We start from the raw sequence: 54,806 nt of genomic DNA on the forward strand, positions 1-54,806 counted from the left end.
ACAGGTGCAGCGTGCCTTCGCTCATGTCCAGCGCCAGCACGCCGCGGCAGACGCCGTCGGCGTCCATGATCAGGTCGAGTGCGAAATACTCGATGAAGAACTCGGCATGGTGCGCCAGCGACTGCTGGTACAGCGTGTGCAGGATCGCGTGGCCGGTGCGGTCGGCGGCGGCGCAGGTGCGCTGCGCGGTGCCCTTGCCGTACTCGGTGGTCATGCCGCCGAACGGGCGCTGGTAGATCTTGCCTTCCTCGGTGCGCGAGAACGGCACGCCCTGGTGCTCGAGTTCGATGATCGCCGGGATCGCCTCGCGGCACATGTACTCGATCGCGTCCTGGTCGCCCAGCCAGTCCGAGCCCTTGATGGTGTCGTAGTAGTGGTAGCGCCAGTCGTCCGGGCCCATGTTGCCCAGCGCGGCCGAGATCCCGCCCTGCGCCGCCACGGTGTGCGAGCGGGTCGGGAACACCTTGGTGATGCAGGCGGTGCGCAGGCCCTTCTGGGCGAGGCCGAAGGTGGCACGCAGGCCGGCGCCGCCGGCGCCGACCACGATCATGTCGTATTTGTGTTCGGTGATCTTGTATGCGGAAGTCGTCATGGGGGACTCAGGCGAGCAGCGCGATGCGGGCGATCGCGTACAGCGACGCCAGCGCGCCGAATACGCACGCGAACGTCACCACCAGTTGCAAGGTGACTTCGAGCGCACGGGCGTGCACGTAGTCCTCGATCACCACCTGCATGCCAAGCTTGGCGTGCCAGAACAACGCCAGCACGAACGCCGCCAGCAGGATCGCGTTGAGCGGCACGGCCAGCGTGGCCTGCACGGTGCCCAGGTCGGCGCCGACGAACGACACCAGCGTGCCCACCAGCCACGGCACCAGCAATGCCAGCACGATGGCGGTGACGCGCTGCCACCAGAAATGCCCGGTGCCGGACTTGGCCGAACCCAGGCCGCGGGCGCGGCCGATCGGCGTGCGGTAATCGGGCTTTGCGGACTTCGCCGCCTGCGACTCGTTCATGCCCCACCCCGCAGCGCGAAGAACCAGATCAGCGCCGTCAACACCACCGTCAGGCCGAACACCGTGTAGCCCGAACGGTAGACCTCGGGGAGCTCGAAGCCCCAGCCGATGTCCCAGAGCATGTGGCGGATGCCGTTGAGCAGGTGGTAGACCAGCGACAGCGAGAAGCCGAACAGCACGAACTTCCCGAACGGCGAGGCCAGGCAGGCCGCGGCGTTGGCGTAGACGTCGCCGCCAGCGGCCGCGGCGAGCAGCCACCAGGCCAGCGCAAAGGCGCCGACGACCAAGGCAATGCCGGTTGCGCGGTGCAGGATCGACATCGTCATCGTGATCTGCCAGCGATAGACCTGCAGATGCGGTGACAGGGGGCGTTCGCGATTGGCCATCGTGCCTCGTTCTCTCGCTGGGCGGCCGTGGCCGCGTGGCTGACGCCCCGCCATCGGCGTTTGACGTCGCCCGGAACCGGGCACGCAATCGACACGTCGTGGCAGAAGCCCCGGGTTTCGCTGCGCTCGACCCGGACTTACGAATGCAGGGCCTCAGAAATCGATGCAGCGTCCGTTTTTCTCCCAGTCACCATAGCGCGTCGGATCGGGGCCTTCGCGGCCGCCGAATTCCGGGGCGGGAGTCGATTCCGGGACAGACTGTTCGGCCTGTTCGGGAACGGGTGGCTGGGTGGTTTCGCCTATCATTCCGGGGTCTCGCAACCCGGCCAGTCTAAGTCCCGGACCCCATTTGGACAAGTTTGCCCGGCGAGCGCGCCGCACCGGCCACCCCCTGGAATCGCCCATGTTCGCCCTGCCCGACCACCACGTTGTCACCCTGCGCGGCCGCGATGCGCTGGCATTCGCGCAGGCACAGTTCATGAGCGACGTCGCCGCGCTCGACGACGGGCACTGGCAGTGGAGCGGCTGGCTGACGCCGAAAGGGCGCGTGATCGCACTGTTCGCATTGCTGAAGACGGACAGCGAAACCGTCCGGCTGGTGCTGCAGGACACCGATCCCGCGGAGTTCGCCGCACAGCTGCAGCGCTTCGTGTTCCGCAGCAAGCTGGTCATCGAGTCCGGCGAGGGACTGCAGGTCGGCGGCAGGTTCGACACCCATCCGGCCGCCACCGCTGCGCAGGCATCGCGATCCGGCGATGACGGATTCGCACTCGACTTCGGCGGGGACGGCGGCCCGCGCACGCTGTTCGTCGACGCGACCCTTGACGCCAGCGATGATGCCGCCGCGTGCGCCCGCTGGGCCGCATTCGACCTCGCCCATGGACTGCCGCGCCTGCCCGGGTCGCAAACCGGGCAATGGACGCCGCAGCAGCTTTCGCTGGAACGCCTGCGCGCCTACAGCGTGAAGAAGGGCTGCTACCCCGGTCAGGAAATCGTGGCGCGCACGCACTTCCTCGGCCAGGCCAAGCGCGGGCTGGTGCTGTTCGAGTGCGATGGGCCGCTCGAGGCCGGCCAGCAGGTCGTGGAGGCAGACCGGGTGCTCGGCACGATTGCCAGCACGGCAGGCGACGACGGACGCCACCTGGCCCTGGCCGTCCTGCCGCTGGACGCGGCGGCCAACGCGGCTTCCGTCGACGGCCGGGCGCTGCGTCCGAAACCCCTGCTCGACGGCCTCGCGCGCTGACCGGAAACAGCCTGCTCCGGCAGGCTGCGCAAGCCGCGACCGGCGTCGCATTCCCGTCCCAGCGCGCTGCTATGCTCGGCTGCGGGAAGGCGTGCAGCCACCGCCGCGCGCCAACGCGATGGGCAGCCATCGAAATCAAGGACCAAGGGGAAATTCTGATGAACAGGAAGGACTTCGCAGTGCCCGCGATGCTGGCCACTGCCATGCTGCTGGCCGCATGCAAGACCCAGGCGCCCGCGCCGGAGACGGCGCCGCCGCCACCGGTTGCCCAGAGCCAGAAACTGTCCGCCGACGGCCTGTTCGCCTTCGGCAAGTCCAGTCTCGACGACCTCAGCGATGCGGGCCGCGCCCAGCTCGACGCCTTCGCGGCGAGCCTGCTCGGCGGCGCGCCCTACGAGATCGTCCACGTCATCGGCCACAGCGACCGCATCGGCAACGCCAGCGCAAACCTCCAGCTGTCGAACCGCCGCGCGCAAAGCGTGCGCGACTATCTCGTCCAGAAGGGCGTTCCCGCGGAACGCATCACCGCGGTCGGCCGCGGCAGCGTGGAACCGGTGGTCGAATGCGAGAACCGGGACCGGGACGCGCTGATCGCCTGCCTGGCGCCGAACCGGCGCGTGGAAATGCGGGTGGTCCCTGCGCGCTAGGGCATGGGATGCCGGCCGGGAGCCAGCCGCTCCCGACTTGCAGGAGCGGCTTCAGCCACGAGCTTCTGTTTTCGCGGGAAGAGACGAAAAGCCTGCGGCTGAAGCCGCTCCCGCAAGCGCGAAGGCGGCGCATCCTCTCTGCGTTCGCGGTACTCTCGCTTCCGCAATGAGGAAGCCGGACCACCAACGCGAAACCCTGCCCAGCGCAGTCGAAAAACGCGTCCTGCGCCGCCAGCGCGGGCGCCTGGCCGAGGCCCGCGACATGGTCGCGGCCGAAGTTCCGGTCGCCTTCGCCTGCAACGGCACGCCGTTCGCGGTGATGATGGCCACGCCCGGCGACCTCGACGATTTCGCACTCGGTTTCGCGCTCGGCGAAGGCATCGTCGCGGACGCGGGCGAGGTCATTGTCGAGTCGATCGAAACCTCGCTGGAAGGCGTGTCGATCGTGCTGTCCATCCCGCCCGCCCGCGCCAGCGCGCTCGCCGGGCGTCAACGCAGCCTCGAAGGACGCAGCGGTTGCGGCATCTGCGGCACGGCCCAGATCGAGGCGGTGCTGCGACCGCCGCCCGCAGTCGGTGTGGGCCAGCCCATCACCGCCGAAGCGCTCGACCGCGCCCTGCGCGAACTGCAGGGACAACAGCCGCTCAATGCGCTGACCGGCGCCACCCACGCTGCCGGCTGGGCGGACGCCGAAGGCCGGGTTGCGCTGGTGCGCGAGGATGTCGGCCGCCACAACGCGCTCGACAAATTGATCGGCGCGATGGCGCGTGCGGATGTCGACCCGCAGGCCGGCTTCGCGGTGGTCACCAGCCGCGCCAGTTTCGAGATGGTGATGAAGGCCGCCCAGGCGGGAATCCCGATGCTGGTCGCAATCTCCGCCCCGACGGCGCTGGCGATCGCGCTGGCGGAAACCGCCGGCCTGACCCTGGTCGGTTTCGCCCGCGAGCACGGGCACGTGGTGTATGCGCATGCCGGACGGCTGCGCGAAAAGATCCCGGGAGCCGCGGCATGAGCACGAAGAAGACCATCCGCCCTTACAACGGCCCGGCCGGCGGCTGGGATGCGCTGCACAACGTCGCCAAACACCTGATCGAACAGGATGTGCCGGTGCACGGCGCGAAGACGCTGCTGTCGGCCAACCAGCCCGACGGCTTCGACTGTCCCGGCTGCGCGTGGCCCGACCGCGACCACACGTCCACCTTCGAGTTCTGCGAGAACGGCGCCAAGGCGGTGGCCGCGGAAGCGACGAAGCATCGCGCCACGCCGGCACTGTTCGCGAAGCATTCCGTCGCCGAGCTGGCGCGCTACAGCGACCACTGGCTCGAGGACCAGGGCAGGCTCACCCAGCCGATGCGATATGACGCCGCCAGCGATCATTACCTGCCGGTGTCTTGGGACGAAGCATTCACGTTGATCGCGGGCCACCTCAACGCCCTGCCCTCGCCCGACCAGGCGATCTTCTACACCTCCGGGCGCACCAGCAACGAGGCCGCATTCCTGTACCAGCTGTTCGTGCGCGAGTTCGGCACCAACAACTTCCCCGACTGCTCGAACATGTGCCATGAGCCGTCCGGCACCGGGATGACGCCGCAGATCGGCGTCGGCAAGGGCACGGTCACGCTGCACGACTTCGAACTGGCCGACGCGATCTTCATCTTCGGCCAGAACCCGGGCACCAACCATCCGCGCATGCTCGGCGAACTGCGCCGGGCGTCGAAACGCGGCGCGGCGATCGTGTCGTTCAATCCCCTGCGCGAACGCGGGTTGGAGCGCTTCGCCGATCCGCAGGACAAGCTGGAGATGCTGCACGGTGGTTCGACCCGGATCTCGTCGGATTATTTCCAGCTGCGCATCGGCGGCGACCTGGCCGCGGTCAAGGGCATCGCCAAGCACGTGCTGGAGGCCGACGAGCAGGCGCGGCGCGACGGTGGCGCGCGCGTGGTGGACGTGGACTTCATCACCCGCCACACCACCGGCTTCGCGGCCTTCGCCGCGGACGTGGCGGACGAGAGCTGGGACACCATCGAAACCGAGTCGGGTCTGACACAGGAACAGCTGCGGCGCGCCGGCGACATCTACCTGTCCGCCGGCAGCGTGATCTGCTGCTGGGGCATGGGCATCACCCAGCACAAGCATTCGGTGGCGACGATCCAGATGCTCGTCAACCTGCTGCTGCTGCGCGGCAACCTCGGCCGGCCCGGCGCGGGCGCCTGCCCGGTGCGCGGCCACAGCAACGTGCAGGGCGACCGCACGATGGGCATCTACGAAAAGCCCGCGCCCGCCTTCCTGGATCGATTGGCGGAGGTGTTCGGCTTCGAACCGCCGCGCGAACACGGCTTTGACACCGTCGGCGCGATCGAGGCGATGCTCGACGGCCGCGGCAAGGTGTTCTTCGCCATGGGCGGCAACTTCGCCACCGCCACGCCGGACACCGAAGCCACCCATCGCGCGCTGCGCAACTGCGACCTGACCGTGCACGTCGCCACCAAGCTCAACCGCAGCCACCTCGTGCACGGGCGCGAGGCGCTGATCCTGCCTTGCCTCGGGCGCACCGAGATCGATATCCAGGAAGCCGGGCCGCAATCGGTGTCAGTCGAGGACTCGATGAGCATGGTGCACCTGTCGGCGGGCATCAACGCGCCGGCATCGAACGACCTGCTGTCGGAACCCGCGATCGTCGCGCGCCTGGCGCAGGCCACGCTGGGCGATCGCAGCAAGGTGCCGTGGCGCTGGCTGGTGACCGACTACGACCGCATCCGCGACCGCATTGCCGACGTGTTCGACGACTTCCACGATTTCAACACCCGCGTGCGCGTACCCGGCGGCTTCCGCCTCACGAACACCGCCGGCGAACGACGCTGGAACACCGCCAGCGGCAAGGCGGCCTTCATCGCCCATGCCGTCCCCACCGACTTGCCGGTGCATCGCGCCCGCGCCGCGCACGCGCAGCCGGTCTTCACCCTGACCACGGTGCGCTCGCACGACCAGTACAACACCACGATCTACGGCCTCGACGACCGATACCGCGGCGTGTTCGGCGAGCGCCGCGTGCTGTTCGCAAATGCGGGCGACATCGCCGCCCTCGGCCTGCGCGCCGGCGACCGGGTCGACCTGGAAAGCCTGTGCGACGACGGCGTGCAGCGCCGGGCACGGCGCTTCCTGCTGGTCGAATACGACATCCCGCGCGGCTGCCTGGCCGCGTATTACCCCGAGACCAACGGGCTGGTGCCGCTGTCGAGCTTCGCCGACCACGCGCGCACGCCGACGTCGAAGTCGATCCCGGTGCTGGTATCCGCGCACGACGAAGCCGCCTCCGTACCCGGCGAGACGCCGCGTGACATCCCGCTTGCCGTCCACGACTGAGGCCCTGCTGGCCGAACTCGCGCGCGAACCGGACGGCATCTCGCTGCCGCGGCTGTGCAAACGACTCGGCATGCGCATGAGCGTGCTGATGCGCGAGCTGGCGTGGCTGGGCGAGGACTCGATCGGCGGCACGCCGGGAGCGGGGCTGGTGCGCGTGGAGCGCCGCGGCGAACGTGACGTCGCGGTGCTCATCGCAGGGTCCCGATCCCGCGATCCTTTGTAGGAGCGGCTTCAGCCGCGAGCTTTTCGGATCGGCGACCCGAGACCGGAAGATCAAAAGCTCGCGGCTGAAGCCGCTCCTACAGGAAGCGCAACAGCGCGGCTTCAGGCCGCGTGCTTCTTCACCCAGGCCACATAGCGGTCGACGAAATCCTGCAGGAACTTGCGGGTGTCGTCGTTGCCGATGTTGCCGTCGTCGTCGATCAGCCCGTCCTTCATCTGCATGAAGACTTCCGGCTGCCCCAGCGTCGGCGCGTCCAGGTAGGCCAGCACGTTGCGCAGGTGCTGCTGCGCCAGCGCGGTGCCGATCGCGCCGACCGAGATGCCGAGCACGCCGGCCGGCTTGCCGGCGAAGGAGTTGGTGCCCCAGGGGCGCGAGGCGATGTCGATCGCGTTCTTGAGCACGCCCGGGATCGCGCGGTTGTACTCGGGGGTGACGAACAACACGGCGTCGGCCGACTCGACATCCTTCTTCAGCCGCGTCGCTTCCGCCGGGTAATCGGCATCGAAGTCCTGGTTGTACAGCGGCAGGTTGTCGATGCGGACATGCGCGAACTCGAAGTCGGCCGGTGCCAGCTTCTCGATCGCCTTGGCCAGCTTGCGGTTGAACGAGTCCTTGCGCAGGCTGCCGACGAACAGGGCCACCTTGGTCTTGCTCATGCGGATTGCTCCATCTGGATAGACGATCTCCAGACTATCCACTGGCCTCCGTAAGCGAAGCGTCAAGGGCGGAAGGCATTGTTCCGCCCGTGGCTCGCCGGGTCAGGCCAGCGTATCGGCCGCGGCGACGATTTCCTCTTCCGACGGGATCACCAGGAACGCGGCGCCGGCCAGCGGGGTGAAGGTATCGGCGCCCACCACCCGCCGGAACGGGCGCGCACCGAAGCCGCCTTCCACCACGGCCGTGATGATGCCCTCGCCCACGCCGGCGCTGCGCCGGCCCTCGTCGACGATCAGGATGCGGCTGGCGGTCGCCGCCTGTTCGCGGATGAAGGTTTCATTGAGCGGCACCAGCCAGCGCAGGTCGACCACGCGGGTCTTCCAGCCGTGCTTCTCCTCGATCTTCTTCGCCGCACGCAGGCTCATCGGCACGCCGTTGCCGAAAGTGAAGATGACCAGGTCGTCATGGCCCTCGCCATAGACGCGCCCCTCGCCCAGCGGCATCGCCTGGTCCGGTGCCGGATATTCGGTCAGCCAGCCGCCGTCGCCCGGCTCGTGCAGGTCCTTGGCCATGTACAGCGCGATCGGTTCGAGCAGCGCGCAGACGCGGCCGTCGACCTTCGCCAGCGCGGCCAGCGTGCGCAGCATCGTCGCAGCATCGTCGCCGCGGCTCGGGCAGCCGACCACCAGGCCGGGAATGTCGCGCAGCGCGGTGATCGAGTTGTCGTTGTGGAAATGCCCGCCGAACCCGCGCTGGTACCCCAGCGACGCGATCCGCACCACCATCGGGTTGCGGTACTGGTCGTTGCTGAAGAACTGCAGGCTCGCCGCTTCGCCGCGGATCTGGTCGGCGGCGTTGTGGAAGTACGCCAGGTACTGGATCTCCGGCAGCGGCAGCATGCCCATGTTGGCGTAGCCCTGCGCCAGGCCGAGGATCACGGTTTCGTCGAGCAACGTGTTGAACACGCGGCGCGCGCCGAAGGCCTTCTGCAGGCCCTTGGTGACGGTGTAGACGCCGCCCTTCTGCGCCACGTCCTCGCCGAACAGCAGGGTCTCGGGGTATTTGGCGAACAGGTCGTGCAGCGCGTTGTTGATCTGGATCGCCATGTGCCGCGGCGCCTGCGCCTCGGGCAGCTTGTCCTTGCCGCCAAACACCTCCTCGCGGCGCTTGCCGTAATCGGCACGCGCTGCCTCCTTGCCGACTGCCTCAGGCGAGTACGGCGCCAGCGGCGCCATCACTTCCTCCAGCGACGACAGGCGCGGCCGGCGGTCGGCTTCCTCGGCGGCGGCGAAGCACTTCTTCCGCGTTTCCTCGTACAGCGCCAGGACTTCTTCCTTCGTCATCAACCCCGACTCGAGCGCGATCGCTGCCGAACGCAGCAGCGGATCGGTCGCCTCCACCGCGCACAATTCCTCCAGCGAGCGCCATTCGATCTCGAAGTCGGTGCCGGCGTGGCCCATGATCCGGGTGGTGCGCAGGTGCAGGAAGGTCGGGCGACGGGTGCGGCGGCAATGTTCGACCGCCTTCTGCACGTCGCCGTAGCCGGCTGCGAGGTCGAGGCCGTCAGCGGCGAAGTAATCCAGGTCCGGACGGCTGGCGAAATTGCGCGCCACCCAGCCGTCCGGGGTCTTGACCGAGATCCCGATGCCGTTGTCCTCGCACACGAACAGTACCGGCGCCGGCAGCTTCTGGTAGGCCGTCCACGCCGCGGCATTGAACGCGGTCTGCGCGGTGGCGTGGTTGCTGGACGCATCGCCGAACGAGCAGATCGCGATGCTGTCGTCGGGGATCGGCAGTTGGTGGCCGATGCGGCGCGCCTGCTCGATCGCCACCGCGGTGCCGAACGCCTTGGGCAGGTGCGAGGCGATCGTGGATGTCTGCGGCAGCACCCACAGCGGCTTGCTGCCCCAGACCTTGTGGCGGCCACCGGATGCGGGATCGTCCTTCGACGCGGCGAACGACAGCGCCGAATCCATCACCGGGTCCATGCCGGGCAACTTGCGGAACCGCTCGGCCATGAAACCACCGGAACGGTAATGCAGGAACGCCGGATCGGTATGGCGCGTCAGCCGCGCCACCATCGTGTTGCCCTCATGGCCGCTGGAACCGATGGTGTAGAAAACCTTGTTCTGCACCCGCAGCACGCGCGCCATCAGGTCGAGGTGGCGGCTGACCAGCTGCGATTCGAACAGCTCGCGGAAGCCGCGCGCGTCGAGCGCGCTGCCGTCGAGGATGGCATCGCCGGACAATGGCTTCGCGTCGGCGTGTCCGTTCCACTCGCGCACGAACTCGCTGAAGTTGACGTCGCAGATCTCGGCGCGGTTAAGGCCGCGCATGCGGGCGGGAATGGTGTTTGCGGTCACGATGTCTTCCGTAAGCCGGGCCTACGCGCCTGGCGGTTGTTCTGTGCGTGCCCGCGGTTGCGGGCGTCGGGGGCGTAGTCCCGAGCTACGCGTTCAATCGATGCGTGCGAGCAGTGCAGCGGCGCCTGCCGCCGGCTCAGGCATGGCGACAAACCCGGGCGTGGCGCGCACGCGCGCCAGCCAGTCGCGGATCGCCGGATATGGCGTCAGGTCGAAACCGCCCTCGCCGGCGACGTCGGTATAGGCGAACAATGCAATATCGGCGATGCCGTAATCGGGCCCGGTAAACCAGGCGTTGTCCGACAGGTGGCGCTCCATCACCGCGAACGCCGCATGTCCGCGCTCGAGGCAGCGCGACAGTTCGGCGCCACGCCGCGGCGAATCCACGGGTGTCCAGCCGCGGATGAAGCGGGCGACCGCGACGTATGGCTCGTGGCTGTACTGCTCGAAGAACATCCAGCCCAGCGCCTGCGCGCGCTGCCAGGCATCGGCAGGCAGATAGGGGCTGCCTTCAGCCAGCCAGCACAGGATCGCGTTGGATTCGGCAAGGACGCGGCCGTCGTCGAGTTCGATGATCGGCACGCGGCCATTGGGGTTCTTCGCGAGGAATTCCGGCGTACGCGTCTGCCCGCGGCTGCTGTCGGTCTCGACCCAGCGGTAATCCTGGTCGAGCCGACGGCCGAGCTGTTCCAGCAGCAGCCGCACCTTGTGGCAGTTGCCGGAGGAAGAGAAGCCGTAAACCGTGATCACGTCGATGCCCCGGCGCGGCGCGCGCGCCACTGTTCCCGGGTTTGCCCCCAGACTTCGACCGGATGGTCTTCGAACGGCGCCGGCAGTGTTCCCGGCCCCTGGTTGGTCGAGCCCAGCCGCCGCGCCAGCGCCTGCGAAGGCGCGTTGTCGGGATCGATGCAATGGATCACGTCGTCCCAGCGGAGGTTGTCGAATGCCCAGTCGATCGCGGCAACGGCAGACTCCGTCGCATAGCCCCTGCCCCAGGCCGTGCGCCGGAACGCCCAGCCGATCTCGTTGCCCGGCCAGCCTTCCGGCCGCCACGGGCCCAGCTGGCCGAGCCATTCGCCGCTGGCCTTGTCCAGCACGGAAAACATTCCAAACCCCTGCACCAGCCATGCGCCCGGCTGTTGAAGGAACTTGCGCCAGGCGGCCGCGCGCACCATGTGGCCGCCGATGTAGCGCGCGGCTTCCTTATCGCCGAGGAGCTCGGCGTAGCCGTCGAAATCCTCCAGCGCCGGCGGGCGCAGGAGCAGGCGTTCGGTTTCGATGCGGATGTCGGTCACGCGCATTTGCGACTCCGGAAACGGTGTAAAAGCGGCTTCAGCTGCGAGCTCTTCCGCCGGCTTTCCGTCTCCATGAAAAGCTTGCGGCTGAAGCCGCTCCTACAAGGGCACGGGCAGGATCAGAACGCGTTGATGCCGGTCAGCTCGCGGCCCACCACCAACTGGTGCACGGTCTCGGTGCCCTCGTAGGTGATCACCGACTCCATGTTCAGGCCATGGCGGATCGGGCAGTGCTCGGTGGTGATGCCGGCGGCGCCGAGCAGGTCGCGCGCCTCGCGGGCGATGTCGATCGCCATGCGGCAGTTGTTCCACTTCGCCAGCGACACCTGCGTGGGCTGCATCTTGCCGGCATCCTTCAGGCGACCGAGCTGCAGCGACAGCAACTGCGCGGCAGTGATGCGGCGCGCCCAGTCGGCCATCTTCAGCTGCGCGCTCTGGGTCGCGGCCACCGGGCGGTCGAACAGGATGCGTTCCTTCGAATAGTTCAGCGCCTCGTCGAGGCAGGCGATGGCGGCGCCGATCGGCCCCCAGGTGATGCCGTAGCGGGCCTGGGTGAGGCAGCCGAGCGGACCCTTGAGGCCCTTCACGTTCGGCAGGCGGTTGGACTCGGGCACGCGCACGTTGTCGAAGAACAGCGCGGACGTCACCGACGCGCGCAGGCTCATCTTGTGCTTGATCTCCTGCGCGCTGAAGCCGGCGAAATCCTTTTCGACGATGAAGCCCTGGATGCCGTCCTCGGTCTGCGCCCAGACGATGGCGATGTCGGCGAGGTTGCCGTTGGTGATCCACATCTTGCCGCCGTTGATGACCCAGTCGCCGCCGTCCTTCTTCGCATTGGTCTTCATGTTGGCCGGGTCGGAACCACCGTGCGGCTCGGTCAGGCCGAAGCAGCCGATGACCTTGCCGGCGGCCATGTCGGGCAGCCAGCGCTTTTTCTGTTCTTCGGTGCCGTAGGCGTAGATCGGATACATGCACAGCGAGGACTGCACGCTGGCAAAACTGCGCAGGCCGCTGTCGCCGCGCTCCAGCTCCTGGCAGATCAGGCCGTAGCTGACCGCGTTCAGCCCGGCGCCGCCGTACTCCTCGGGCAAGGTGGCGCCGAGCAGTCCGAGCCCGGCGATCTCCGGGATCAGTTCGGTCGGGAAACGCCCCTGGTCGAAGCACTCGCCGATGATCGGCAGCACGCGCTCGTCGGTGAACCGGGCCACGGTGTCCTGGACCGCGCGCTCCTCCTCGCTGAGCAGGGAGCGAACGTCGTAAAGGTCGTAGGGGTGCAGGGCCATGGCGGGTTCTTCGTCCGGTAAAACCGCCATTTTAGCCCGTTGTCCGGGCCGGGATGGGGCGGTGTCGATACGCCGGGGCAAAAAAGAAGGGGCCGGATCGCTCCGGCCCCTCGGCTTGCTGTCGCGGGTCGCCCCGGAAGACTCACCCGCGGTCGGGGTTGTCCGCCGCGGCGGCGGTCTGCGTCACCACCTGGCCGTCGATCACCGGCAGGCGCTCGCCCGGCTTCTGGTCCATGCGGATGGTGCGCTCCGCGCCGTTGTAGCGGTAGGTCACGTCATAACCAACGGTCTTGTCCTGGGTGCCCAGCGAGATCCGGCTGCCCGGCTTGCTGCCCATGCGCATCGTGTCGGTGGTGCCGTCCGGGTTGCGGTAGGTCACGTTGTAGCCGACGACGTGGCTGGATTCGGACGTATCGGTGACGGTATGGCACTGGCGCTCGGTGCGATTGACCACCTTGCCGCCAACGTGGTTGCGGTCGACGCGGTTGCCCACGAAGCCACCGGCCACGGCGCCCGCCGCGGTTGCGGCCTTCTTGCCGTTGCCGCCGCCGACCTGGTTGCCGATCAGGCCACCGATGACCGCGCCGGCGACCGTGCCGCCGACGTTGCCGTCGCGCTCCGGCAGGCGTTCCTGGACCACGACGTCGTTGCAGACTTCGCGCGGGGTCGAGCTGGTCGAGGATTCACGCACCGGGTCGGTGCCGATGACGGTGGCGTAGAGCTTCTCCTTTTCGGTGATCGGCTTCACGCCCACCACGTCGGCGTAGGCGACGCGACCGCTGTCGGGGATGCTGTTGTCGAGCAGTGCCGCATCGTCGAGCGCGGTGTCCTGGCCGGCGAGGCCGCCCGACGCGGTGATGCCGTCGGCGTTGTCCGGGGCGCGTGCGTGCTGGAACGCTGCGACCGAGACGCCACCGACCAGCAGTGCGGCAATGGCAATGGCGATGGTGTTCTTGTTCATGAGCCTCTCCTGATGGCGGATGTCCCGCTCTTGTGTGCGGGATGATTTCAGCACCCACAACCTGAACAGGACTTCTTCGGCGCCCCCTGAAACTGACGGCGCGATGAACCCCGCAGGTTCCGCCGCCCGATGATAGCGTGGCAGTCCCCATCTGTTGCCATCCACGCCAGCCTCCGGGAATCCGCCATGCCCAACCCTCTCCTCGCCCCGCTCCTGCGCTGGTTTGGCCGACTGAGTTATCCCAAGCTGTTCCTGCTGACGGCGGTCCTGTTCGTCGGCGACGTACTGGTGCCGGACGTGATCCCGTTCGTCGACGAACTGCTGCTCGGACTGGGCACCCTGCTGCTGGCGAACTGGAAGCGCGTGAAGCCCGGGCGCGGCGACGCCATCGATGGCAAGCCGGGTCGCCGGGACTGACATCGTGCTGGTCGACAGCCACTGCCACCTCGACGCGTTGGAGTTCGATCGCGATCGTGATGCGGTCGTCGTACGTGCACGCGTGGCCGGCGTCGCCCGCCAGGTGGTGCCGGCGATCCACGCCGCCGGCTGGCCGAAGCTGCGCGACATCTGCGCCGGTGCAAGCGGCCTGTTTCCCGCCTATGGCCTGCATCCGATGTTCCTCGCCGACCACCGCCCGGAGCATCTGCAGCAGCTGCGCGACTGGGTCGAGCGCGAGCGCCCGGTGGCCATCGGCGAATGTGGCCTGGACTACTTCATCGACGGCCTCGACCGCGATGCGCAGCAGTTCTACTTCGACGGGCAGCTGGCGCTGGCGCGCGAGTACGGATTGCCCGTGATCGTGCATGCGCGGCGCGCGGTCGATGCCGTGATCGCATCGATCCGCCGCAGCGGCAGCCCCGGACCAGGCCAGGAACACGCCCTGCGCGGCGTGGTGCACAGCTGGTCCGGAAGCTCGCAACAGGCCGAACAACTCTGGGAGTTGGATTTCATGCTCGGCATCGGCGGCCCGGTCACCTACGACCGCGCCCACCGCCTGCGCAAGCTGGCCACCGAGATGCCGCTCGACCGCCTGCTGCTGGAAACCGACGCACCCGACCAGCCCGACAGCGCGATCCGCGGCCAGCGCAACGAACCGGCGCGACTGCGCACCGTGTGCGAAACCATTGCCGCCCTGCGCGGCATGGCGCCCGAAGAACTCGCCGAAGCCACCACCGCGAACGCCGAACGTCTGTTCGGCCTCCCGCCCGCTGCCGCGTAGTGGCAGGCCTCGCGGAGCGGCTCTTGTAGGAGCGGCTTCAGCCGCGAGCTTCTCGCACGATGGGTATTGCGCAGAAAGCTCGCGGCTGAAGCCGCTTCTACATGGCACCTGTGGGCTCGACGGCTTCCCTGCGCCGCAGCAGCAATTCCAGCACCTTGCCCACGGCGGCAAACGCAAACGCGCCGGTGATGTGGGTCGCCGCGCCCAGCCCCGCGCCGCAGTCGAGCTTGAGCGCGGCATCGGCGCCCAGCTGCGGGCGCAGGCCACACACGCTGCCGTCGGCCTGCGGATAGCGCACGTTCTCCAGCGAATACACCGCCGGCACGCTGAAGTAGCGCTTCGGCCCGCTCGGGAACCGGAACTCGGTGCGCAGCTTGCGCCGGATCAGCGCCAGCATCGCGTCGTGCTCGGTCTTCGACAGGTCGCGCACGCGCACCAGGGTCGGATCGATGCGGCCGCCGGCCGAACCCACCGTCACGATCGGCTGCTTGCGGCGCCGGCACCAGGCGATCATCTCGACCTTGCTGCGGAAACTGTCGCAGGCGTCGAGCACCACATCGAAGCCCTCGCCCAGCAGCGACTCCATGTTCGAAGGGGTCAGGAAGCTGGCCACCGCATGCACCTCGGCCTGCGGATTGATCGCCCGGCAGCGCTCGGCCATCGCATCGGCCTTGCCGCGGCCGTACTGGCCTTCCAGCGCCGGTAGCTGGCGGTTGGTGTTCGACACGCACAGGTCATCGGCGTCGACCAGCGTCAGCGCGCCGACGCCGCTGCGCGCCAAGGCCTCCACCGCCCACGATCCCACGCCGCCCAGGCCGATGACGGCCACCCGCGACATCGACAGGCGCTCGAGCGCGCCGCGGCCATAAAGGCGGTCGATACCGGAAAAACGTTCCTGCCACGATGCATCCATCCGCGCAGTTTACCGGCGCCGGGCGCGTGCTATCGTCGCCGCAGCCAACGAGGAGTCCGCCATGTCGACCACGCCCGAAGCCAATCCCGTCACGCCGGCCAAGCCGTCCGCCGCCAGCCGCTACCTGTTCGTGTTCCTGGTCGGCCTGGTGATCGGCGCCATCGCCGTGGTGATGATCCTGCGCACGGTCGAGGCGAAGAAGACCTGGCAGGACCGCTATCCGGTCGCGGCGATGGACCTGTTCCAGGCCCACATGGCGCAGCTCAAGTCCAGCACCGAAGCCAACCGCTGCAGCGCCACCGACACGCTGCCGCACCTGCAGGCGCTGCGCACGGTGGCCAACGACATCGAACCCGCATTCGGCGACCTGCGCGAAGACGCCCGCTTCAGCAAGCACGCCAGCGACCTGCGCGCGGTGCTCGACTCGACCCTGGCGGCCCCGCCGCTCAACTGCGCGGGCGTCACCACCGCCACCGGCAAGATCGGCGAAGCCTGCAAGGCCTGCCACCAGGATTTCCGCAGCTGATTCCCTGCAGCTGATTCCCTGCAGCTGATTCCACGCGCCTGATCCACGGCACGATCTTCCACGGCTGACGCACGGCCGGGCCGGTACGCACATGTTCGGTGCGGCCCGTTTCGCGTCGCCGCGATGGACATGAACCCGCTCTGACGGCAACCACCGTGCGCGCCCGTGGCGCACGGCGGTTGATCATGCGTTCACGGCATGCTGCCTACTGTTCGAGGCTACGAAGCCATGCGCTTCGTCCCCCACGACAGGAGATCGGCATGAACATCCGTTTGCTCGGCGCCACCACCCTCATTGCCGCGCTCGCCACCGCTGGCTGCGCCACCTCGCCCGGATACGGCGGCGGCTATGGCACCTCGCCGTCGTACGGCAGCGGCGCATACGGCAACACCGTGTGTACCGACTGCGGCACGGTCACGCGCATCGAGGCCGTTGCCCGCGGCCAGAACGTCCCGAACTCCACCGGCGCGGTCCTCGGCGGCATCGTCGGCGCGGTCGCCGGCCACGAGATCTCGGACAAGACCGGCGGCAGCAAGGGCAACCAGAACATCGCAACCGTGGCCGGCGCCGTGGGCGGCGCCGTTGCCGGCAACGCAATCCAGAACAAGGTCCAGCAAGGCACGACCTATCGCGTCACCGTGCGGATGGAGGACGGCAATCTGCGCACCGTCCAGCAGACCGACCTGGCCGGAATCCGCGAGGGTTCCTACGTCCGCATCAACGGTGGCCGTGCAGTGCTGCGCTGAGCGTCCGCAAGCACATGAAAAAGGCCCGCCATCCGGCGGGCCTTTTTTCTTGCCGGCGCGAGGGAGCCAAACCCCGCACGCGTCCTACAGCGGCTGCACCGCATCCGCCTGCAGGCCCTTCTGGCCCTGCACGACGGTGAAGCTCACTTTCTGACCTTCCTTCAGGCTCTTGAAGCCCTGGGCCTGGATCGCGCGGAAATGGACGAAGACATCCTCGCCGTTCTCGCGGCTGATGAATCCAAAGCCCTTGGCGTCGTTGAACCATTTCACGGTTCCGGTTTCGCGGTCTGACATCTGCATCGCTCCCTGTAACGGTTTGTTCTGGACGTCTCTTGGCGGCTGGTCGCAAGGAGGAAACGGGGAACAGGCGGTGTCGCAGACCGGTGTGCGGAACGTTCGTCGACGCTGCACGGATCAGGCACATCGCAGGCCACGATTCACAGTGACCTTGACAAACACAGCGACTGCAAACTACCCCGGCATTTGTGAGAATGCAATCGCGCGCACGGGGTCGTCCCGGACGCCGGAAAACCGCCACCCACCCGCACCACGAAAGGAAATCCGATGGACCTGCATGCCCTGTGGTACGTGCTCGCCGCACTGATGGTGGTCGTCGGCCTGGCCGGCATCCTCCTGCCGGCCATACCCGGCCTGCCGCTGGTCTTCGCCGGCATGCTGCTGGCCGCCTGGACCGATGGCTTCGAGCGCGTGGAGTGGTGGTGGCTGCTGATCCTCGGAGTGCTGACCGCGCTGTCGATGGTGATCGACTTCTGGGCCACCGCGGCCGGCGCCAAGCGCGTGGGCGCAAGCCGCAAGGCGGTGGCCGGCGCGGTAATCGGCACCGTGGTCGGCCTGTTCTTCGGCCCGGTCGGCCTGTTCGCCGGCCCCTTCGTCGGCGCGTTGCTCGGCGAGTTGTGGCACGGCCGCGGCATCGACGGCGCCCGCGTCGGCCAGGCGACGAAGGTCGGCTTCGGGACGTGGATGGGCATCGTGTTCGGCATCGTGCTCAAGCTGGGCCTGGCGTGCACGATGTTCGTCCTGTTTGCGTGGGCGTGGTACGCCTGAGCATTCACGCGATGGAACGGGCGCATGCACGACATTGACCGGCGACACGTGCTGCACCGGGACGGCAAAGTACACTGCGGCAAGTCCACGCATGCATGCGTCGCGAAAGCGTGCCCCGCGAACGCACACCGCACTCTCCGCCCCTGCCGCGAACATTCCCGCCCGTGACCCGTTTCCTGCTGCAACTCGTCGCCCTGCCCGCCTGCCTGCTGCTGGCCGCTTCACTGCCCGCGTTCGCCGCGCCGCAGTCCGCCCCTGAAACCGGAGTGACACCATCCGCGTCCACGTCTGCCGACCAGGCGGATGCAACGGATGCACCTGCCGCCGGTGAAGACACCGTCGCCAGCCGCCAACTGCAGGCGAAGCTGACCACCGACGACGACCTCAAGGGCGTGACGGCCAACGTGGACGACGGCGTCGCCAGACTCGACGGCAGCGTCCTGCAGCCGGTCCACAAGCAGGAAGCCGCCCAGATCGCCACGCAGACGCCCGGCGTGGCCACGGTGGTCAACAACGTCGAGGTCGACGACAGCCTGGGCGCGCACTTCCATGCCGCCTACCGGCAGATGACCGCCAAGCTGGTTGCGATCGCAGCCCGCGGGCCGCTGCTGCTGGTCGCGATCCTGATCGTGATCGTGGCGGCGTGGGCCGGCGGCGTGCTGTCGCGCAACCTGCGGATGCTGCGGCTGCGCACCGACAACCCGTACATGGACGGCCTGCTCCGGCGCACGGTCCGGGTGATCATGATCCTGGTCGGCGTGCTGCTGGCACTGAACCTGCTGGGGCTGTCGTCGCTGGTCGGTGCGGTGCTCGGTTCGGCGGGCGTGGTCGGGCTCGCGCTGGGCTTCGCGTTCAAGGACATCGCCGAGAACTACATCGCCGGTGTGCTGCTGAGCGTGCGCAAGCCGTTCTCGCCGGGCGAACAGATCCGCATCGACAGCTACGAAGGCAAGGTGGTGGCGCTGACCTCGCGCGCCACCATCCTGATGACGATGGACGGCAACCAGCTGCAGCTGCCCAACGCGCTGGTGTTCAAGTCGGTGCTGCTGAACTACTCGCAGAACCCGAAGCGGCGCTTCGACTTCAGGACCACCATGGACGCGGCGCACTCGATCCGCCAGGCGCAGACGCTGGCGCTGGAAGCGTATTCGCGCATCGAAGGCGTGCTCGACGACCCGGCGCCGTCGTGGACGGTGGTCCAGAACGCACCCGGCGGCATCGAGCTGCAGTTCTTCGGCTGGGTCGACCAGCGCAGCAGCGACCTGGGCAAAGTGCGCGGCGAGGCGATCCGCCTGGTCAAGGCCGCGTTCGCGCGCGCCGGCATCCAGGCGCCGCGCACGGTCCAGCATGTCGTGCTGTCGCGCGAGACCGAACCGCAGGCGACGCCGGCGCCTCCACTCGAGCCCGCGCACGGCGCGAGCGTCGACACCTCGGTCAACCGCGACATCGACGACCAGCTCGCCGAGGCCCAGCGCGCCGATGCGGCCGCCGCGGGCAACATGCTCGACCACGAAAAGCCCGGGCAAGAAAAGGACACGCCATGACGCCAATGCAGGCCACCCTCACGCTGGTTTCCATCGGCCTGGCCGGCGCGGCCAGTCCCGTCCTGGCGCAATCGACCGGCGCGCCGGCGCCGGGCAGCATCGACGCCTGCGCGCTGGTCGAAGTCGACGCCGAACGCCTCGCCTGCTACGACCGCGTCGCCGGACGCCGGGCCCGCAGCGCGTCGCAGGCCGACGAAGCCGCCGCCCTCGCGCGCCAGAACCGCGAAGCCGCCAGCGAAGCCGAGGCCGCCGCAGCAACCGCCACCGACCGCGCCCGCGGCGCGGCCAGTGACCTGTTCGCGTCCGAGCCCGATGACGCCATCGCCAACGCCGGCAAGGGCTCGCTGCTCGACAGCCGCTGGGAACTGGCGAAGGACTCCAAGCTCGGCACCTTCAATTTCCGCGCCTACAAGCCGGTCTACCTGCTGCCGGCGTTCTGGAGCAGCGACCAGAACGAGATGCCGCACTCGCCCAACCCGCGCAACACGGTGACCGAGCCGATGGCGCTGGACGCGATCGAGGCCAAGTTCCAGATCAGCTTCAAGACCAAGGCCTGGGAAAACCTGTTCGGCGACAACGGCGACATCTGGATGGGCTACACCCAGAGCTCGCGCTGGCAGGTCTACAATGGCGAGGCCTCGCGCCCGTTCCGCGAGACCAACTACGAGCCGGAGATCCTGCTGGTGTTCCGCAACAACTACAGCCTCGGCGGCTGGAAGGGGCGGATGGCGGCGGTCGGCATCAACCACCAGTCCAACGGCCGCCCCGACCCGCTGTCGCGCAGCTGGAACCGGGTGATGTTCAACGTCGGCCTGGACCGCGACAACTGGGCGGTGACGTTCCGCCCGTGGATCCGGATCTCGGACGGCAACGACGATGACAACCCGGACATCGAGGACTACATGGGTCGCGGCGACGTGACCATCGTGCACACCATCGGCGGGCACGAGCTGTCGCTGATGGCGCGGCACTCGCTGCGCGGTGGCGACCGCTCGCACGGCGCGGTCGGATTCGACTGGGGCTTCCCGATCCACAACACCCTGCGCGGCCACGTGCAGCTATTCGACGGCTACGGCGAGAGCATGATCGACTACAACCACCGCTCGACCTACATCGGCCTGGGGATCTCGCTGCTCGAGTGGTTCTGAGGCCCCTGGCCCGTCTTCGGAAGCGTTTCGCGCCGTGACGGCGCGAGCCATCTCCCCTACCGCGAACTGCGCCAGCGGCGGTGCTCCACCATCAGGCATTCGTCCTGCACCACGTCGATGCCGGCGGCCATCAGGCGCGCGGCGAAGGCGTCGTCGCGGATGCCGGTCTGCATCCACACCAGCCGCGGGCGGGCGGCGATGAGGTCGTCCAGGTGCGGCATCAGGTCGGCTGGCTTGCGGAACACGTCGACCACATCCACCCGTCCAGGAATCTCCGCCACCTTGCGATACACCCGCTGGCCGAGGATCTCGGACACGTCGGGGTAGTAAACCGGCACCGGCACCACCTCGTAGCCGGCGCGGTGCAGGTAAGCCGGCACGATGTGCGCCGGCCGGTCCGCGCGCGTTTCCGGCTTGATCCCGAGCACGGCAATGCGACGCAACTGCGGCAGCAGGCGGTCGAAGGCGATGTGGTCCCTGATCAGGCTGCCGGCCATGCGTTGTGTCCCGTCGGTGGTTTCATCGACATGGTGGCGGCCGCCGGTCGATCAAGCACCGCCAACGACATCGCAGGCACCGATTGCGCGAACCGTGCAGCGGTTCGCGCTGCTGCGCGAGTCAGCCCTCGACCACCACCGGGATGCGCCCGATCCGCGACTGCCACTCGCGCGGCCCGGTCTTGTGCACCGACTCGCCGGTCGAATCCACCGCCACCGTCACCGGCATGTCCTGCACGGTGAATTCGTAGATCGCCTCCATGCCGAGGTCCTCGAACGCGAGCACGCGCGCGGCCTTGATCGCCTTCGACACCAGGTACGCGGCGCCGCCGACCGCCATCAGGTAAACCGACTTGTGCTTGCGGATCGCGTCGATCGCCGCGTCGCCGCGCTCGGCCTTGCCGACCATGCCCAGCAGGCCGGTCTGCGACAGCACCTGTTCGGTGAACTTGTCCATGCGCGTGGCCGTGGTCGGGCCGGCCGGGCCCACCGCCTCGTCGCGCACCGGATCGACCGGGCCGACGTAATAGATGAAGCGGCCGTTGAAATCGACCGGCAGCTCCTCGCCCTTGTTCAACATGTCGACCATGCGCTTGTGCGCCGCGTCGCGGCCGGTGAGCAGCTTGCCGTTGAGCAGCAGCACCTCGCCGGGCTTGAAGCTGGCCACCTCCTCGCGGGTGATGGTGTCCAGGTCCACCCGGCGCGCGTTGGCCGGGTTGTAGGTCAGCTTCGGCCAGTCCTCCAGCGACGGCGGGTCGAGCATCACCGGGCCGCTGCCGTCGAGCGTGAAGTGCGCGTGGCGGGTGGCCGCGCAGTTGGGGATCATCGCCACCGGCAGGTTGGCCGCGTGCGTGGGGTAATCCTTGATCTTGATGTCGAGTACGGTGGTCAGCCCGCCCAGGCCCTGCGCGCCGATGCCCAGCGCGTTGACCTTGTCGAACAGTTCCAGGCGCATCTCCTCCAGCCGGTTCGCCGGCCCGCGCGCCTTGAGGTCGACGATGTCGATCGGCTCCATCAGCGATTCCTTGGCCAGCAGCATCGCCTTCTCGGCGGTGCCGCCGATGCCGATCCCGAGCATGCCCGGCGGGCACCAGCCGGCGCCCATGGTCGGCACGGTCTTCAGCACCCAGTCGACGACCGAATCGGACGGGTTGAGCATCGCGAACTTGGATTTCGCCTCCGACCCGCCGCCCTTGGCCGCGACGATCACGTCGACAGTGTTGCCCGGCACCACCTTCACGTTGACCACCGCCGGCGTGTTGTCGCCGGTGTTGCGGCGGCGACCAGCCGGGTCGGCCAGCACCGACGCGCGCAGCTTGTTGTCCGGGTGCAGGTAGGCGCGGCGCACGCCCTCGTTGGCCATGTCCTCGACGCCCATCGTGGCGTCGTCCCAGCGCACGTCCATGCCGATCTTCAGGAACACGGTGACGATGCCGGTGTCCTGGCAGATCGGCCGGTGGCCCTCGGCGCACATCCGAGAGTTGATCAGGATCTGCGCGATCGCGTCCTTCGCCGCTGGCGAATGCTCGCGCTCGTACGCGGCCGACAGGTTCCGGATGTAGTCGACCGGGTGGTAGTAGCTGATGTACTGCAGGGCGTCGGCGACGCTCTGGATCAGGTCTTCCTGCTTGATCGAAACCGAACGGCTGGTGGTCACTGCGGGCTCGCGGAGGCTGGCGAAAACAGCCGCTGATTTTAGCCCACGACCCCCGGTACCGCTCCCCGCGACTGGCCGTGGAACGCTGCCTTCCACGTCCGACACGAGGCGCTCGGCGCTGCCACCCGTCCGGGGGCCCCGCTTAAACCCCCAACCGCCACGGCGCATCTCAAGGACTATGCTGACCACCATCGTGACCGCACTGATGCCCGCTTCCGCGCCGGCCGTGGACGACGACCACGCCCTGGTCCGCGCCTCGCTGCGCGGCGACACCACCGCGTTCGAGGAGCTGTACCGGCGCCACGTCGGCCGCGTGCACGGGGTGATCTCGCGCCTGCTGGGGCGCCACCCCCAGCGCGCCGAGGACCTGACCCAGGATGCCTTCGTCCGTGCATGGCAGGCGCTGGGGTCGTACCGATTCGAAAGCGCGTTCAGCACCTGGCTGTACCGGCTGGCCGCCAACACGGCGCTGATGGAGCTGCGCTCGCGCCGCGGCGACCCGGCCATGGACGACGAGGACTCGCTCGAACGCGTCGGCCATCCCGACTCCGCCGGCCACACCACGGCGCTGGCGATGGACCTGGACCGCGCCGTCGCCACCCTGCCGCCGCGCGCCCGCGCGGTGCTGGTGCTGTACGACGTGGAAGGCTGGACCCACGAGGAAATCGCCGGCGAACTGGAGATGGCCATCGGCACCTCCAAGGCGCAACTGCATCGCGCACGCGGCCTGCTGCGGGCGCGGCTGGGAGAACACGCATGAACATCGATCACGATCACGACCACGACGCACCGCTGCCGGACGAACTGCGCCGCTCGCTGCGCGCCCTGCGCCGCGACAGCACGCCCGCTCACGACCTGTGGCCGGGGATCAGCGCCCGCATTTCCGCCGACAGGCAGGAGGCGCCCGCGCCGCCGGCGCACGTGGCGGCATCGCCCATGCCCTCATCGCGCACGCCGGCATCGCGCGCGCACCGCGGTCGCCGTTCGCAGCGGTTCGCCGGCCTGGCCACGGCCGCCTCGCTGGCCGCGGTGCTGGCCATCGGCTGGGCGGTGTTCATGCCGTCCACGGACGCGCCGCCGCCCGCCGCGACCGCATCCACCCCGATGCTGCGGGAAGCCGCGCACATGACCCGCGAATACCGCACCGCCTGGCGCGCGTTCGATGCCCGCCGCCCGGCCGGCGTCGACACCAGCGCACTGCACGAGATCGACCGCAACGCGGCACAGGTGCGCGCCGCGCTGCACCAGGATCCGGACGCACGCTACCTGTTCGAACGCCTGCAGAGCCTTTACGCGCTCCGGCTCGACCTGTCTCGGCGCCTGGCCACCCTCTCGACCTGAATCTCCACCTGACCGGAGCAATCCCAATGTCCATCCGATTCCTGCTGCCCCTGCTGCTCGCGGCCCTGCCGCTGGCCGCACTGGCCTCCACTCCGATCAACGAGACCCGCCCGCTCGACGCCGACGGCAAGGTCGAGATCTCCAACCTCAAGGGCCGCATCCAGGTGCGGGTCTGGGACAAGCCGCAGGTGCGCATTGGCGGCAGCCTCGGGCGCGGGGTCGAAAAGCTCGAGATCGGCCCCGGCGGCCGCGAGCTCGAGATCAAGGTGCGCTACCCGCGCCGCACCAGCGACAACAACAGCGAACCCACCATCCTGATCGTCGACGTGCCTACGCTCGCCAGCCTCGACATCGATGGCGTCGCGGTCGAGATCAGCGTCGTCGGCACCGCCGGCCGCAGCCTGGAGATCGACAGCGTCAGCGGCAACGTCAGCGTCGCCGGCGCGCCGCGCGAGGCCGACATCGAAAGCGTCAGCGGCGACCTGCACCTGACCCTGAATTCCGCCAACGTCGAAGCGCAGAGCGTCAGCGGCAACATCACCCTGCGCGGCCGCCTGGACGGCGAGGTCAAGGCGGAGACCGTTTCGGGCAGCATCACCGTCGACAGCCGCGGCGAGCGGCTGCGCCGGCTGTCCAGCAACAGCGTCTCGGGCAATGCCACCCTGCAGGTCGGGCTCGCCGACGGCGGCAGCCTCAAGTCCGAATCAGTGAGCGGCAACATCAAGGTCGTTGCGCCCAGGTCGCTGTCGGCGGAGGTGAGCGGCGAGACCTTCAGCGGCCACCTGCGCGCGCCGGGCGCGACGATCAACAAGCCGCAGTTCGGGCCGGGCTCGAGTTTCGAACACCGTTACGGATCCGGTGGCGGCGAGATCCACCTCGAAACCTTCTCCGGATCGGTCGAGCTGCTGCTGCAATAACGCAAGACGCTCCGCCACGGCGCACGCCCGCCATCTCAACGCCCACCATCTCCACGCCCGCACCGATGCGGGCGTGGCATTCTTGGGCCTTGTCCGCTCGAAGACACGCACCCGATGTCGACCCCACCCTGGCTCGGTCGCAGGCATGAGGCGCCGGTGATGAACCTGCGCGAGCGCTTCGCCGCGCTGCGCAACCTGCCCCCGTTCCTGCGCGACATCTGGCGCACCAGCCCCCTGCTTGCCCTGTCCAGCCTGCTGCTGCGGCTGGCGCGCGCACTGCTGCCGATCGCCACGCTGTACGTCGGCAAGCTGATCGTCGACGAGGCGGTGCGGCTGGTCGGCCTCGGCGCCGGCACCCAGGGCTTCACGCAGATGTGGGATGCCGGCGTGCTCCACCACCTGCTGGCACTGCTGGCGATCGAATTCGCGCTGGCGGTGGCGTCGGACATCCTCGGCCGCATCGTCGGCTTGGTCGACTCGCTGCTCTCCGAGCTGTACTCCAACGCCACCAGCGTGCGATTGATGGAACACGCGGCCTCGCTGGACCTGGAGGACTTCGAAGACGCCGACCTGCAGGACAGGCTCGACCGCGCCCGCCGCCAGGTGTCCGGCCGCAGCTCGCTGATGTCGCAGCTGCTCGGGCAGGCGCAGGACATCGTCACCATCATCAGCTTCGCCATCGGCCTGCTGGTCTACGCACCGTGGCTGATCGTGCTGCTGCTGGTCGCGCTGGTGCCGGCGTTCGTCGGCGAGATGCACTTCAACGCCAAGAGCTACGCGGTCAACTATCGCGCCACCCCGGAACGGCGCGAACTCGACTACGTGCGCCAGACCGGCGCCAGCGCCAGCTCGGCCAAGGAGATCAAGAGCTTCGGGCTCAACGGCTTCCTGATCGAGCGCTACCGCACGCTCGCCTGGTCGATCTACCTCGCCAACCGCCGCATCGCGATGGGTCGCGCCGGCTGGGGCGGGCTGTTCACCACCATCGGCACGCTCGGCTACTACGCGGCCTACGCCTACATCGCGTGGCGCACGGTGCACGGCGAATTCAGCATCGGCGACCTGACCTTCCTCTCGGCCTCGTTCCGCCGCCTGCGCAACCTGCTCGAAGGCCTGCTGTCGAGCTTCTCGCAGGTCGCGGGACAGGCGCTGTACCTCGACGACCTGTTCTCGTTCTTCGAGATCAAGCCGGAAATCCTGTCGCCGGCAAACCCGCGCCCGTTCCCGGCCCCGATCCGCGAAGGCCTCGTGTTCGAGAATGTCGGCTTCCGCTACCCCGGCGCCGAACGCTGGGCGGTGCGCCACCTCGACTTCACCCTGCACGCCGGCGAAGTGCTGGCGCTGGTCGGCGAGAACGGCGCCGGCAAGACCACCCTGGTCAAGCTGCTTTCGCGCCTGTACGACCCGGACGAGGGCCGCATCCTGCTCGACGGCCACCCGCTGGCGGAGTACGACCTCGACGCACTGCGCGCCAACACCGGCGTGATCTTCCAGGACTTCGTGCGCTACTTCATGAGCGCCTCGGACAACATCGCCGTCGGCCGCATCGAGGCCCGCGACGACCACGCTCGCATCGCCGACGCCGCCCACCGCTCCATGGCCGACGAAGTGATCGAACGCCTGCCCGCCGGCTACGACCAGATGCTCGGCAAGCTGTTCAAGGAGGGCGTGGACCTGTCGGGCGGCGAGTGGCAGAAGATCGCCATCGCCCGCGCCTACATGCGCGATGCGCAGTTGCTGATTCTCGACGAACCCACCGCGGCGCTCGACGCGCGCAGCGAGTTCGAGGTGTTCCAGCGCTTCAAGGAACTGTCCGAAGGCAAAAGTGCGGTGCTGATCTCGCACCGTTTCTCCAGCGTGCGCATGGCCGACCGCATCCTGGTGCTGGAACAGGGCCGGATCGAGGCCAGCGGCACCCACGAGGAACTCATGGCCCAGGGCGAACGCTATGCGGAACTGTTCGAACTGCAGGCGGCCGGCTATCGCTGAGCCGCGGGTCCGCGCGCCGATGAAGCGCACCGGGATTGATCGGGATCAACCCGGCCTGCCGCCGATGGGCCACACTGGGCCGACGCGGCAAGCCATCGCCGCCCCACCGGGATTTTTCCAAAGGAGAACGCCATGAACATCCTGCTCGCCGTAGACGGCAGCGACGCCAGCGACCGTGCAGCCAAGCATGTCGTGCATCTTTCGAAACAGCTCGCCGAGGCGCCGAAGCTGACCCTGGTCAATGTCTCGCTGCCCTTGCTCAAGGCTGCCAGCAGCAAGCTCGGCCGCAAGGCCACGGCCGAGTACTACGCCAGCAACAGCGAGTACGCAGTCCACAAGGCCCGGCGCGTGCTGGGGCGCGCCAAGCTCGATTTCACGGAGACCTTCCTCGTCGGCGATCCTGCCGAGGAGATCGCGCGCCACGCCGACAAGCACGATGCCGACCTGATCGTGATGGGCTCGCGCGGCCAGACCGCGCTCAAGAGCCTGCTGCTGGGCTCGGTCGCGACCAAGGTCCTTGCGCAGTCGAAGGTGCCGCTGACCGTCATCCGCTGAAGTCGTTTCCTGCGCCAGCGACTTTCTGCAGGAGCGGCTTCAGCCGCGCGCTTTTCATCAGCAACCGGCAATGACCCGGCGAAGAAGAGCTCGCGGCTGAAGCCGCTCCTGCAAGGGCGAGCCCCTAGATGTCATCGGAGGCGTGTGCCTGCCCGAACAGGCTGCCCTGTCCGCCTCCCGGCGCGGGATACCGCAACACGCCGTCCACCATCCGCGCATCCGGGTTCAACGGATGCACCGTCGCCTTGCCCGGTGCCATCAGGTGGCAGACCTGCCAGCCACGCGCGGTGAAATCGTCGGCGATCAGGCGCCGGTGGCAGCGCCACCACACCGCCTCGGCGCACATCACCGCCACCCGCCGCTCGTGCGCCAGGCGCATCAGCCGTTCGCGCGCAAGGACGAACTCCGGCCCGGCCATGTAGTCGGCATAGGCGCGGAACGCGGCGACCCGCCACGCGTCATTGGGCGAATCGGGCTGTGGCGTGCGTCGCCCGCCGAACTCCGGCATCGGCACGTAGTCGATCCCGGCCGCTTCCAGCGCGGGCGCCATCGCCAGCGGCGAGAACTGCGGATTGCGCCGCGAACCAGCGAAGCGGCGCACATCCACCAGTACTTCGATGCCGGCTTCGCGCAGCATGCCGGCGAACTCCTCCCACTCGCGCGTGGAATGGCCGATGGTCCAGAGGGTCGCCGCTGGCTGCGTCATCCCGGCACGACGTCACCTACTGCGGCAACGCGTACGCAATCACGTAATCGCCCTTCGGCGTCTCCATGAAATGGTGTCCGCCGGCCATGATCACCAGGTACTCGCGCCCGCCGGCCTCGTAGATCATCGGATTCGCCTGCCCGCCCGCGGGCAAGACGTCTTTCCACACCGTCTCGCCGGTCTCGATGTCGATCGCGCGGATCAGGTTGTCGGTGGCCGCGGCGATGAACACCAGACCGCCGGCGGTGATCACCGCGCCGCCGTTGTTGGGCGTGCCGATCTCGATCGGCAGGTGCGACGGAATCCCGAACGGCCCGTTCGCACGCGCCGAACCGAAGGGGCGATCCCACAGCATCTTCCCGGTTGCCAGCTCGACCGCGCGGATGCCGCCATAGGGCGGCTGCTTGCACAACAGCCCGGTCGGCATCCGCCAGCCGGCATTGACGTTGATCGCATACGGCGTGCCCTGCTGCGGGTCGCCCGCACCCTCGGCGCCGCCCATGTCGCCACGCACCTCGTCGCGCGGCGCCCAGCCGAGCCGGTCGGCCTCGGCGCGCGGCACCAGGATGTTGTGGTTCGGCATGTCGTTGTAGTTGGCCACGATGATCCCGCGCCGCGGGTCCACCGCGATGCCGCCCCAGTCCGAGCCGCCGTTGTAGCCGGGGTACTCGATCGAATGCCGGTCGGCCGTTGGCGGCGTGTAGAACCCGTCGTAACTGGCCTTGCGGAACTGGATGCGGCAGGCCATCTGGTCGATCGGCGTCACGCCCCACATGTCGCGTTCGGTCAGGTCATCCTTGCGTCGCAGCGTGTGGTACAGCGAATACGGCTGCGTCGGCGAACGCTCCTGCGGTTCGACGCCGCCGCCGGGCACCTTCATTTCCCCGACCTCGGTCAGCGGCTTGCCGGTGCGGCGGTCGAGCACGTACATGTCGCCCTGCTTGCTCGGCAGCACCAGCGCCAGGACGCTGCCGCCGGCGGTGGGGAAGTCGACCAGGGTCGCGGTCGAACCCAGGTCGTAATCCCACACGTCCTTGCGCACGGTCTGGAAATGCCAGGCCGGCTTGCCGGTGGTGACGTCGAGTGCGACCAGCGAAGTCGCATATTTGTTCTCTTCCGCGCGCCGCAGTCCGCTCCAGTAGTCGACGGCGGAATTGCCCATCGGCAGGTAGACCAGGCCGAGTTGCTCGTCGCCCGACGCCGTGGTCCACATGTTCGGCGTGCCGCGGGTGAAGGTCTCGCCTGCCGGCGGCAACCCGGTGCGATCGGGCCGCATCATGTCCCAGGCCCAGCGCAGTTCGCCGGTGATCGCGTCGAATCCCTGGATCACGCCCGACGGCGCCCAGCGGCGCTGTCCGTCGAGCACCTGGTGCCCGGTCACGACCACGCCGCGCACGATGACCGGCGCCGAGGTGATCGAGACCATGCCCGGCGACGTCTTGCCCATGCCCACGGTGATGTCGACCTGGCCGTTGTCGCCGAAGTCGGCGCAGGGCTTGCCGGTGCGCGCATCGACCGCAATCAGCCGCGCGTCCAGCGTGCCCTCGATGATGCGCGTCGCGCAGGGTGCGTCGGAGGCCAACGCGGTGCGGGCAGCTGGCGCCGAAACCGGGGCGCCGTCGGTGGGCGCCGCTGGCGTGGCCGCTGGCGGTGCTTCGACCACGGCCGGCGCGACGGCATCCGGATTCGCATTGGCATCGGCAGCCACCACGCCGGGCCGCGGCGCAGGCGTCGCGCCGGCAATGCGCGCATCGAAATACGTCACGCCGCGGCAGGCCGCCGTGTAGGGAATGGCCTCGTCCGGCACCTTGGGATCGAAGCGCCAGCGCTCCTTGCCACTCACCGCGTCCAGCGCGATCAGCACGTTGCGCGCCGAGCACAGGTACAGCGCGTCGCCGATCTTCAGCGGCGTGGTTTCGGCGCCCCAGCGCTTGTCCGGCAAGTCGCCGGTGCGGTACGTCCACGCGCGTTCGAGCTTGCCGACGTTGTCGCGGCTGATCTGCGCGAGCGGCGAGTAGCGCTCGGCCGCGTTGTTGCGGCCGTAGGCCGGCCAGTCGCCGTCCGCGGGCGCATCCGCCGGCTGCGCCGCACCTGCCGATGCCACCGGCGCCACGGCTTTCGCCGCCGGCCCCGGCTTGCCGGCTTCGATCACCCCGTGCGGCACGAACGCCAGCGCAAACGCGGCCACGAACACCAGCGCCATCATTCCCGCCAGGCCCCGCGACCACGCGCGTGAACGCCAGCCGGCCAGCCGCGGCGCCAGCAGCGCCACGAAGAAACCGAGTACCACCATCAGGCCGAAGCGCGGGATCCAGCGCCAGTACGACAACCCGGATTCCCAGATCGTCCACGCCAGCGTGCCCACGAATACCACCGCGAACCACCATGCCCCCGATACCCGCCCGCGCGCCACCTGCACGCCGGCCAGCACCAGCCCGACGCCGGCCAGCACGTAGTACCAGGAGCCGCCGAGGCTGGCGAGCCAGGCACCACCGATGGCGAGCACCAGGCCCAGCAACAAGGTGATCGTGCCGAGCACGAGCAGGGGCCAGTCGCGCCCGCGCCGGTCGCCTTCGCTGTCGTTCGTGGACATATGCCGCTCTCCCGTGCGTGCCGGCGTTGCGCCGGCGGGTTGAAGACATGCCGGCGGATGCTACCCCGGACCCTGCTCGCGGAAGTGACGCGACCTTCACGACGAATGCCTGTTCCGGCACCCGCCACACGCCGCCTTGCAGGAGCGCAGTCGGTGCGCTCCGGAACATTCTTCACCCCGGCCGGGCACGCCCCACGCAGGTCTACACGCGCGCCGCCTCCATTGTAGGAGCGGCTTCAGCCGCGAGCTTTTCCCGATGTCCCGGCGATCCGGAAAGGCGCTCGCGACTGAAGCCGCTCCCGCAGGAAATCGACATCGTCTTCCGCCCGACGCGGACGTTTCATCGTCGCGCCCGGGTACGCTCCTGCCGGTCCGGCTCCCGCGCCCGTGCCCGCGTCAATCGAACGCCTTGCGCGCACGCAGCCCGATCACCCAGCCCCGCCCCGGCGCCGGCTCGTAATAGCGGCCGTTGCCATCGTTGACGATCACCGAGCCCACGTACTCGCGGTCGAACAGGTTCTCGATCCGCGCATAGCCGCGCCATTGCAGGCCGAACGCCTCGAAGCGGCGCTCGGCGGCAAGATCGAATACCGCATATGCCGGCGCGCTTTCGTCGCTGCCGTCGTCGACGTACACCCGGTCGGCGAAGCGTCCGTCGAGGATGAGGTCGGTATCCGCGTCGATGCCCCAGCGCAGTTCCGCCCAGGCGGCGTGGCGCGACAGCCCCGGGATGCGATGGCCGTCCTCGATCAAGACGTCGCCATCGCCACAGGGGGCTGCGGCGCAGGTGGCGAAGTCGCTGCCATAGCGCGCGTCGAGGAAGGTGTACGCGGCCGCGTAGCGCCAGCGCGGCGACAGCGCGCCGGACAGCGACAACTCCGCGCCGCGGCGGCGCGTGACCCCGGCATTGGCGTAGATGCTGCGCCCGCCCTCGTTGGCCACCACCACCAGTTCGCCGCGCGTGCGGCTGTCGAACAGCGCCGCGGAATATTCCAGCCCCTGGCCGCGGCCACGCACACCCACCTCCGCATTGCGGCTGCGCGCCGCGCGCAGGTCGTTGAGGCCGCTGGCGCCATCGGCGCGATATGCCAGCTCCGAGAACGTCGGCGTCTCGAAGCCGCCGCCGGCGTTGGCATACACGCTGGTGGTGGGCGTGACGCGGAACAGCACGCCCGCCACCGGCGAGCTGCGCGAGTACCGCAGGCGGCCGCTGTCGTCGGGGTTGTCGGCGGTGACGTAGTCGTCGTCGGATGCGAAGCGCACCTGGCTGTGGCGCAGGCCGAGGTTGATGCGCCAGCGGTCGCCCGGCTGCCAGTCCGCCTGCAGGTAGGCATCGCGCCCGCTGACGCGGTTGCCTTCGTCGCGGCGCAGCGCGCCGACCACGCCCAGCTGCGCGCCGACGAAGTTCTCGTAGCCGCGGCGGCGCTCGCCGGATTCGCTGTACTCGACGCCGGCCACCAGCGAGAACGGCCGCTCCAGCACCTGCGTGCTCCAGCGCCAGCGCAGGTCGGCGCCGCCGTACTGGCGGTCGAGGTCGATCGCGCCGCCGCCCTGCAGCGGGTTGGCCTGCACGAACACCGGGATCGACAGCATCTGCGTGGTGTCGCGGGTGCCGCCGTAGGCGGTCAGCGACAACGCATGGTGCGCCGACAGCGGTTGCTCGACATGCACGCCGGCCTGGTCCTGGTGCACGGTCTTGCGGGTGTCGAAGTTCAACGCGCCGGCGCTGGCCGCGCGCCGGTCGCCGCGCAGCTGCGCGGCAGTGAGACCCTGCGGATCGTCCGCGCGCAGGTCGTGCGAGTTGAGCAGCACGGTGTAGCGGCCACCGTCGCCGAACCCGCCCTTGAACACCGCCTGCCCGGTCACCTGCCGCGACGCGCTGTGATCGCGGAAGCCGTCGCCGTCCACGACTTCGCCATCCACCAGCGCGCCGCCGTCGCGATCGCCGCGCCATGGCGCATGCCACGACAGCGACTCGCGCCGCAGTCCGTCGCTGCCGGCATCGATGCCCATCGAAAGCTCCGGCGCCACCGGCGGATCGGCGCTGAACATCGAGATCACGCCGCCGGACGAATTGCCGTACAGCGCCGAGAACGGCCCGCGCAGCACCTCGATGCGGCCGGCCGAACCGGGCATGAAGTGCGACACCTGGCCCTGGCCGTCGGGCATCGTCGCCGGGATGCCGTCGCTGTACAGGCGCACGCCGCGGATCCCGAACGTGGAACGCGCGCCGAAGCCGCGGATCGACACCTGCAGGCCCTGCGCCTGGTTCTGGCGGTCGCGCGCGACCACGCCCGGTACCCGCTGCAGCGATTCGGACAGGCTCAACCCCGGTTGCGCACGATGCAGGTCGGCGGCATCGACCACGTCGACCGCGGCCGGCACCAGCAGCGCGTCATCGGGCTGGCGCGTGGCGGTGACGACCACGCGGTCGAGCTCGGTCGCCGCAGCCGCATTGCCACCGGTCGGCGGCGCCGCAAGCGCGCCGCACGGCATGGCCAGCACCAGGCACGTCGTCCCTGCCGCTTTTCGGGCCCACCGGGGCCGGCACCAGTCGCTCATGTGATCTCCGCGAAACACCAGCCAACAGTATGGCCGCGACCAGCGCGCTCTTGCGGGAACGGCGTCATTCGGCGCGGCCCCGCGGCGTATCGGCTAAAATGCGCGTCTCGCAGTCCACCCCCCTCCCCGCATGTCCTCCGCATTTGGCACCGAAACGGTGCTGGATGTCCGTCACTGGACGGACGACTACTTCAGCTTCACCACCACCCGCGACGACGGTTTCCGCTTCGACAACGGCCAGTTCGTGATGATCGGGCTGGACGTCCCGCAGGCGGACGGCTCGTCCAGGCCGCTGCTGCGCGCGTATTCGATCGCGAGCGCCAACTGGGAAGAGCAGCTGGAGTTCTTCAGCATCAAGGTCCCCAACGGCCCGCTGACCTCGCGGCTCAAGGACATCCGCCCCGGCGACAGCGTCCTGGTCGGCCGCAAGCCCACCGGCACCTTGCTGATCCACGACCTGCACCCGGGCCGCAACCTCTACCTGCTGGGCACCGGCACCGGCCTCGCCCCGTGGCTGGCGATCGTCAAGGACCCGGAGACCTACGAACGCTTCGAACACGTCGTGCTCTGCCACGGCGTGCGCAACGCCGACGACCTCGCCTACCGCGACTACATCGTCAACGAGCTGCCGCGGCACGAGTTCCTCGGCGAGCAGATCGCGCAGAAACTGCTGTACTACCCGGCGGTCTCGCGCCAGGACTTCGTGTTCGACGGCCGCGACCAGCGCGGCCGCCTCACCTCCCTGCTCGACAGCGGCCGCATGGCCGGCGACCTCGGCCTGCCGCCGCTCGATGCAGAACACGACCGCGCCATGATCTGCGGCAGCCCGCAGATGCTGGCCGACTTCCGCGGCCTGCTCGACGCCCGCGGGTTTACCGCCGCTCCGCGCATCGGCGTCCCCGGCCACTACGTGTTCGAGCGCGCCTTCGTCGAAAAGTAGATCCGGCCCGTCGCCCCGATCCACGATTTCGGGGTTTGGCACGCCCCTCGCCGCCGGATATGCTCCCGCCATCCAACGGGGGGATGGGGACTGAAGACGATGCTGATCGCGGCCTGCATGGCCGCCGCGCTGTGCATGCTGCCCGCCTCGCCCGCCGGCGCGGACCAGGACCGTCCGGCGCAGCCGCGGCCGGGCGACATCCCGCCCGACGAACTCGGCAACGACCGCGACGGCAATCCGGTCACCGTCAGCCAGTACCGCGGCAAGGTGGTGATCGTCACCTTCTGGGCGTCTTGGTGCGGGCCGTGCAGGCGCGAGCTGCCGGTGCTGGGCAAGGTGCAATCGATCGTCGGCCGCGAACACCTCGAAGTCATCGCGGTCAACGTCAAGGAGGAGCGGCGCGACTTCAACGCCGTGGTCCGCGCCAACAAGGGCATCCCGCTGCGCTACATCCGCGACACGCCCGGGCGGATCAGCGACACCTACGGCGTCACCTCGCTGCCGAACATGTTCATCATCGGCGTCGACGGCAAGGTCGCGCACGTCCACCGCGGCTACTCGGAAGAAATGATCGACGGCTTCATCCAGGAAATGCTCGCGCTGCTGCCGCCGGAAGCATTGGCGAAGCCCGCCAACGGCTGACCCCGCGCGCGGCGTCCCTGCAAAAGGACCCCGGCGCCGCGGCTACGGCAGCGGCCGCTCGCCGTAGCGCAGCCAGATATCGGCCAGAGTCTCGTTCTCGAACACGCGCGCCTCGATGCCGGCATCGCGCGCGAAGATCTCGCAGAACTCCACCTGCTGCAGCCCCTGCGGCTTGACGTGGGCGATGCGCAGCCGCTCCAGGCCCTCGCCCTGCAGGCTGGTCACCACCGACAGCCAGTCCGATTCGTCCAGCGGCTGGCCGGTCAGTTCATCGATGAGCAGCAGCGAATCCGCACCACGCTCGCGCGCCACCTTCGCGATCTCGCGCCAGTAGGCCTGCGTGGCCTCCACGTTGGCTTCGCCGGCAACGTGCACCCGCAGGCTCTTGCCGTGCGGCGTGATCCCGATGCGGTAACCGTCCGTGGCCACGGGTCAGCCCAGCGCCGCTTCGATGTCGTCCACCAGCGACTCAGGCTTGTCGGTCGGCGCATAGCGCGCGATCACCCTGCCGTCGCGGCCGACCAGGAACTTGCTGAAATTCCACTTGATCGCATCCAGGCCGAGGAAGCCGCCCTTCTCGTCCTTCAACCATTTCCACAGCGGATGCGCGCCGTCGCCATTGACGTCGACCTTGGCGAACATCGGGAAATCCACCTCGTAGGTCAGCGAGCAGAAGTTCCGGATCTCCGCCTCGTTGCCCGGCTCCTGGTGGCCGAACTGGTCACACGGGAAACCCAGCACCACCAGCCCGCGGTCGCGGTAGTCGCGCCACAGCTGCTCCAGCCCCGCGTATTGCGGCGTGAACCCGCATTTCGAGGCCACGTTGACCACCAGCAGCACCTTGCCGGCGTAGTCGGACAGGGATCTGTCGTGGCCGTCGATGTCGACGGCGGAGAAGTCGTAGGCGGTGGTCATGGCGATGCGGTCCTCGCTTGGCTGCCGCCTATCAGACAACTCCGCGGGCGCAGTGGCAAGCCCGCTTGCGGGCAGCGCCGGGCGCACCGACAATCGGCCGATGCAGCCGCCCCCGACCGAGCACGTCGAGACGCTGGCCAGCCAGTACATGCACGTACGGGTGGTGCTGGGCATGGTCGTCGGCCTGGGCCTGACCCACCTGCTGCGCCACTTCGCCCGCATCATCGATATCCCCGTACGCCAGCGTACCTATTGGGTGCACCTGCTGTGGGCAGTGTCGATGTTCCTCTACCTGCTGCACTTCTGGTGGTGGGAATTCCGGCTGGTCGGCACGGTCCAGTGGACGTTCGCGTTGTACCTGTTCGTCGCGCTGTATGCGCTGCTGCTGTACCTGCTGTGCGCGATCATCTTCCCCGACAGCCTCGAGGGCTACCGCGACTACCGCGATTACTTCTTCTCGCGCCGTAAATGGTTCTTCGGCCTGCTCGGCCTGGCGTACGTGGTCGACCTGGGCGACACCTGGATCAAGGGCCGCGGCTATTTCGATGGCTTCGGCCCCGAACTCGAACTGCGCAGCCTCGCCTACGTCGTGCTGTGCGCGATCGCGATGATCACCCCCAACCGCCGTTTCCACGCCACCTTCGTGATCGCCAGCCTCGCTTACCAGGTCTCGTGGATCGTGCGCCAGTTCGAGACCCTGTAACGCGCCTCGTCGGCAGGCGCGTACTCGGCAAGGCGGTGCGGGCAATCCGCGCCCCGGGCCGGGTCACGCGCCCTGCGCCATACCAACTCCCTTCGTCCACAAACACGCCCCAGCGGGAGCGGCCTCAGCCGCGGGTTTCCGCAAACCCGCACCCTGTAAACGGTTACCCATGCCGCGCGCTGAATGCCATTGGCCGGCCTCAGAGCCCATTCATCGCGCACGCGCAAAGTGGGCTTCGGGCCAACCGATACGTTGGCATGCCGTTGAAGGTGACCGACATGAAACTCTCCCCCTCCCGACAGATCCTGGGTTCGATCGCGCTCGCTGCGATCCTGGCCATGGGCATGGCAGCGCCTGCAGCGGCCCGCGATAACCAGGACAGCGAACGCGTCCAGCAGGACAAGAAGCACGACAAGGCACGCGCCGAGCAGCAGAAGCGCCAGCAGGCCGAGCGCCGCGATGACCGCCAGGATGCCCGGCGCGGCCAGGACGCCCGCCAACAGGCCGCGCGCCAACACAGTGCCCGGCAGCAGGCCGAACGCCGCGCGGGCGAACAACGCCAGCAGGCCGCGCGCCAGCAGGCAACGCAACGTCGCGCCAGCGAGCAGCGGCGACAGGCGGAAGCCCGCGACGACGCCAGGCGCGAGCAGGCCGCCCGCCAGCAGCAGGCCCAGCGCCGCGCCGAAGAACAGCGCAGCCGGCAGGCCGACGCCCGGAACCAGGCCCAGCGACAGCAAGCCCAGCGACAGCAGGCGCAACGGGAGCAGGCCCAGCGACAGCAGGCCCGACAGGAGCAGGCCCGGGAGCAGGCCCAGCGACAACAGGCCCGACAGGAGCAGGCCCGACGAGAGCAGGCCGGCCGAGAGCAGACCCGACGGGAGCAGGCGCGCCGCGATGACCAGCGCACCAATCGTGGAATCGCCGAACGTCGCGAACAGTCGCAGCGCCGTGAACAGGCCGACCGCCTGCGCGACACGCGCACGCGACAGGCACGCGAACAGCAGGCGCGCGAACGGCAAGCCCGCGAGGCCCGCGAATCAGACGGGCGCCAGCAGCAACGCCAACGCGGCGAACCCCCGCGCATGGTCGGCGGCACCCTGCCGCGCGACCGCGTCGACGACGACCGCCGCGCACGCCAGCGGATCGACGATCAACGGCGCCTGAGCCGCGAGCAGCAGGAACGCCGCATCCGCGAAGAGCGCCAGCGCGCCGAGCGCTATCGCCAGGAGCGCCGCGACTGGCAACGCGACGCCGAGCGGCGTGCCCACAGGCTGCAGCAGCAGCGCCGCATGGCCCAGTATCGCTACCAGCAGCAGTACTACGATCGCCTGCGCCAGCAGCAGGTGCGCTGGAACGCCCGCCAGTACAACTCCTACAACGATCCGTACTACTACACGCCCGACCGCTACCGCTATTCCTACGGCGGCAGCTGGCACCGGACCAACCAGTACGGCGCCGACCTGATCCGCCAGGCCATCAACTACGGCTACCGGGAAGGCCTGAACGCCGGCCGCGCCGACCGCCAGGACGGCTGGCGCAACGACTACCGCAACAGCTACGCATACCTGGACGCCAACTACGGTTACAACGGCTATTACATCCCGCAGGGCGAGTACAACTACTACTTCCGCCAGGGCTTCCAGCGCGGTTACGACGACGGCTACCACAGCCGCTACCGCTACGGCCATCGCGACGACGACGGCAACTACGCCATCCTCGCCGCGATCCTGGCCGCAGTGGTGGGGTTCCAGCTGCTGGACTAGAAACCAGCAGCGGCCACGGTCCCTTCTCCCCGCATCGCGGGAAGAAGGGACCTGCAGGCTGGGACGAGGGGCCCTGCTCGCGGGGCTTGACCGCGCGCAACCGCCGCACTCAATCCTGCACGTCGTCCCCGGCGCCGGCCGTGCGCGGATCGTCCTTCGGGTCGATGTAATGGATCACGAAGGGTCCCATGCTCTGCACCTGCACCACCGCGCCGCCCTGGGTGCTGGCCTGGTGCTGCATCTGCGCGGGCAGGTTGACGAAATCGCCCGGCGCCAGCGCCTCGTCGTGCGCCGCCGCGGCCTCGCCCATCGACAGCGTGAAGTCGCCCGCGACCAGGGTCACGGCTTCATCGCTGGGATGCCAATGGCGCGGGACGCGATAGCCCGGCGGCATCTTCAGGCGCAGGGTGAAACTGCCTGCCTTGCCCGGATCACCGGCCAGCACCGCGGCCTGCACCCCGGGCGGCAGCGCCGGCGGACCCGGGCCCCAGGCGGTATCGGCGGCGTGGACGACCGCGTGCTGCATGGCGGGCTGGGCATCGGGCTTGCCCGGGTCGGCAGCGAGCGCGCTGCCCGACAGCGCGAACAGGAAAAACAACGGGATCGATTTCATGGGGGAACCTCCAGGGCCTGCGGCACGGAGCGCCGCAACCGTGGGCAACGCAGGACTGCGCGGGAACCGGCCGGGCGACCATATTCAGGAAGCACGGAGTCGAAGACCGGTCGACATGCCACTGCGGGAGACCGAATGTTCCGGGAAGTCCGGCATCCCCATCGGCCGCCCCGGCGTGCGCTGTAGGCCCGGCCCCCACAAGCACCTGGCGCCTGAATCAAGCCGATCCGCAAAGCGGGTTCGGCCTGAACGAATTGTCACGTGCGCAATGCCCGCCACACCCAAAGGCCCAGCGCGCCAATCGCAATAACCCAGATCACCACGATTGCCATTGCCATGGCAGGACTGGTCGGCTTGTCCACCATGTCACTGGCTTTGGCCCGTGCGCTGGCCAGAACCTCGGCCGGGACGAAGCGCAGGACGAGCATCACTCCCAAGGGGACGATCACCAGATCATCCAGATAGCCAAAGACAGGGATGAAATCGGGGATGAGGTCGATGGGGCTAAGCGCATATGCTGCGACCCCAAGCGCCAGCAGCCGTGTGATCCAGGGAGAGCGCGGATCACGAGCCGCGAAGTAGACGACGAGAGCTTGCTGCTTCAACTCTCTCGCCCATTTGCGAAGACGTGACATGCGCACCTGACGCCTGAACTAAGCCAACCCGCGAAGCGGGTCCGGCTTGAATGAATGGTTAGTCCTCACCCTGAGAGGCCGAGCTCGGCGCCGCCAGCACATTGATTGCCTTCAGCCACGTTTCGACGAGGGAAGGCCAAGACGCAATTGGAAGCTCACGGTGTCGGAGCCCAAACGCGTGTCCGCCTGTAGCGAACACATGCACCTCCATCGGGACGCCGGCGCTGGCAAGGGCGTGCGCATAGACCGTGGTATTGCAGATCTTGTTCGTGGGATCGTCCCAAGCCGCGAGGAGGAATGTGGGGGGCGTCCGTTCACTGACCTCTATGGTCGGGTCGAGAGTCGCTCCCTCGCGGCATAAGTGTCCAGGGTAAAGCGCTATGGCGAAATCCGGCAGGCTACTCAGGCTATCGGCCGCATCAACCGGACTGTACGTGGCCTGGGAAATATTGCTGGTTTGGGCGACAAGATACCCGCCCGCCGACATTCCCAATACTCCGATCTTGGAAGGGTCTATGCCCAGTTGACCCGAGTTGGCGCGCACGAGTCGGATTGTTCTTTGTGCGTCCTGAAGCGCGAAGGGGACAGCAGGAGTGACGTGGCGCCCTTCTTCGCGATCCCAGTAGTGGTTGCTCTTGGGGACACGATACTTCAGCAGCACGCAAGTGATGCCCTTTCTCGTAATCCACTCACATATCTCCGTGCCTTCAAGATCAATTGCGAGCAGTCGGAATCCGCCTCCGGGAAACACCACGATTGCCGCGCCAGTATTTTCGCCAACCGGCTTGAATACCGTCATCGTGGGAACCGTGACTTCCGTAATGCCCGTGTAGTGGCGGCCCGGGACCTTCTTCACGTTAAACATTACTTCCGCTGGCTTGCCACCCTCTGGCATATCAGGGGAAGCACCCGGCCAGATGCGTGCTTGCGTCAGTCCTGCAGGCGGCTTCCAGGCACTCGTGGTCGCAGGCCGCTGACCTGTACTGCCCGGATCAGCAGCCTGGGCCATGAACGTGGCAGCGGCGAACGTCATGAACAGGAGCTTCTTGAGCATGCGGGTCACTTATCGCGAGACTAACGCCTGGATTAATCCGAGCCGCAAAGCAGCTTTCGATTGAATGCTGTCAGGTGCCATCCGTGACAGCACCAGGGGCCGCGCGCTCTTTGCGCAAGGAGGCTGGAGGCGAGTAAAGGCGGTCCGCCAACAGGTACCCGAAGAAGCTGGCCGCCCATGCGCCAACAAACATGTTCTCGGCAAAGGCCATGGCCAGGATCATGAGGCCGATGCAGCAGAGCCATCCGAGGGCATTCGCCGTTCTTGCGGTGACACCTGCAGAGATAGCTCGTGACCGGATGCGGCCGGAAAGGCAGCCCAGGCCTATCCCGATGATCGTCAGCGTCCATGGCTTTGGCGTGGTCGTGGCGAATGCGGCAACAAGCCCGACACCCAGGAAGGATGTAATCACAAGCTTTAGTGCTGCCCCTGAACCTTTGCTCATGGCATCTAGCGCTTGAATTAAGCCGAGCCGCGAAGCGGCTTCGGCTTGAATGAATTGTTAGCCTTCACCGCGCAATGCTGCGACTTGTTCCTTTGCGGCTTCATCTGCTTCAGAAGATGAGATCCCATGCTCTGTACAGAAGGCTTCGATTTCTTTGACGATCTGTTCTTTAAGGTGGAATGTGCGGCTCTGGATATCTGATAGACGGTCAAAGACGGTGCCGCGCCCATGATCTGTGTAGAGGTTATTGCCGTCTTGGTGCATAGATCGATGGACAAGCCAATCGCGCTCTTCTTTCAGTGCGCGAAGCTGAAGCAGTATAGGTGCGGGAAGCGCTCCCGAAGTTTCAGCAGTTCTCAGTGCGGTCCCTAGAGTAGCGCGCCGATGTTTTGCCAAAAGAGCCAAAGCTTCTTGCTCTTCCACCAAACCAGGTGCACGAAGTTCAACCTTCATTGTAAGGAAGTTATGCAGTGCGTCTTCTAGATACTGCATATGCCAAATGCATGCGCCGATTTCGTGATAGAGCGTTGCAAGTTCGTCAGCGGTAATTTGACGACGCATCAAGACTCTCCAGTGAAGGCTAACACCTACTTGCCTCCGAAATGGGGCGTTGCGCGAAATATGCCGCAGTTGATTGCAGCTGCCAATCAGACAAATTCCGCATCAAATGATCACCCGGCTCTGTCGCCGTCCGGCCCAGCAGGCTGTCGAGACATCCGGTCAAGGAGAGCGCATATCGATTGCGCCTGGAAGCGCAGACCTGTCACGGGACCGAAGGGCTGGTCATGGAACATGGACTGCTGGCGGCGGCAAGGGCGCCGAGGACGGACGCGCCTGCCTACAGGAAATCCTGACCTCGCGCCTTCGCGATTCCTGCGTCGTTTATAGGAAAAATCCTACACGCCAACGCGGCGAGCGCTGATTACGGCTCTGCCCCCTCTTCCGGCAAAGTCACTCCCGCCCCGCTGCTGGCGTGTGTTCGGTCCGGATCGGATACGGACCGCGGCACGCCCGGCAGCGGGGCTTCGCCGGCGGGCTTGCCGGCACAAGCGCGGCGCAGGCCGCTTTTCATCCACATGGAATGCATAAGGAACCGTGCAGTGAACCAGAACCTCATTTCCCTCACTTTCAATGATGCCCAGCTCTCGGCCATCGACAACGCGCTGGCCGAGCTGGAGACGCAGCTGTCCGGGCTGATCGCGCTCAACACCGACAAGCGCCGCAAGCTGGTGCGGATGGGCGACAAGTCCGAGGCGTTCGGGCGGCAAGCGTTGACGATCCTGGCGCAGAACCCGCAGATCGTGCCGCCGGGGCTGGGACTGGCCGATGCGCAGTCGGACCTGGCCACGCTGGACCAGCTGCGGCCGATCCTGCTGCGGCTGCAGCGGCTGACCGAGCGCGCGTCGGACTCGGACATCGCGCTGGGCAGCGACGTGATGTCGGTGGCGCTGCAGGGCTATGCGCTGCTCAAGGTGTCGGGCAAGAACCAGGGGCTGGAGGGACTGCGCAAGGAATTGGGGGCGCGGTTCGCAAAGTCGTCGTGGCAGGGCGACGAGGCGACGCCCGACGGCGCGTGACGCCGGATGCGACAGGCCCCGCCGGCGGCGACGCCGGGCGCGGCATGGTGGGGACAGAAAGCCGCAGCGATGCGGCTTTTTGTTTGGGCGGCGGCACGGCGTGGCGGTGGGCCTGGCGGCAACGCGCGACAGCAGCCCTGCGTGGGGCCGGCGCCGGGGCCCGAAGCGGCGGCGTTGCCATCGGCAGCGACAGCCTTGCCCCTTGTTGGGGCGTGGCTGGCGCAAAAAGCGGCAGTGTTACCGCGTTGAGCGGCAGCGATGGCGAAAAAAGCGGCGCGGCTGCGGCTGTGGACCGGCAACGCTGCCCCTTTTTGGGGCATCGCTGGCGAAGAAAGCGGCAGTGGTGGCGAAAAAAGCGGCAGGCGTGCCGTTGAAAGCGGCGACGCTGCGGTTTCGGGCGGCGGCGCTGCCCCTTTTGGGGGCATGGCCGGCGGAAAAAGCGGCCCGGATGCGGATTGAAGCGGCACCGATGGCGAAACAGGCGGCAGCGGTTGCGCCGTGGCCGGCATGGGCGGGACCGCTTGCGATGGGCGCGCAGCGGGCCGCGGCCCGATGACGCGGGCCGGGCCGTCGCGCCCGGCTGCGCGCCTGCGGAAAGGCGCGCCGTAACCGGGGCCTGGGCCGGGGGCCTGTGCCTTTGGTCATGGGTAGGGGGCCTGCGGGGGGCGTGTAGTCTTCAGGGTCCGATTCGACGAGGAACACCCGATGAAGCACCCGCTCGCCGCTGCGCTGGCCGTCGCCATGGCCGTCGCCGCGCCCGCTTTCGCCCAGGACACCCCCATGAACAGCGCCGCCACGCCAGACAAGGCCGCCGTGGCCGCCCACGCCGACCCGTTCGCCGTCGACAGCCCGCTGCCGCTGCACTACCCCGAATTCAACAAGATCGCCGACAGCGATTTCGCGCCGGCGTTCGACCGCGGCATGGCCGAGCACCTGAAGGAAGTGCAGGCGATCGCCGGCAACGCCGAGCCGGCCACGTTCGACAACACGATCATCGCGCTGGAGAAGGCAGGCCGCGAGCTCGACCGCGCCACGTCGGTGTTCTTCAACCTCGTCGGCACCGATACCAACCCCGTGCGCGAGAAGCTGCGCGCCGACTACGCGCCGAAGTTCTCCGCGCACCGCGACGCGATCGGGCTGGACGCCAAGCTGTTCGCGCGCATCAAGTCGCTCTACGACCAGCGCGCGTCGCTGGGCCTGGACGCACAGGGCGAGCGGCTGGTGGAGCGCTATTACACCGACTTCGTCCGCGGCGGCGCCAACCTGGCCGATGCCGACAAGACGCGCCTGAAGGACATCAACGGCCAGCTGGCGAAGCTGGGCACGCAGTTCAGCCAGAACGTGCTGGCCGAGGTCAACGAATCGGCCGTGGTGGTGGACGACAAGGCGCAGCTCGACGGACTGACCGACGAGCAGATCGCCACCGCCGCCGAGAAGGCCAAGGAGCGCAAGCTCGACGGCAAGTACGTCGTCACCCTGCTCAACACCACCGGTCAGCCGCCGCTGTCGCAGCTGACCAACCGCGCCCTGCGCGAGCGCATCCACAAGGCTTCGGTGGCGCGCAACAGCCGCGGCAACCAGTACGACAACACCGCCATCGTCGCCCAGGTGCTCAAGCTGCGCGCCGAGAAGGCGAAGATGCTGGGCTTCGACACCTATGCCGCCTACGTGCTCGACGACGAGACGGCCAAGACCCCCGAGGCGGTCAACAAGATGCTCGGCCAGCTGGCGCCGGCCGCGGTGGCCAACGCGAAGAAGGAAGCGGCCGACCTGCAGGCGATGATCGACCAGGAGCAGGCCGCCAAGGGCGAGCCGACGTTCCAGCTCGAGCCGTGGGACTGGGCGTTCTACACCGAGAAGGTGCGCAAGGCGAAGTTCGACTTCGACGAATCGCAGCTCAAGCCGTACCTGGAGATGAAGAACGTGCTGGAGAACGGCGTGTTCTTCGCCGCCAACCAGCTCTACGGGATCAGCTTCAAGGAGCGCACCGACCTGCCGAAGTACCACCCGGACACGTTCACCTACGACGTGACCGACAAGGACGGCTCGCAGCTGGCGATCTTCATCTTCGACCCGTACGCACGTGCGTCCAAGCGCGGCGGTGCGTGGATGAACAGCTACGTGAGCCAGTCCGGGCTGATGGACACCAAGCCGGTGGTGGCCAACCACCTCAACATCCCCAAGCCCGCCGACGGCAAGCCGACGCTGCTGACCTGGGACGAGGTGACCACCACGTTCCACGAGTTCGGCCATGCGCTGCACGGCATGTTCTCGAACGTGGAGTATCCGTACTTCAGCGGCACCAGCGTGCCGCGTGACTTCGTCGAGTTCCCGTCGCAGGTCAACGAGATGTGGGCCGACTGGCCGAGCATCCTGGCCAACTACGCCAAGCACTACCAGACCGGCGAGGCGATGCCGCAGGCGCTGCTGGACAAGGTGATGGCGAGCCAGAAGTTCAACCAGGGCTTCGCGACCACCGAGTACCTGGGGGCGGCGATGCTGGACCAGAGCTACCACCAGCTGCCGGCGGACCAGATCCCGGATGCGGGTTCGATCATGGCGTTCGAGGCCAAGGCGCTGGCGAAGGACGGCATCGACTACGCGCCGGTGCCGCCGCGCTATCGCACGCCCTACTTCAGCCACATCATGGGCGGGTATGCGGCGGGCTATTACGCGTACATCTGGTCGGAGGTGCTGGATGCGAACACCACCCAGTGGATCGAGCAGAACGGCGGCCTGAAGCGCGAGAACGGCGACCGCTTCCGCGACACCCTGCTGTCGCGCGGCGGCAGCAAGGACGCCTCGCAGCTGTTCGTCGACTTCACCGGCCACGGGCCGGACATCAAGCCGCTGCTGATCAAGCGTGGCCTGATGGAAGCGCCGGAGGACGGCGCGGTACCGGCGGAGAAGCCGGCCGGAGAGTCGAAGGAAGGGTGACCTGCGGCCCGGGCCTGGCCCTGGCCGGGCCCGGGTTGCCTGGTGGAGAAGCCGTCCGGGAAACCGGGCGGCTTTTTCGTTGTGCAGGACACGACGCGCGCCGCTCTTGTAGGAGCGGCGGAAGCCGCGAGCTCTTCGAAGGGCTGCACGCGATGCAGGCATCGGGGGCGTAGCCCCGACCTGCGGCTCTTGTAGGAGCGGCGGAAGCCGCGAGCTCTTCTCTTTCAAAGGCTCGCGGCTTCCGCCGCTCCTACAGGGGCTGGGGCTCCGCGGGTTCGCGCGTGGAGCCGCTAGGGGCTACTTCGTGCAGCCCTCAAGCTTCAGCCGCTGCCCTTGGCGGATCGCGTAGCGCGGGGCTTTCAGATGGTTGGCCTTGGCCAGGACCTTGGTGTCGCACGAATAGCGACGCGAAATCGAGACCAGGGTGTCGCCGCTGGCGACGCGGTGTTCGCGGGGTTTCTTCGCGGGCGTGGGGACGCCGGTGGCGATGGTCGTCGGGCCGGGAACCATCGGGGTGACGGTGGGCTCGCCGGTGACGGGGGTGGCGCTGCCAACGTGGACCACTGCGGCGGCGGGGTCGCTCATCACCAGTTGCTGGGCGAGCTCGGCGCGGGCGCCGCGGACGCAATAGCGGCTGTAGAGGTTGGCGATCTGCGCGGTGGCGCGCAGGGTGGTGCCGGCCGGGAGCCAGCTGTCGGCCTGGTAACGCGGGTTGAGGTTGCGCAGCACGCGCATGAAGCCGTCGCGGGTGCCGCCGTTGCCCAGGCAAATGGTCAGCTCGTAGATCGACGCGGGCTTTTCCAGCTTCAGCTGGTCCGGGCGGGTGCGCGCGCGGGGGAAGTGCAGGCCGTACTGCTTGGGGTGCAGGAACAGCCACGCCGCGGCGATCACCATCGGCACGTAGTCGCGGGTCTCGGCGGGGAACTGGTTGTAGACGTCGGCGTCCCAGAAGCCGCGTCCGCCGCTGCCCTGGTAGACGCGCAGCGCCCTGCCCTCGCCGCCGTTGTAGGCCGCCAGCGACATCTCGATGCTGTGGTTGAGCTGCCCCAGACGCTCGTTGAGGTAGGCGGCGCTGGCCTCGGCCGAGGCGCGCGGGTCGTAGCGGGTGTCGAAGCCGGTGCCGTCGTCGCCCAGGCCGAAGCGCTTGCCGGTGGCGTACATGAACTGCATCGGCCCGGCGGCGCCGGCGCGCGAGGTGGCGTGGACCTTGCCGTTGGACTCCTTGGCCATGATCCCGAACAGCAGCGCCTCGGGCAGGCCGGCGCGTTCGAACGACGGCCACATGGTCTGGCGCAGGTATTCGTAGTTCTCGTAGCTGTCCATCAGCGACGGGCGCATGTCGGTGAGCCAGCGGCGGATGCCGGCCTGCACCGCGGGGTTGTACTGCACCATCTTGTCGAAGCGGTGGCTGCGGTCGTCGAGCAGGGCGGCGGCGCGCGCGGCTTCGGGCACGTTGGCGGCCAGGCCGATCTCGCCGGCGTGGTCGGGGTCGGCGTCCATCGGGTCGCCTTCGTCCCCGCTCTCGTCGTCCGCCGCCTCGGCGTCGGCGTTGAGCTTGAGCAGGCGCTTGAACGCGGCCATCTGGTCGTTCACCTGGCAGCCCTTCTGCTTCATGCAGGCGGCGACCACGTCTTCCATGTCCTCGATCGCGGCGTTGCTCTGCTCGATCGCCCCGGGCTCGGCGTTGCCGGCCTTCACCAGCGCGTCGCGGTAGCGCTGCTCTGCGGCGGCCATGCGCTGGTTGAGGGCCTCGACCGCGGCGGTGTCGCGCCTGGACAGCGCGGCGGCATCGAAGGAGAGGACGGACAGGAGGATGGCGGCGAGCGGCGCCCAGCGGGCGAAAGTGACGGCAAGGACGGGCATGAGGTGCAAGGTGTTCCGGCAAGAGGCGACATGCAGGGTAGCGTTGCGGCGTGAAGCGCGGCAACCGCGCGCGTTCGCTAGAATCGCTGCATCTTCCGCTGAGGCAATGCGATGGACCCCATTCTCGTCGGCAAGGCCGTCACCACGCCCACATCGCTGCCCGCAAGCCAGGGCAAGGTCTGGCTGCAACCGAAGTTCGGCAACCGCCACGGGCTGGTGGCCGGCGCCACCGGCACCGGCAAGACGGTCACCCTGACCACCATCGCCGAGGGGTTTTCGCGGATCGGCGTGCCGGTGTTCATGGCCGACGTGAAGGGCGACGTCGCCGGCCTGGCCGCCGCGGGCACGCTGAACGACAAGCTGCAGGCACGGATCGCCGAGATCGGCATCGACGGCTACACCTCCGAAGCCAGCCCGGTGATCTTCTGGGACCTGTACGGCAAGCTCGGCCACCCGGTGCGCAGCACGGTCAGCGAGATCGGGCCGACGTTGCTGGCGCGGATGCTGGAGCTCAACGACACCCAGTCGGGCGTGCTGGAGATCGTGTTCAAGCTCGCCGACGACAACGGCTGGCTGCTGCTCGACCTCGCCGACCTGCGCGCCCTGCTCGCCCACGCCAGCGAGACGCGCAAGGAGATTTCCGGCAAGTACGGGTTGATCAGCACGCAGTCGGTCGGCGCGATCCAGCGCGCGATCCTGCAGATCGAACAGCAGGGCGGCGACATGTTCTTCGGCGAGCCGGCGCTGGAGCTGGCCGACCTCATGCGCACCACGCCCGACGGCCGCGGCGTGATCGGCATCCTCGCCGCCGACCAGCTGATCATGAAGCCGCGGCTGTATTCGAGCTTCCTGCTGTGGCTGCTGTCGGAACTGTTCGAGCAGTTGCCGGAAGTGGGCGACCTGGACAAGCCGAAGCTGGTGTTCGTGTTCGACGAGGCGCACCTGCTGTTCGACGACGCCCCGCCCGCGCTGCAGCAGCGCATCGAACAGGTGGTGCGGCTGATCCGCTCCAAGGGCGTGGGCGTGTACTTCTGCTCGCAGTTCCCCGACGACGTACCCGACAACATCCTCGGCCAGCTCGGCAACCGCGTGCAGCACGCGCTGCGCGCGTTCACGCCGCGCGACCAGAAGGCGGTGAAGACCGCGGCCGAGACCTTCGTTTCCAACCCCGACCTCGACGTGGCCAAGGCGATCGGCCAGCTCGGCACCGGCGAGGCGCTGGTGTCGACGCTGCAGGACAAGGGCGTGCCGATGCCGGTCGAAAAGACCCTGATCGCGCCGCCACGCTGCCGGATGGGGTCGATCACCGAAGCCGAACGCGCGACCGCGCGTGCCGGCAGCCCGGTGGGCGCGAAGTACGACAAGACGGTCAACCGCGAATCGGCAGCCGAGATGCTTGCCGCACGCCGCGCCGAGCCTGCGGCCGACGCCAAGGCAACGGACAAGCCGTCGCGCACCACGCCGGCCGACGACGGCGAGCGCGGCATGGGCGACGTGGTCAAGGACGCGCTGTTCGGTACCAAGCGCCGGCAGGGGATGATCGAGACCATGGCCAAGCAGACCGCGCGCACCGTGGGCAGCCAGATGGGCCGCAAGATCCTGCGCGGCGTGATGGGCAGCATCTTCGGCGGCAAGCGCTGAGGTTTTCCGTTCCCGCGAAGCAGATTTCCCCCGACACATTTCCCCCGATGGAGCATCCGATGACGCACCGCACCCTGTTCACCCTCGCCCTGTGCGCCGCCGCCCTCGCGCTTGCGGCCTGCAAGCCTTCCGGCGACAGCGCCGCGCCTGCCGCCGCCGATGCGCCCGCCGCGACGGCGGCCGCGCCTGCGGCGGTCGAAGAAGCGCCCACCGACGTCTTGAGGGAAGTCGACAACAGCCCCGCGCCGGAAGGCCTCGACGTGCGCGCGTTCGCCGGCAGCTTCAAGGGCACCCTGCCCTGCGCCGACTGCCCGGGCATCGACAGCACGCTCGAGCTCAAGGGCGATGGCAGCTACACCACCCACGATGTCTACCAGGAGCGCGATGCCAGCTTCGACAGCGCCGGCACCTGGACCGTCGAGGAAGCCGGCAAGCGCATCCGCCTGGATCCCAACAGCAAGGACGAAGTGGACCGCCTGTACGAAGTGGTGTCGAACGACGAGCTGCGGATGCTCGACGGCGACGGCAAGGCGATCGAAAGCGGCCTGGACTACAGCCTCAGGCGCACGATGTCGGCGCAGTAAGCGGACGCCTTGGGACGCTGGCGGCCACCTGCCGAGAAAAGCACCGCACTGGTCACGCCGGCCGGGCACGCACGCCTGAAAGCCGAGCTCGACGACCTGTGGCGGGTGCGGCGGCCGGAAGTGGTCCGCGCCCTCGCCGCCGCCGCGGCCGAGGGCGACCGCTCGGAGAACGCCGAATACACCTACCGCAAGAAGCAGCTGGGCGAGATCGACCGCCGGGTGCGTTACCTGTCGAAGCGGCTGGAAACCTTGCGCGTGGTGGATACCGTGCCGAGCGATCGCGAGGCGGTGTTCTTCGGCGCCGCGGTGGACGTGGAGGATGCCGCGAGCGGCGAGTTGTCGCGGTATCGCATCGTCGGCCCCGACGAGACCGACGCGAAGCTGGGCTGGATCAGCATCGATTCGCCGCTGGCGCGGGCGATGTTGAAGAAGCGCGTCGACGACGAGTTCGAGGCGCAGCTGCCGGGAGGCCTGCGCCGGTTCTTCATCGTCGGGGTGGAGTACGGCGAGCCGTAGGTCGGGGCTACGCGCCCGACGGCTGTAATGCGCGTCTTTTGCAGTAAGAGCTCGCGACTGAAGCCGCTCCTGCAAGAGCCGCGCTCCTGCGCCAGATCAGGGCAGGCGTTCGAGCTCGTACACGTCACCGTTGGTGTCGGCGGTGAAGTAACCGGTGGACGAGACCGCGTCGGATTCCGGCAGCGGCGTGCCGGGGGCGACGTGGCAGAACACCAGCCGCCCGGTGGCGCCACACTGGATGTCGTGGCCGCCCGATACGTTGGGAAACAGTTTCGCCAATCCCGCCCAGCCCATCTCCTGCATCGGCTGCGGCTGGCCGTCGAACCACGCGGTCCAGCCGCCATTGCCCGCCTCCACGCGCAGCGGCGCGGGCGCGTCCGGTGCGACCTGCTCGCCGGCGGGACGGTAGCTGCCGCTGAGCAGGTCGGCCGCAGCTGCCGGCCACGTGACGGCCATCGACAGCAGCGCCAACAGTGTTGCCGCGGCGAAGCGCGTCACGCGTTGTAGTCCACTTCGCCGTACAGGTCGTGCTCGTCGCTGCCCATGATGCGCACGTCGACGAATTCGCCCGGGCGCAGGCCGGCGTCGCGGCCGTCCTGCACCTGGACCAGGCCGTCGATCTCCGGCGCGTCGGCCATCGAGCGCGCGATCGCCAGCTCGCCGTCGATCGCGTCGACGATGCAGCGCTGCACGCTGCCGACCTTGGCTTCGAGCTTGGCGGTGGAGATGTCCGCCTGCCGCTGCATGAAGCGCGCCAGGCGTTCCTGCTTCACGTCCTCGTCGACCGGGTCGGGCAGGTCGTTGGCCTTCGCCCCCTCGACCGGCGAGTAGGCGAACGCGCCGACGCGATCGAGCTGCGCTTCGTCGAGGAAGTCGAGCAGCTCTTCGAACTCGGCCTCGGTCTCGCCGGGGAAGCCGACGATGAAGGTGGAGCGGATGGTGATGTCCGGGCAGATCGCGCGCCAGCGCTGGATGCGCTCGAGGGTCTTGTCGACCGCGCCCGGCCGCTTCATCAGCTTCAGCACGCGCGGGCTGGCGTGCTGGAACGGGATGTCGAGGTACGGCAGCAGCTTCGGCGTGCCCTCGGCGTTGCGCTCGGCCATCAGCGGGATGATGTCGTCGACGTGCGGATACGGGTAGACGTAATGCAGGCGCGTCCACACGCCGAGTTCGGACAGGCCTTCGCACAGCGCCTTCATCCGGGTCTGGTAGGCCCTGCCCCGCCATTCGCGTTCGGCGTAGCGCACGTCGACGCCGTAGGCCGAAGTGTCCTGCGAGATCACCAGCAGTTCGCGCACGCCGCCGCGCACCAGCCGTTCGGCCTCGCGCAGCACGTCGTCGACCGGGCGCGAGACCAGGTCGCCGCGCATCGACGGGATGATGCAGAAGCTGCAGCGGTGGTTGCAGCCTTCCGAAATCTTGAGGTAGGCGTAATGGTGCGGGGTGAGCTTGACGCCGATGTCGTCATCCATCGCGCGGCGCGGGACCAGGTCGATGAACGGGTCGTGCTTCGGCGGCAATGCGGTGTGCACCGCACCCATCACGCTGGCGTAGTCCTGCGGGCCGCTGATCGACAGCACGCCCGGGTGCGCCTGCCGGATCACGTCTTCGCGCTTGCCCAGGCAGCCGGTGACGATGACCTTGCCGTTCTCGGCCATCGCCTCGCCGATCGCGTCCAGCGATTCGGCCACCGCCGAGTCGATGAAGCCGCAGGTGTTGACCACCACCACGTCGGCGTCGTCGTAGGTCTGGACGATGTCGTAGCCCTCGACCTTGAGCTGGGTGAGGATGCGTTCGGAGTCGACCAGGGCCTTGGGGCAGCCGAGGCTGACGAAGCCGACGCGCGGATTGCTGGCGGGGGAAGCTGGCGTGGACATGCGGTGCTGCGAGGCGTGAAGGCCGGCGATTATAGCGGTGGGGCTAGAATCGGCCTCTGAATCGGCACCCCCGCGGAGGCTGCATCATGGGCGAGCAGGTCGAGATCGAGGTCCCGGGCAGCGGGCGGGTCGGCGGCTGGGTGGCAAGGCCCGAGGGGCCGCCGCGCGGCGCGCTGGTGGTGATCCAGGAGATCTTCGGCGTGAATGCGCACATGCGCAGCGTGGCCGATGGCTATGCCGGCGACGGCTACCTGGCGCTGGCGCCGGCGCTTTTCGACCCGGTCGAACGCGGCGTGGAGCTGGATTACGACGAGGAAGGCTTCCGCCGCGGCCGCGAGCTGGTGGGCGAACTGGGCACGGGCCGGGCGCTGGCGATCGTCGATGCCGCCGCGGGCTGGCTGCGCGGGGCCCTGGCCTCGACCAACGAGGCCGGCAGCGGGAATGCGCCGCGTGTCGGCGCGGTCGGCTTCTGCTGGGGCGGCACCATCGCCTATCTGGCCAACACCCGCTTTGGCCTGCCCGCGGTGAGCTACTACGGGGCGCGCACCGTGCCCTACCTCGACGAGACGCTGCGCGCGCCGATGATGTTCCACTTCGGCGGCAAGGACGGCAGCATCGACGCGGACGCCATCGCACGCCATCGCGAGAAGCATCCGGATGCGGCCACCTACGTCTACCCGGACGCCGGCCACGCCTTCAACCGCGACGTCGACCCGAACGCCTACGAACCGGCAAGCGCACGGCTTGCCCACGAGCGCACGCTGCAGCTGTTCCACGACGCGCTGCGCTGAAGCGCACCGGAGACCGCCATGCCACGCAAGCCCGCCCACCAAGACCGCTACCAGCTGCATCCGCAGCTGGCCGCCGACACCCATCCGGTTGCGTCGTTCGCGCTCAGCGAGCTGCGCCTGATGGACGACAGCAACTACCCCTGGCTGGTGCTGGTGCCGCGCGCGGTCGATGCGCGCGAACTCGTCGACCTCGATGCCGGGCAGCGCCACGAACTGGGCGACGAGATCGACCGCGCGTCGCGGCTGCTGCGCGACGCGTTCTCGCCGTTCAAGCTCAACGTCGCCGCGCTCGGCAACCTGGTGCCGCAGCTGCACGTGCACGTGATCGCGCGCTTCGAGCACGACCCGGCGTGGCCGGCGCCGGTCTGGGGCCGGGTGGCCGCGCGCCCCTACACGCCGGAGGCGCTGGTCGAACGCATCAATACGCTCAACGAGTATCTGCGCGCCTGAGCCTGCCCGGCGCGCGATGACACGCACGTTTCCCTCTACCTTTTCCTGTCGGAGTTGCCCATGCGCCAGTTCCCGGCCCTCGCCCTGTCCGCCGCCCTGTCCGTCGCGCTGCTCGCCGGCTGCGATCGCCAGCCATCGCCGCAACCCGACGCGTCGTCGCCACCCCCCGCGCAGCAGGACGCCGCAAGCACCGCCGGCGACGCCGCGTGGCAGCCGGCCGTCGACGGTTTCATCGAGCAGTACTTCGAGTTCTTCCCGGTCTTCGCCGCCAACGCAGGCAAGCACGAGTTCGACGGCCGGCTGCCCGACTACAGCCCCGAATCGATGCAGTCCACCATCGGCTGGCTGCACGCGCAGCGCGACACCATCGCCGCCTTCGCCGACGCCGCGCCAGGCAAGCCCGGGCTCGACAAGACCCAGCGCTTCCAGCGCGACTACGTGCTGGCGGTGATCGACGCGCAGCTGTTCTGGCTCGAAGAGTCGGGTTTTGCGCACAAGAACCCCGCGCTGTACACCGGCGACCTGTCGCCGAGCATGTACCTGACGCGGGAGTACGCGCCGCTGCCGCAGCGCATGGCCGCGTTCGTGCAGTACCAGGAAGCGCTGCCCAAGGCGATCGAACAGATCCGCGGCAACCTGAAACCACCGCTGCCGGCGACCTACGTCGACCTCGGCGCCAACACCTTCAAGGGCTACGCGGAGTTCTTCCGCGACTCGGTGCCGGCGATCTTCGCGGGGGTCGACGACGCAGCGCTGCAGGCGCGCTTCAAGGCCAGCAACGCCGCCGCGACCAAGGCCGCGCAGGACATGGCGGACTGGTTCGCCACGCTGAAACCCGCTGCCACGCAGGACTTCGCCCTCGGCGCGGACAAGTTCTCGCGGATGCTGTCGGCCACCGAACGCGTCGACATCCCGCTGGACCGGTTGAAGTCGATCGGCGAGGCCGACCTGGCGCGCAACCTGGCGTCGCTCAAGTCCGCCTGCGAACAGTTCGCCACGGGGCAATCGCTGCAGGCCTGCGTGGACAAGGCCAACGCCGACAAGCCCGAGGGCGGCGCGGTGGAAGGCGCGCGCAAGCAGCTCGCCGGGCTGCGCCAGTTCATCCTCGACAAGGACCTGGTCAGCATCCCGGGCAACGAGCAGGCGCAGGTTGCCGAAGCGCCACCGTTCAACCGCTGGAACTTCGCCTACATCGAGATCCCCGGCCCGTACGAGAAAAATCTGCCGTCGGTGTACTACATCGCCCCGCCCGACCCGACGTGGCCAAAGGCCGAACAGGACGCGTACGTGCCCGGTGAGGACGACCTGCTGTTCACCTCGGCGCACGAGGTCTGGCCGGGGCATTTCCTGCAGTTCCTGCACTCCAACCGCGCCGACTGGAAGTTCGGCCAGCTGTTCGTCGGCTACGCGTTCGCCGAAGGCTGGGCGCACTACGCCGAGGAGATGAT

The 54,806-nt window shown here is 68.3% G+C and carries 58 protein-coding genes (2 of these 58 only partly in view); 30 read left to right on the plus strand and 28 right to left on the minus strand.

Translation table 11 applies throughout. The features are described 5' to 3' along the window. The 4 genes from sdhA to ACTJIL_RS06210 all read right to left on the minus strand — a co-directional run. Window positions 1–592 carry the start of a succinate dehydrogenase flavoprotein subunit gene (gene sdhA / locus ACTJIL_RS06195; RefSeq protein WP_440754676.1) on the minus strand. It extends 1,202 nt beyond the left edge of the window, so the window shows 592 of its 1,794 coding nt (coding positions 1–592); its start codon is at window positions 590–592; its stop codon lies off the left edge, out of view. Window positions 593–599: 7 nt separating this feature from the next. Further along, window positions 600–1,013, minus strand: a complete 414-nt coding sequence (sdhD, locus tag ACTJIL_RS06200; protein WP_440754677.1) for a succinate dehydrogenase, hydrophobic membrane anchor protein — start codon at window positions 1,011–1,013, stop codon at window positions 600–602. Beyond that, complete coding sequence (sdhC, locus tag ACTJIL_RS06205; RefSeq protein WP_440754678.1) at window positions 1,010–1,399, minus strand: succinate dehydrogenase, cytochrome b556 subunit; 390 nt, start codon at window positions 1,397–1,399, stop codon at window positions 1,010–1,012. The genes sdhD and sdhC overlap by 4 nt, the downstream gene beginning before the upstream one ends. 153 nt (window positions 1,400–1,552) lie before the next feature. Continuing rightward, on the minus strand, window positions 1,553–1,879 hold the full coding sequence (locus ACTJIL_RS06210; RefSeq protein WP_440754679.1) for a DUF1674 domain-containing protein: 327 nt from the start codon (window positions 1,877–1,879) through the stop codon (window positions 1,553–1,555). Here ACTJIL_RS06210 and ygfZ point away from each other — a divergent pair. From ygfZ to ACTJIL_RS06235, 5 genes are all read left to right on the plus strand, one after another. Next, window positions 1,803–2,642: a CAF17-like 4Fe-4S cluster assembly/insertion protein YgfZ gene (gene ygfZ / locus ACTJIL_RS06215; protein ID WP_440754680.1), complete on the plus strand. Its 840-nt coding sequence runs from the start codon at window positions 1,803–1,805 to the stop codon at window positions 2,640–2,642. The two genes, ACTJIL_RS06210 and ygfZ, sit on opposite strands and share 77 nt — an antisense overlap. A gap of 158 nt (window positions 2,643–2,800) precedes the next feature. Next, window positions 2,801–3,289, plus strand: coding sequence for an OmpA family protein (locus ACTJIL_RS06220; protein ID WP_440754681.1), 489 nt, complete (start codon window positions 2,801–2,803; stop codon window positions 3,287–3,289). 166 nt (window positions 3,290–3,455) lie between these two features. Beyond that, on the plus strand, window positions 3,456–4,301 hold the full coding sequence (fdhD, locus tag ACTJIL_RS06225; protein ID WP_440754682.1) for a formate dehydrogenase accessory sulfurtransferase FdhD: 846 nt from the start codon (window positions 3,456–3,458) through the stop codon (window positions 4,299–4,301). Then, complete coding sequence (locus ACTJIL_RS06230) at window positions 4,298–6,652, plus strand: FdhF/YdeP family oxidoreductase (RefSeq protein ID WP_440754683.1); 2,355 nt, start codon at window positions 4,298–4,300, stop codon at window positions 6,650–6,652. Before fdhD ends, ACTJIL_RS06230 begins: the two co-directional genes overlap by 4 nt. Beyond that, window positions 6,636–6,875 carry a hypothetical protein gene (locus ACTJIL_RS06235; RefSeq protein WP_440754684.1) on the plus strand — a complete coding sequence of 80 codons (240 nt, stop codon included), beginning with the start codon at window positions 6,636–6,638 and terminating at the stop codon, window positions 6,873–6,875. The genes ACTJIL_RS06230 and ACTJIL_RS06235 overlap by 17 nt, the downstream gene beginning before the upstream one ends. A 101-nt stretch (window positions 6,876–6,976) precedes the next feature. Here ACTJIL_RS06235 and ACTJIL_RS06240 read toward each other — a convergent pair whose 3' ends face one another. The 6 genes from ACTJIL_RS06240 to ACTJIL_RS06265 form a co-directional block, all read right to left on the minus strand. Then, window positions 6,977–7,531, minus strand: coding sequence for an NADPH-dependent FMN reductase (locus ACTJIL_RS06240; RefSeq protein WP_440754685.1), 555 nt, complete (start codon window positions 7,529–7,531; stop codon window positions 6,977–6,979). A gap of 102 nt (window positions 7,532–7,633) precedes the next feature. Beyond that, on the minus strand, window positions 7,634–9,868 hold the full coding sequence (locus tag ACTJIL_RS06245) for a thiamine pyrophosphate-dependent enzyme (RefSeq protein WP_440755862.1): 2,235 nt from the start codon (window positions 9,866–9,868) through the stop codon (window positions 7,634–7,636). A gap of 120 nt (window positions 9,869–9,988) precedes the next feature. Then, window positions 9,989–10,642 (minus strand): glutathione S-transferase family protein, encoded by a 654-nt coding sequence (locus tag ACTJIL_RS06250; RefSeq protein ID WP_440755863.1) that lies wholly within the window; start codon window positions 10,640–10,642, stop codon window positions 9,989–9,991. Then, window positions 10,642–11,196: a GNAT family N-acetyltransferase gene (locus tag ACTJIL_RS06255; protein ID WP_440754686.1), complete on the minus strand. Its 555-nt coding sequence runs from the start codon at window positions 11,194–11,196 to the stop codon at window positions 10,642–10,644. Before ACTJIL_RS06255 ends, ACTJIL_RS06250 begins: the two co-directional genes overlap by 1 nt. A gap of 113 nt (window positions 11,197–11,309) precedes the next feature. Continuing rightward, window positions 11,310–12,473: an acyl-CoA dehydrogenase family protein gene (locus ACTJIL_RS06260; protein WP_440754687.1), complete on the minus strand. Its 1,164-nt coding sequence runs from the start codon at window positions 12,471–12,473 to the stop codon at window positions 11,310–11,312. Window positions 12,474–12,615: 142 nt separating this feature from the next. Continuing rightward, window positions 12,616–13,434, minus strand: a complete 819-nt coding sequence (locus tag ACTJIL_RS06265) for a glycine zipper 2TM domain-containing protein (protein WP_440754688.1) — start codon at window positions 13,432–13,434, stop codon at window positions 12,616–12,618. Window positions 13,435–13,620: 186 nt separating this feature from the next. On the opposite strand from ACTJIL_RS06265, the gene ACTJIL_RS06270 reads away from it, so the two are divergent. Both ACTJIL_RS06270 and ACTJIL_RS06275 read left to right on the plus strand, forming a co-directional pair. Continuing rightward, window positions 13,621–13,851 carry a DUF6116 family protein gene (locus ACTJIL_RS06270; protein ID WP_440754689.1) on the plus strand — a complete coding sequence of 77 codons (231 nt, stop codon included), beginning with the start codon at window positions 13,621–13,623 and terminating at the stop codon, window positions 13,849–13,851. Then, the gene (locus tag ACTJIL_RS06275) at window positions 13,826–14,653 is read left to right on the plus strand and encodes a TatD family hydrolase (protein WP_440754690.1); all 828 of its coding nucleotides are present in this window, start codon (window positions 13,826–13,828) and stop codon (window positions 14,651–14,653) included. Before ACTJIL_RS06270 ends, ACTJIL_RS06275 begins: the two co-directional genes overlap by 26 nt. A gap of 97 nt (window positions 14,654–14,750) precedes the next feature. Here ACTJIL_RS06275 and ACTJIL_RS06280 read toward each other — a convergent pair whose 3' ends face one another. Continuing rightward, complete coding sequence (locus ACTJIL_RS06280) at window positions 14,751–15,566, minus strand: tRNA threonylcarbamoyladenosine dehydratase (protein WP_440754691.1); 816 nt, start codon at window positions 15,564–15,566, stop codon at window positions 14,751–14,753. A gap of 61 nt (window positions 15,567–15,627) precedes the next feature. Here ACTJIL_RS06280 and ACTJIL_RS06285 point away from each other — a divergent pair, with 61 nt between their 5' ends. Further along, the gene (locus ACTJIL_RS06285) at window positions 15,628–16,092 is read left to right on the plus strand and encodes a hypothetical protein (protein WP_440754692.1); all 465 of its coding nucleotides are present in this window, start codon (window positions 15,628–15,630) and stop codon (window positions 16,090–16,092) included. Window positions 16,093–16,352: 260 nt separating this feature from the next. Further along, window positions 16,353–16,838, plus strand: a complete 486-nt coding sequence (locus ACTJIL_RS06290; protein WP_440754693.1) for a glycine zipper 2TM domain-containing protein — start codon at window positions 16,353–16,355, stop codon at window positions 16,836–16,838. 84 nt (window positions 16,839–16,922) lie between these two features. On the opposite strand, the gene ACTJIL_RS06295 is transcribed toward ACTJIL_RS06290, so the two are convergent. After that, complete coding sequence (locus ACTJIL_RS06295; RefSeq protein ID WP_440754694.1) at window positions 16,923–17,132, minus strand: cold-shock protein; 210 nt, start codon at window positions 17,130–17,132, stop codon at window positions 16,923–16,925. Window positions 17,133–17,402: 270 nt separating this feature from the next. On the opposite strand from ACTJIL_RS06295, the gene ACTJIL_RS06300 reads away from it, so the two are divergent. The 3 genes from ACTJIL_RS06300 to ACTJIL_RS06310 all read left to right on the plus strand — a co-directional run bounded on the left by ACTJIL_RS06300 (window position 17,403) and on the right by ACTJIL_RS06310 (window position 20,595). Next, a complete protein-coding gene (locus ACTJIL_RS06300; RefSeq protein WP_440754695.1) occupies window positions 17,403–17,903 on the plus strand; it encodes a DUF456 domain-containing protein in 501 nt (166 codons plus the stop codon). 164 nt (window positions 17,904–18,067) lie between these two features. Then, on the plus strand, window positions 18,068–19,447 hold the full coding sequence (locus tag ACTJIL_RS06305) for a mechanosensitive ion channel domain-containing protein (protein WP_440754696.1): 1,380 nt from the start codon (window positions 18,068–18,070) through the stop codon (window positions 19,445–19,447). Beyond that, a complete protein-coding gene (locus ACTJIL_RS06310) occupies window positions 19,444–20,595 on the plus strand; it encodes a phospholipase A (RefSeq protein WP_440754697.1) in 1,152 nt (383 codons plus the stop codon). Before ACTJIL_RS06305 ends, ACTJIL_RS06310 begins: the two co-directional genes overlap by 4 nt. Window positions 20,596–20,651: 56 nt before the next feature. Here the strand turns inward: ACTJIL_RS06310 and ACTJIL_RS06315 are convergent, their stop codons facing one another. Beyond that, window positions 20,652–21,092, minus strand: a complete 441-nt coding sequence (locus tag ACTJIL_RS06315; RefSeq protein WP_440754698.1) for a CoA-binding protein — start codon at window positions 21,090–21,092, stop codon at window positions 20,652–20,654. 121 nt (window positions 21,093–21,213) lie between these two features. Continuing rightward, window positions 21,214–22,749, minus strand: coding sequence for a fumarate hydratase (locus ACTJIL_RS06320; protein WP_440754699.1), 1,536 nt, complete (start codon window positions 22,747–22,749; stop codon window positions 21,214–21,216). A gap of 178 nt (window positions 22,750–22,927) precedes the next feature. Between ACTJIL_RS06320 and ACTJIL_RS06325 the strand changes: the two genes are divergently transcribed. The 5 genes from ACTJIL_RS06325 (at window position 22,928) to ACTJIL_RS06345 (ending at window position 27,551) form a co-directional block, all read left to right on the plus strand. Continuing rightward, the gene (locus ACTJIL_RS06325) at window positions 22,928–23,509 is read left to right on the plus strand and encodes an RNA polymerase sigma factor (protein ID WP_440754700.1); all 582 of its coding nucleotides are present in this window, start codon (window positions 22,928–22,930) and stop codon (window positions 23,507–23,509) included. Then, window positions 23,506–24,090: an anti-sigma factor gene (locus ACTJIL_RS06330; protein WP_440754701.1), complete on the plus strand. Its 585-nt coding sequence runs from the start codon at window positions 23,506–23,508 to the stop codon at window positions 24,088–24,090. Before ACTJIL_RS06325 ends, ACTJIL_RS06330 begins: the two co-directional genes overlap by 4 nt. Window positions 24,091–24,116: 26 nt before the next feature. Continuing rightward, complete coding sequence (locus tag ACTJIL_RS06335) at window positions 24,117–25,007, plus strand: DUF4097 family beta strand repeat-containing protein (RefSeq protein WP_440754702.1); 891 nt, start codon at window positions 24,117–24,119, stop codon at window positions 25,005–25,007. Window positions 25,008–25,121: 114 nt separating this feature from the next. After that, window positions 25,122–26,996, plus strand: coding sequence for an ABC transporter ATP-binding protein (locus ACTJIL_RS06340; RefSeq protein ID WP_440754703.1), 1,875 nt, complete (start codon window positions 25,122–25,124; stop codon window positions 26,994–26,996). Between the two features lie 132 nt (window positions 26,997–27,128). After that, the gene (locus ACTJIL_RS06345) at window positions 27,129–27,551 is read left to right on the plus strand and encodes a universal stress protein (RefSeq protein ID WP_440754704.1); all 423 of its coding nucleotides are present in this window, start codon (window positions 27,129–27,131) and stop codon (window positions 27,549–27,551) included. A gap of 124 nt (window positions 27,552–27,675) precedes the next feature. On the opposite strand, the gene ACTJIL_RS06350 is transcribed toward ACTJIL_RS06345, so the two are convergent. The 3 genes from ACTJIL_RS06350 to ACTJIL_RS06360 all read right to left on the minus strand — a co-directional run bounded on the left by ACTJIL_RS06350 (window position 27,676) and on the right by ACTJIL_RS06360 (window position 33,346). After that, complete coding sequence (locus tag ACTJIL_RS06350; RefSeq protein ID WP_440754705.1) at window positions 27,676–28,257, minus strand: DUF488 domain-containing protein; 582 nt, start codon at window positions 28,255–28,257, stop codon at window positions 27,676–27,678. Between the two features lie 16 nt (window positions 28,258–28,273). After that, window positions 28,274–30,850 carry a membrane-bound PQQ-dependent dehydrogenase, glucose/quinate/shikimate family gene (locus tag ACTJIL_RS06355; protein WP_440754706.1) on the minus strand — a complete coding sequence of 859 codons (2,577 nt, stop codon included), beginning with the start codon at window positions 30,848–30,850 and terminating at the stop codon, window positions 28,274–28,276. A 396-nt stretch (window positions 30,851–31,246) separates the two neighbouring features. Further along, window positions 31,247–33,346, minus strand: coding sequence for a TonB-dependent receptor family protein (locus tag ACTJIL_RS06360; protein ID WP_440755864.1), 2,100 nt, complete (start codon window positions 33,344–33,346; stop codon window positions 31,247–31,249). A gap of 196 nt (window positions 33,347–33,542) precedes the next feature. On the opposite strand from ACTJIL_RS06360, the gene ACTJIL_RS06365 reads away from it, so the two are divergent. Next, the gene (locus tag ACTJIL_RS06365; protein ID WP_440754707.1) at window positions 33,543–34,352 is read left to right on the plus strand and encodes a ferredoxin--NADP reductase; all 810 of its coding nucleotides are present in this window, start codon (window positions 33,543–33,545) and stop codon (window positions 34,350–34,352) included. A gap of 99 nt (window positions 34,353–34,451) precedes the next feature. Beyond that, the gene (locus ACTJIL_RS06370) at window positions 34,452–34,994 is read left to right on the plus strand and encodes a TlpA family protein disulfide reductase (RefSeq protein ID WP_440754708.1); all 543 of its coding nucleotides are present in this window, start codon (window positions 34,452–34,454) and stop codon (window positions 34,992–34,994) included. A gap of 42 nt (window positions 34,995–35,036) precedes the next feature. On the opposite strand, the gene ACTJIL_RS06375 is transcribed toward ACTJIL_RS06370, so the two are convergent. Then, entirely contained in the window at window positions 35,037–35,423 is a 387-nt protein-coding gene (locus ACTJIL_RS06375) for a hypothetical protein (RefSeq protein ID WP_440754709.1), read from the minus strand. Window positions 35,424–35,426: 3 nt separating this feature from the next. Beyond that, window positions 35,427–35,909, minus strand: coding sequence for a glutathione peroxidase (locus tag ACTJIL_RS06380; protein ID WP_440754710.1), 483 nt, complete (start codon window positions 35,907–35,909; stop codon window positions 35,427–35,429). A 100-nt stretch (window positions 35,910–36,009) separates the two neighbouring features. On the opposite strand from ACTJIL_RS06380, the gene ACTJIL_RS06385 reads away from it, so the two are divergent. Beyond that, complete coding sequence (locus ACTJIL_RS06385) at window positions 36,010–36,612, plus strand: hypothetical protein (RefSeq protein WP_440754711.1); 603 nt, start codon at window positions 36,010–36,012, stop codon at window positions 36,610–36,612. On the opposite strand, the gene ACTJIL_RS06390 is transcribed toward ACTJIL_RS06385, so the two are convergent. Next, on the minus strand, window positions 36,570–37,631 hold the full coding sequence (locus ACTJIL_RS06390) for a hypothetical protein (RefSeq protein WP_440754712.1): 1,062 nt from the start codon (window positions 37,629–37,631) through the stop codon (window positions 36,570–36,572). The genes ACTJIL_RS06385 and ACTJIL_RS06390 overlap by 43 nt on opposite strands. 63 nt (window positions 37,632–37,694) lie before the next feature. On the opposite strand from ACTJIL_RS06390, the gene ACTJIL_RS06395 reads away from it, so the two are divergent. Continuing rightward, the gene (locus tag ACTJIL_RS06395) at window positions 37,695–38,375 is read left to right on the plus strand and encodes a hypothetical protein (RefSeq protein ID WP_440754713.1); all 681 of its coding nucleotides are present in this window, start codon (window positions 37,695–37,697) and stop codon (window positions 38,373–38,375) included. A 109-nt stretch (window positions 38,376–38,484) separates the two neighbouring features. On the opposite strand, the gene ACTJIL_RS06400 is transcribed toward ACTJIL_RS06395, so the two are convergent. From ACTJIL_RS06400 to ACTJIL_RS06420, 5 genes are all read right to left on the minus strand, one after another. Continuing rightward, window positions 38,485–38,988, minus strand: coding sequence for a cupin domain-containing protein (locus ACTJIL_RS06400; RefSeq protein ID WP_440754714.1), 504 nt, complete (start codon window positions 38,986–38,988; stop codon window positions 38,485–38,487). Between the two features lie 257 nt (window positions 38,989–39,245). Then, window positions 39,246–39,623 (minus strand): YkvA family protein, encoded by a 378-nt coding sequence (locus tag ACTJIL_RS06405; protein WP_440754715.1) that lies wholly within the window; start codon window positions 39,621–39,623, stop codon window positions 39,246–39,248. Window positions 39,624–39,681: 58 nt separating this feature from the next. After that, complete coding sequence (locus ACTJIL_RS06410) at window positions 39,682–40,632, minus strand: alpha/beta hydrolase (RefSeq protein WP_440755865.1); 951 nt, start codon at window positions 40,630–40,632, stop codon at window positions 39,682–39,684. 115 nt (window positions 40,633–40,747) lie between these two features. Beyond that, a complete protein-coding gene (locus ACTJIL_RS06415; RefSeq protein WP_440754716.1) occupies window positions 40,748–41,122 on the minus strand; it encodes a hypothetical protein in 375 nt (124 codons plus the stop codon). 57 nt (window positions 41,123–41,179) lie between these two features. After that, window positions 41,180–41,683: a hypothetical protein gene (locus ACTJIL_RS06420; RefSeq protein ID WP_440754717.1), complete on the minus strand. Its 504-nt coding sequence runs from the start codon at window positions 41,681–41,683 to the stop codon at window positions 41,180–41,182. A gap of 539 nt (window positions 41,684–42,222) precedes the next feature. Between ACTJIL_RS06420 and ACTJIL_RS06425 the strand changes: the two genes are divergently transcribed. The 3 genes from ACTJIL_RS06425 to ACTJIL_RS06435 all read left to right on the plus strand — a co-directional run bounded on the left by ACTJIL_RS06425 (window position 42,223) and on the right by ACTJIL_RS06435 (window position 45,636). Continuing rightward, window positions 42,223–42,699: a hypothetical protein gene (locus ACTJIL_RS06425; protein WP_440754718.1), complete on the plus strand. Its 477-nt coding sequence runs from the start codon at window positions 42,223–42,225 to the stop codon at window positions 42,697–42,699. Window positions 42,700–42,957: 258 nt separating this feature from the next. Beyond that, complete coding sequence (locus ACTJIL_RS06430) at window positions 42,958–43,158, plus strand: hypothetical protein (protein WP_440754719.1); 201 nt, start codon at window positions 42,958–42,960, stop codon at window positions 43,156–43,158. 246 nt (window positions 43,159–43,404) lie between these two features. After that, the gene (locus tag ACTJIL_RS06435; protein ID WP_440754720.1) at window positions 43,405–45,636 is read left to right on the plus strand and encodes a M3 family metallopeptidase; all 2,232 of its coding nucleotides are present in this window, start codon (window positions 43,405–43,407) and stop codon (window positions 45,634–45,636) included. A 297-nt stretch (window positions 45,637–45,933) separates the two neighbouring features. Here the strand turns inward: ACTJIL_RS06435 and ACTJIL_RS06440 are convergent, their stop codons facing one another. Further along, window positions 45,934–47,499, minus strand: a complete 1,566-nt coding sequence (locus tag ACTJIL_RS06440; RefSeq protein WP_440754721.1) for a transglycosylase SLT domain-containing protein — start codon at window positions 47,497–47,499, stop codon at window positions 45,934–45,936. A gap of 111 nt (window positions 47,500–47,610) precedes the next feature. On the opposite strand from ACTJIL_RS06440, the gene ACTJIL_RS06445 reads away from it, so the two are divergent. Genes ACTJIL_RS06445 through greB form a run of 3 tightly spaced genes read left to right on the plus strand, consistent with a single transcriptional unit; the run spans window position 47,611 to window position 50,240 of the window. Beyond that, window positions 47,611–49,140, plus strand: coding sequence for a helicase HerA-like domain-containing protein (locus ACTJIL_RS06445; RefSeq protein WP_440754722.1), 1,530 nt, complete (start codon window positions 47,611–47,613; stop codon window positions 49,138–49,140). 59 nt (window positions 49,141–49,199) lie between these two features. Next, window positions 49,200–49,724, plus strand: coding sequence for a copper resistance protein NlpE (locus tag ACTJIL_RS06450; protein WP_440754723.1), 525 nt, complete (start codon window positions 49,200–49,202; stop codon window positions 49,722–49,724). A gap of 9 nt (window positions 49,725–49,733) precedes the next feature. Next, on the plus strand, window positions 49,734–50,240 hold the full coding sequence (greB, locus tag ACTJIL_RS06455) for a transcription elongation factor GreB (RefSeq protein WP_440754724.1): 507 nt from the start codon (window positions 49,734–49,736) through the stop codon (window positions 50,238–50,240). Window positions 50,241–50,336: 96 nt separating this feature from the next. Here greB and ACTJIL_RS06460 read toward each other — a convergent pair whose 3' ends face one another. After that, window positions 50,337–50,738, minus strand: a complete 402-nt coding sequence (locus tag ACTJIL_RS06460; RefSeq protein WP_440754725.1) for a hypothetical protein — start codon at window positions 50,736–50,738, stop codon at window positions 50,337–50,339. Continuing rightward, on the minus strand, window positions 50,735–52,117 hold the full coding sequence (rimO, locus tag ACTJIL_RS06465) for a 30S ribosomal protein S12 methylthiotransferase RimO (RefSeq protein ID WP_440754726.1): 1,383 nt from the start codon (window positions 52,115–52,117) through the stop codon (window positions 50,735–50,737). The genes ACTJIL_RS06460 and rimO overlap by 4 nt, the downstream gene beginning before the upstream one ends. Window positions 52,118–52,203: 86 nt before the next feature. Between rimO and ACTJIL_RS06470 the strand changes: the two genes are divergently transcribed. The 3 genes in view from ACTJIL_RS06470 to ACTJIL_RS06480 are tightly spaced (at most 60 nt apart) and all read left to right on the plus strand, a layout consistent with a single transcriptional unit that may run on beyond the window. After that, the gene (locus tag ACTJIL_RS06470) at window positions 52,204–52,908 is read left to right on the plus strand and encodes a dienelactone hydrolase family protein (RefSeq protein ID WP_440754727.1); all 705 of its coding nucleotides are present in this window, start codon (window positions 52,204–52,206) and stop codon (window positions 52,906–52,908) included. 18 nt (window positions 52,909–52,926) lie between these two features. Further along, window positions 52,927–53,358 (plus strand): HIT family protein, encoded by a 432-nt coding sequence (locus ACTJIL_RS06475; protein ID WP_440754728.1) that lies wholly within the window; start codon window positions 52,927–52,929, stop codon window positions 53,356–53,358. Window positions 53,359–53,418: 60 nt separating this feature from the next. Next, window positions 53,419–54,806: the 5' portion of a DUF885 domain-containing protein gene (locus tag ACTJIL_RS06480; protein ID WP_440754729.1), read on the plus strand. It continues 433 nt past the right edge of the window; 1,388 of the gene's 1,821 nt are visible here — the first part of the coding sequence; its start codon is at window positions 53,419–53,421; the stop codon falls past the right edge of the window.

Source organism: Luteimonas sp. 22616 (genome assembly GCF_052044325.1).
In the GTDB taxonomy this organism is placed as follows: Bacteria; Pseudomonadota; Gammaproteobacteria; order Xanthomonadales; family Xanthomonadaceae; genus Luteimonas.

Coding starts and splice junctions, on each gene's coding strand:
- sdhD (WP_440754677.1), bottom strand. CDS start 1,013: ATGAACGAGTCGCAGGCGGCGAAGTCCGCAAAGCCCGATTACCGCACG.
- sdhC (WP_440754678.1), bottom strand. CDS start 1,399: ATGGCCAATCGCGAACGCCCCCTGTCACCGCATCTGCAGGTCTATCGC.
- ygfZ (WP_440754680.1), top strand. CDS start 1,803: ATGTTCGCCCTGCCCGACCACCACGTTGTCACCCTGCGCGGCCGCGAT.
- ACTJIL_RS06210 (WP_440754679.1), bottom strand. CDS start 1,879: ATGAACTGTGCCTGCGCGAATGCCAGCGCATCGCGGCCGCGCAGGGTG.
- ACTJIL_RS06220 (WP_440754681.1), top strand. CDS start 2,801: ATGAACAGGAAGGACTTCGCAGTGCCCGCGATGCTGGCCACTGCCATG.
- fdhD (WP_440754682.1), top strand. CDS start 3,456: ATGAGGAAGCCGGACCACCAACGCGAAACCCTGCCCAGCGCAGTCGAA.
- ACTJIL_RS06230 (WP_440754683.1), top strand. CDS start 4,298: ATGAGCACGAAGAAGACCATCCGCCCTTACAACGGCCCGGCCGGCGGC.
- ACTJIL_RS06240 (WP_440754685.1), bottom strand. CDS start 7,531: ATGAGCAAGACCAAGGTGGCCCTGTTCGTCGGCAGCCTGCGCAAGGAC.
- ACTJIL_RS06245 (WP_440755862.1), bottom strand. CDS start 9,868: ATGCGCGGCCTTAACCGCGCCGAGATCTGCGACGTCAACTTCAGCGAG.
- ACTJIL_RS06255 (WP_440754686.1), bottom strand. CDS start 11,196: ATGCGCGTGACCGACATCCGCATCGAAACCGAACGCCTGCTCCTGCGC.
- ACTJIL_RS06260 (WP_440754687.1), bottom strand. CDS start 12,473: ATGGCCCTGCACCCCTACGACCTTTACGACGTTCGCTCCCTGCTCAGC.
- ACTJIL_RS06265 (WP_440754688.1), bottom strand. CDS start 13,434: ATGAACAAGAACACCATCGCCATTGCCATTGCCGCACTGCTGGTCGGT.
- ACTJIL_RS06270 (WP_440754689.1), top strand. CDS start 13,621: ATGCCCAACCCTCTCCTCGCCCCGCTCCTGCGCTGGTTTGGCCGACTG.
- ACTJIL_RS06275 (WP_440754690.1), top strand. CDS start 13,826: ATGGCAAGCCGGGTCGCCGGGACTGACATCGTGCTGGTCGACAGCCAC.
- ACTJIL_RS06280 (WP_440754691.1), bottom strand. CDS start 15,566: ATGGATGCATCGTGGCAGGAACGTTTTTCCGGTATCGACCGCCTTTAT.
- ACTJIL_RS06285 (WP_440754692.1), top strand. CDS start 15,628: ATGTCGACCACGCCCGAAGCCAATCCCGTCACGCCGGCCAAGCCGTCC.
- ACTJIL_RS06290 (WP_440754693.1), top strand. CDS start 16,353: ATGAACATCCGTTTGCTCGGCGCCACCACCCTCATTGCCGCGCTCGCC.
- ACTJIL_RS06295 (WP_440754694.1), bottom strand. CDS start 17,132: ATGTCAGACCGCGAAACCGGAACCGTGAAATGGTTCAACGACGCCAAG.
- ACTJIL_RS06300 (WP_440754695.1), top strand. CDS start 17,403: ATGGACCTGCATGCCCTGTGGTACGTGCTCGCCGCACTGATGGTGGTC.
- ACTJIL_RS06310 (WP_440754697.1), top strand. CDS start 19,444: ATGACGCCAATGCAGGCCACCCTCACGCTGGTTTCCATCGGCCTGGCC.
- ACTJIL_RS06315 (WP_440754698.1), bottom strand. CDS start 21,092: ATGGCCGGCAGCCTGATCAGGGACCACATCGCCTTCGACCGCCTGCTG.
- ACTJIL_RS06325 (WP_440754700.1), top strand. CDS start 22,928: ATGCTGACCACCATCGTGACCGCACTGATGCCCGCTTCCGCGCCGGCC.
- ACTJIL_RS06330 (WP_440754701.1), top strand. CDS start 23,506: ATGAACATCGATCACGATCACGACCACGACGCACCGCTGCCGGACGAA.
- ACTJIL_RS06335 (WP_440754702.1), top strand. CDS start 24,117: ATGTCCATCCGATTCCTGCTGCCCCTGCTGCTCGCGGCCCTGCCGCTG.
- ACTJIL_RS06340 (WP_440754703.1), top strand. CDS start 25,122: ATGTCGACCCCACCCTGGCTCGGTCGCAGGCATGAGGCGCCGGTGATG.
- ACTJIL_RS06345 (WP_440754704.1), top strand. CDS start 27,129: ATGAACATCCTGCTCGCCGTAGACGGCAGCGACGCCAGCGACCGTGCA.
- ACTJIL_RS06350 (WP_440754705.1), bottom strand. CDS start 28,257: ATGACGCAGCCAGCGGCGACCCTCTGGACCATCGGCCATTCCACGCGC.
- ACTJIL_RS06355 (WP_440754706.1), bottom strand. CDS start 30,850: ATGTCCACGAACGACAGCGAAGGCGACCGGCGCGGGCGCGACTGGCCC.
- ACTJIL_RS06360 (WP_440755864.1), bottom strand. CDS start 33,346: ATGCCGTGCGGCGCGCTTGCGGCGCCGCCGACCGGTGGCAATGCGGCT.
- ACTJIL_RS06365 (WP_440754707.1), top strand. CDS start 33,543: ATGTCCTCCGCATTTGGCACCGAAACGGTGCTGGATGTCCGTCACTGG.
- ACTJIL_RS06370 (WP_440754708.1), top strand. CDS start 34,452: ATGCTGATCGCGGCCTGCATGGCCGCCGCGCTGTGCATGCTGCCCGCC.
- ACTJIL_RS06380 (WP_440754710.1), bottom strand. CDS start 35,909: ATGACCACCGCCTACGACTTCTCCGCCGTCGACATCGACGGCCACGAC.
- ACTJIL_RS06385 (WP_440754711.1), top strand. CDS start 36,010: ATGCAGCCGCCCCCGACCGAGCACGTCGAGACGCTGGCCAGCCAGTAC.
- ACTJIL_RS06395 (WP_440754713.1), top strand. CDS start 37,695: ATGGTCGGCGGCACCCTGCCGCGCGACCGCGTCGACGACGACCGCCGC.
- ACTJIL_RS06400 (WP_440754714.1), bottom strand. CDS start 38,988: ATGAAATCGATCCCGTTGTTTTTCCTGTTCGCGCTGTCGGGCAGCGCG.
- ACTJIL_RS06405 (WP_440754715.1), bottom strand. CDS start 39,623: ATGTCACGTCTTCGCAAATGGGCGAGAGAGTTGAAGCAGCAAGCTCTC.
- ACTJIL_RS06410 (WP_440755865.1), bottom strand. CDS start 40,632: ATGGCCCAGGCTGCTGATCCGGGCAGTACAGGTCAGCGGCCTGCGACC.
- ACTJIL_RS06415 (WP_440754716.1), bottom strand. CDS start 41,122: ATGAGCAAAGGTTCAGGGGCAGCACTAAAGCTTGTGATTACATCCTTC.
- ACTJIL_RS06420 (WP_440754717.1), bottom strand. CDS start 41,683: ATGCGTCGTCAAATTACCGCTGACGAACTTGCAACGCTCTATCACGAA.
- ACTJIL_RS06430 (WP_440754719.1), top strand. CDS start 42,958: ATGGCGAAAAAAGCGGCGCGGCTGCGGCTGTGGACCGGCAACGCTGCC.
- ACTJIL_RS06435 (WP_440754720.1), top strand. CDS start 43,405: ATGAAGCACCCGCTCGCCGCTGCGCTGGCCGTCGCCATGGCCGTCGCC.
- ACTJIL_RS06440 (WP_440754721.1), bottom strand. CDS start 47,499: ATGCCCGTCCTTGCCGTCACTTTCGCCCGCTGGGCGCCGCTCGCCGCC.
- ACTJIL_RS06445 (WP_440754722.1), top strand. CDS start 47,611: ATGGACCCCATTCTCGTCGGCAAGGCCGTCACCACGCCCACATCGCTG.
- ACTJIL_RS06450 (WP_440754723.1), top strand. CDS start 49,200: ATGACGCACCGCACCCTGTTCACCCTCGCCCTGTGCGCCGCCGCCCTC.
- rimO (WP_440754726.1), bottom strand. CDS start 52,117: ATGTCCACGCCAGCTTCCCCCGCCAGCAATCCGCGCGTCGGCTTCGTC.
- ACTJIL_RS06470 (WP_440754727.1), top strand. CDS start 52,204: ATGGGCGAGCAGGTCGAGATCGAGGTCCCGGGCAGCGGGCGGGTCGGC.
- ACTJIL_RS06475 (WP_440754728.1), top strand. CDS start 52,927: ATGCCACGCAAGCCCGCCCACCAAGACCGCTACCAGCTGCATCCGCAG.